Raw genomic sequence first — 44,790 nt, forward strand, 5'->3', positions numbered from 1 at the left:
GTTCGCAATGCCTATCCCGCCAACCGAAGGGTGCTGGATCTAGCTACGGGTGTCATCGTCCACTCGACCAGAACGGTAGAGATGATCCAGGATTGGTATGGCGAAGCGCTCGCGTGCAAGACTGTACACGTCCCTATCCTGAGGACCATCCCCGCCCCGATTGGGATGTCCATCGCCAAGGAACGGCTGGGTTACGATGCCGAGACAAGATTGCTCTGCACATTCGGATTCCTAGATGCCACTAAATACAGTCTTGAGATTGCCAAGGCCTTTCTAGCCTCGTCGCTTGCAAAGGACCCCCAGATTAAATTGGTCATGGTGGGTGCGAATCCCGAGACGGTATACGGCGAGTCGATCAGCGCGATCATCGCCGGATCCGACGGAAGAATCATCGTTACGGGCTTTGTCGACCAAGAGGAATATTCGCTGTATCTGCAGGCCGCCGAGGCCGCTGTGCAACTGCGCAGAGGCACGCGGGGCGAAACTTCGGCGGCAGCGCTGGATTGTCTCGCGAACAGGACGGCGCTACTCATAAATCGGAATCCGGCCTTCTCCGGAATTCCCGATGAATCTGCGCTCGTATTGGATGAAGATTTTGAAGCGAAGGCGCTGGTTATCGCTCTCGATCGCCTGATGAATGCGTCAGGTGATCGGGAAACGCGAATTGCTGTAGGTATTGACTATTTGAGGGACAACTGCAGTCCCACCAAGATCGCACGGCAGTACAGCGAGGCCATTGAGTCGTTCGAGCATGCCAGTCCCAGATTGCGCGCAGCGCTTGCCTGCAAGGAAATGCTTGGTGTGGATGCGGGAGTTCCCGCGCACGAGGCGGATCTTTGCGCTGCCGCGGATGCCGTGCGTGCAAACACCGCGATGGAGAATCAGGTGGGCGTGCTCTATGTCGATGCGGACCTGGGCGATCAGGTCGATCTCCATGCCTTGCTTCAGCACGACGAGACGCCCTGCGGAACCCGGCTGGTGCCGCGCATTGAGTTGATCTGCAATGATGGTGTGGGATTCTTCTGCAACCGTGAGAAGATGTCTTCCCTCCTCGGTTTGAAAATCCCGATGGCTGATACCAGGCTTTCGAGCCAGGACAATGCCACCTATCTCCTTGACCTCGGAGCGGTTCTTCGCAGGGCGGGTAGCATGGATGCCCTGACGACGATCCTGGGACAAGGGGTGGGAGGCCGGAAAGGTAGACTTTGGTTCTATTGTTCGGCAGTGACCGTGCAGACAGTCGCGCTGCCGTTGCTCGTGCTTGCCTCTCGTTTCGCCGAGGGCTTCGTCGTTGATTCCGGTAACGAATTGGATGAAATGCTCAGGCTGGCTTTGTCCGTAGCTGAAAGGGAACGGATGCGACTGGTACATCTAAACGGTTTGGATGCCACCCTGACCGACGCCGTCCTGGNAATGAGCGGGCAATGCCAGGCTGAGTCGCTGCCCGTCAGCGTACGGACGATTCAGCGGCAGGCTGCCGACAAGGTCTGGATGGCTGGGCCGGAAGGGTTGTCCTCACAGGTCGGAGAATGGTGCGAAGGGCACCTTCGTAGCAACGGAACAGCTGGTTTCCTGGTCTTCGGCCCTTATGCCGCAGTCGGTTCCGGGCGCTACGTTCTCAGGATTCACGGCCATGTTCAGGATAATGGCTCGACTAGGCAGGCTTGGTATGATGTCACGTCGGAGCGGGGCCAGAGGAAACTCGTGGAATCGACTCCCCTGCAGCCGGTGGCGGTTGGCTTGTTGGTAGAACATGAATTGGCATTGGACTCCCCCATTGACGATATGGAAGTTAGGCTGTGGGTGGGAGCCGACGAGAGTCTGGAGTTCCGTGCCCTCCAATTGACAAAACTATGAACTAAGGCATTTCTCCAAGGACGCTCTCATGGAAAAGAATCACAGCAACAAAGTCACTGCCACTCTGGGATTGATGATCCTATGTGCCGCTGTCTCGGCCTGCAAACAGGAGCAATCCCAGGGACAGGCAACGACGACGGAGCCACCGGCTGCCGCCCCAAAGGCGCCGTCCATGGTACCCGGTACAGTAATTGTCGAAGTCAAGGCCTCCGAGGAACGGATGCGCGTTTCAGCCGTGGCCGAAAAGCTAGGCGACAGAGTTGTGGCCAAAGGCGCCTCGGGCGTCCTCGTTTTCGGTCCCTATGTTCCGCTTTCTCGCGGCCACTATTCCCTGCTTATCGAGGGAACCAGCAAGACGCCATTCGTTGTTGACGTGGCGCATACAGGCGGTACGCAGAAAGTCGGCGTAAAACGCTATGAAGCTCAGTCTGGTAATGCCATCGGTGCAGGCAGCCTGGCGACACTTGATTTCGATATCGCGGAGGCCGTGCAGAATGCCGAGTTCCGCGTGATTGTGCCGGAAGGCGCGGATACGACCGTGACCTCCTACAAAGTCGTCGTCCGCTGAGGATTGAACCAAGGAGCAGTGAGCAGTCAATGAAAAAGGCAATCATCACCGGTATTTCCGGCCAAGACGGCGCTTACCTGGCCCAGTTGCTCTTGGAAAAGGGCTATCTGGTCTATGGCACATACCGGCGTACCAGTTCGGTCAACTTCTGGCGGATTCAGGAATTGGGCATTGACCAACATCCTAATCTCAAACTGGTCGAATACGATCTGACTGATCCAGGTGCGAGCATCCGGCTGCTTGCCTCGACGGAAGCAACCGAGGTCTACAATCTCGCTGCACAGAGTTTCGTCGGCGTTTCGTTCGATCAACCGCGAACCACGGCGGAGATATCCGGCATAGGCGCGTTGAACCTCCTGGAGGCGATTCGGACCGTCAACGGCAATATCCGTTTCTACCAGGCCTCGACTTCCGAGATGTTCGGAAAGGTCCAGGAAGTCCCGCAGCGGGAGGAAACCCCGTTCTATCCGCGTAGTCCGTATGGGGTGGCCAAGCTGTATGCGCACTGGATTACGGTCAACTACCGCGAGAGCTATGACGTCTTTGGATGCAGCGGAATTCTCTTCAACCATGAGAGTCCACTTCGCGGACGTGAATTTGTCACCCGGAAGATCACGGACTCGGTAGCCAAGATCAAGTTGGGACAGTTGGATTGCCTCGAGTTGGGCAATCTGGACGCGAAACGGGACTGGGGATTCGCCAAGGAATATGTAGAGGGAATGTGGCGAATGCTCCAGGCCGAGCAATCCGATACCTACGTGCTTGCTACGAATCGCACCGAGACGGTGCGTGATTTTGTTTCAATGGCATTCAAGGCCGCCGATATTGCGGTCGAGTTCCGTGGTCAGGATCTCGAGGAAGTAGCAGTGGATGTGCGGACGGGAAGGACTGTCATGCGCATCAACCCGGCGTTCCACAGGCCAGCGGAAGTCGATTTGCTGATCGGCAACCCGGCAAAGGCCAAGGCTGTACTTGGGTGGGAGCCCAAGACAACGCTTGAGGAATTGTGCGCGATGATGGTGAAGGCGGATTTGGAACGTAATCAGCGTGGTGCGTCGTTCTGATGGTTTACGGGGCCAAGCGAGCTCTGATCACTGGCGTCCGGGGATTCACCGGACGCTATGTGGCCGACGAACTCCAGAGGAATGGCTACGAAGTATTCGGACTGGGACATGGTTCCGAAGTCGAGGGCGAGAGCGGATTCGCCAGAATCGACATCAATGACCGGCCGGCGGTGCAGGCCCTATGCAACGCAGTCAAGCCACATGTAGTGATTCATCTGGCGGCGCTTGCGTTCGTGGGGCACGGCGATGCGGACGACTTCTATAACGTCAATTTGATCGGGACGCGTCGATTGCTGGAGGCTATTGCATCCACGGACGTTCGGCCCGAGCGCATCCTGCTCGCGAGCAGCGCGAACATATACGGCAATTCGCCGCTCGAACTGCTCGAAGAGTGCAGCCCGGTCGCGCCAGCGAATGACTACGCGGTCAGCAAGTTAGCCATGGAGTACATGGCTGGACTGTGGAAGGACCGCCTGCCCCTGATTATCGCTAGACCGTTCAATTACACGGGAATTGGCCAAGGTGAGAACTTCCTCTTGCCGAAAATCGTCAGCCATTTCCGCCGCCGTGCCGATCGCATAGAGCTGGGAAACCTGGATGTTTCTCGGGATTTCAGTGACGTGCGTACGATTGCCCACGTATACAGGCGGTTATTGGAAAAACCTGAAGCAGTCGGCCAGACTTTCAATGTCAGCTCTGGTGTCGCGTATTCGCTTCGAGAGGTGGTCGCAATTTGCGAAGAGCTGACCGGGCATCGTATGAAGCTGGAGGTCAATCCCGCATTCGTGCGTACCAACGAAGTGCGTACCCTCCGTGGAGACAATTCGCGTCTTCGTGAATTGCTGGACCATTGGAACGCGATTCCATTGCGGGAAACGCTGGAGTGGATGCTATCGGGGAGTTGAGGACTTCTGTACTCCCGCAGATGAGCGCTCTCTCTAGCGGAGAACCATCGGCGGTCCACAACCTCCTTTGAAAAAATTCCCTATTTGCTTTATCCCCCTCCGTCACGTCGAGGAGTGGCTGTTATCGTGACACCAGGAGACATTGCTTGAGTACTCGAATACCCGCCTCGACTTTCCAAACTCCCGGTACGTCTGCTGGTTCGGCTCAATGGGGGGCATGGCGTCTACTCGAGCTGCTCGCAGTGTTGGTGCTAGCGATATCCGTAATCGGCTTAGTGGCCATGCGGATGGGGATTTTCCACGCGTGGCAGATCTGGATTTGCGGATTCATGGCGACGCTTGCGTATGCGAAATGGACGCCGAGTACTCGGTTACCGGACGAAGATAGCCCGCCGATATGGCATCTGTTGTTGATTGTCGCTGTGGCGTTGCTCTTCAGGCTGCCTGCATATACCTACCAGTTAGGTGGGCAGGACGAGGGTATCTACACGAACATGGCTGCGCATTTGGTACGGACGGGAGGTCTGGAACCGATCGACACGATCTTTCGGGGGATCGCGAGTCCAGAAGTGCGCGATCTTTATGTTCAGAACAACTATCAGCCCAAGATATATCTTCCGGGCATATATGCACTGGGTGAAGGGAAGCTGGAGTTCCAGTTCTACCATCTTTTCCCCGTCTGGCTTGCCATGTTTGGCGCAATCTTTGGTCTGGAGCATCTCGCCTATGCCCTGACCTTTCTATCGATCGTATCGCTCCTGTTCTTCCAGAGATTGGCGCACGCAATAACCGGAAGCGCAAGAGCTGGCCTTATCGCTGGGTTATTGCTGGCCGTAAATCCGCTACATGCGTTCTTTTCAAAATTTCCTGTAACCGAAGTTCCCACGCTCGCCTTCTCACTCATTTGCTTCAACTTCCTGCTGGCGTACTGGAATCGTTCCGGGATTACTGGGAGCAGGAGATACCTCGCAATCTCGTTGGCAGCATTAATGATGCTCTTCATGACTCGCGTCACGGGGTTCATGTACTTGCCGTTGATTTTCGCCGTATCCATGTCCGCACTCCTGATGAACAAAGGGGACGAGAGAAAGAAGGGCATCTTCTCGTGGAGTATTCTGGCGGTATTGCTTTACGCTGCGAGCATCGCATATGGACTCAAGTGGTCGACGTCATATGCGAAGGACATCTACATGCTGTCCTTTGCGCCGTTGCTGGGAGACAAATGGCTTCAGCTAGTTTTACTGGCCCTGGCCTGCGCAGCAGCAGGATGGTTGGCCATCGGTGTCATGGCACAGCGTGAAAACTGGAGAGCGACGTTGCGCAGTGGGGCCAACGCAATCGCGCTTGCGCTGCCTGTCCTGCTGCTGGTGTTCTCCATTTTGGCTGCTTGGAAAGCCTACAAGCTCGGTTTCACGCCCGCCTATGCAGATCATCCCTGGTATGGGAAGGTCTTTAGGCTTGCACAGCAAGGGATGCAATCCGTACGCTCGATCAGCCTCGTCGCTGCGACGATGTATGTTTCGCCTTTCCTGATGCTGGCATTCTATTCATTGTCGGTGCGTAGGCAGGCGAGTACGGCCAACACACTGCTCTTGTTCTTTGTTACTTGTTTTTACGGTCATCTTGCCGTATTGCAGTGGGTGCTTCCGTATCAACCCTACTACGCGCGCTACCTGATCAGCGAGTTTGTGCCTTATCTCCTTTTGTTCGTCGTCTGTGCGTGGGCACTCGCCGGACGCGGGGCGGTCAGACGATACACCACCGCAGCACTTTTGGTCAGCGGCGTTTGGGCAACCGTGCTGAGCGCGCAGCAGATTGGAAAGATGGAGCATGAAGGTGTGGCGCCGTCGATAGAACGGCTGGTTTCTCACTTCGACTCCGGCGACATCATTCTGGTCGACCGGTCAATGACGGAACCGATTACTCATGAGTTCAAGACCGCACTGGTCTACACATATGGGATGAACGTCGTGACCGTGGGACCGCAGGACATCGAAGAAGCTGGCTATGCGCGCCGCTTGGCGATGTCCTATCACGACGTATTCTACGTAACACGCAGCACGACGCCTCCTCCGGGTTTCGTGGAGGTTGATGCTGTGGACTTCGTTGAGAAGAACTTCTGCCACGGGGTATCTGCTCCTACGGAGATCTGTACGCGTAGCGACAGCCAACTTATGGTCTATCGCCGTCCGCAGTGGCACCCGCCGTCGCCCGGCGAGGTAGCCCTGGAGTTTTCCGCTGTTGACCGAGAGATAAAGACGCTGGTCGGGATGAAGGAAGGTCGAGCCCTCATCGCCGGTGGACAGCCGGGGTTCGTGATGTATGGGCCGTACCGACCGCTCGCAGCAGGGAAATACTCTATCGTGGTTCTCGGGTCAGCCCGTACACCGTTCAACCTGGATATGAGTGCGAATCAGGGGAAACAGGTTATATATAGGGCTGCGTATCCAATGGCGCAGGAACCCGTGAGTGGCACCTTGGCCCGTTTTGAGTTCGAGTTGCCGGAATCCGTTGGAGATCTGGAGGTCAGGATAAGTGTTCCCGAAGCATCCGATATAAGGATTGAGGGTTACCGGATCCTATATCGCTGAGATCATGGCGTGCATTCGTTGTCTTCATGCGAGTGCACGCACCAAGGAAGACTCTGAACCGTCGATGCAAGACGGACTATGCGCTTGTAGGCGTTAGATTATTTGAGTACGACGGTTCTACAGCCGGGTACCCGAAAGGACCGCTGTAGCCTTGACTCGAATCGTTGGAAGTCGAGGTGACAAGAAACTCTCATCAAGTGCCAGGCTTGGCCACGGATGAAGCATGAACATCAGGCTTCTGCTTCACGTGGTTGAGGGGCTGCTCACGGAAGGAGTACTCAAGTCGCTGCACTCGCACATCGATGCGCTCCATCAGTTTTCGGTTGGTGGCGATGAGGTCCGCAAGGAATCCCATCATCAGCGTGATGGCGCCCAGAATGAGGCATAAAGCGGCGAAGACTACGGACTGGATATGGCCAGCCCCATCACCAATGATCACAAAGTAAAGATAGCGAATGCCTGCTAGCAGGCCCAGAGCACTCAGGATGATGCTTGGCCAGAAGAACAGGAAGAACGGCCGGTAGATGGCAAATACGCGCAGGATAGTAACGAGCGAGCGTTGCACATAGCTGCGGATGCTCTTCACCAGGCGCGAAGGGCGCAGATCGGGGTTGGTACGGATCGGCACCGACAGCACGCGTAGATTGCTGCGCCCGGCCTGGATAATGGTTTCCAGTGTATACGTATACGCATTGAACACGTTCAACCGCATCGCCGTCTCGCGCGAGATGGCACGAAAACCACTGGGGGCATCAGCCACCCGGGTCTGGCTGGCAACACGCACGGCCCAGCTACCGAGGCGCTGCAACTTCTTCTTGATCCAGGAGAAGTGCTCGGTTTCATCGATCGGGCGCGCGCCGATTACCATATCAGCCTGACCAGCGAGGATCGGTGACGTCAGTAGAGGAATGTCCGTGGCCTCGTACTGGTTATCGGCATCGGTGTTGACGATCACGTCAGCGCCCAGTCGCAAGCATGTATCCAGTCCGGTCATGAAGGCAGTAGCCAGGCCACGATTGACGGGGTGCCGAACGACATGATCCACGCCGAGTTCACGGGCGAGGTCGGCCGTGTTGTCGGTAGAACCATCGTCGACAATCAGCCATTCGACCTCATCGAAGCCGTCAACTTGCCTGGGCAGCGCGCCAATGGCCACGGCGAGAGTGGCCGATTCATTGAGGCATGGGATCTGGATAATCAGCTTCATTGCGTTTGCTTTCCCTTGTGCCGGGGATGGCGGGTGATACCGTCGCATGAACGGGACTGGATGCATTTAATCTCAGTTCCACAGTTGCATCCAGCCCCCGAGACAAGCGTGGACTTTTGCCTGCGGCGTTGAGGATCGCACGCGGAGCGGTTGGTCAGGATTGGATAGTAGGCGCGACGGAGGTCGGCTTGATACCAACCTCCATACTGCTTGGATATCCGCATTGGTTGAACGGATGGCGTGGTGGCGTGATGGGTCAGGTACGTCCGTAGGTGTCTTCGAAGCGGACGATGTCATCCTCACCCAGATAACCGCCGGATTGAACTTCAATCAACTCCAGCGGCAGCTTGCCAGGATTGCGCAGGCGGTGGGTAACCCCGAGCGGAATATAGGTGCTCTGGTTCTCGGTCAGCAGGATCACCTCTTCGCCGCGAGTGACCTCTGCGGTCCCACTGACGACAATCCAATGCTCGGCGCGGTGGTGATGCATTTGCAGGCTGAGCGATGCGCCGGGTTTGACGGTGATGCGCTTGACCTGAAAACGGTCGCCATTGTCGATCGAGTCATAGGCGCCCCAGGGGCGGTAGACCTTGCGGTGGGCGGCTGCTTCACTACGACCTTCGCGCTTGATCCTGTTCACCACTTCCTTCACGTCCTGCACGCGATCCCGATGGCCGACCAGTACAGCGTCGTCGGTTTCCACCACTACCACATCCCGCAGGCCGATCAGGGCAATCAGGCGGGTTCCGTAGGCATAGGTATCATGACAATCCACTTCAATCACATCGCCGTGATGTGCGTTGCCGTTTTCGTCCTTGTCGGATACGGCCCACAACGCGGACCAGGATCCCACATCGCTCCAGCCGGCATCCAGTGGTACCACTGCTGCGTCCTGGGTCTTCTCCATCACAGCATAATCGATGGAGTCGCTAGGACTTTGCCCGAACGATTCAGCATCCAGCCGCACGAAATCCTGATCACGCGCCGCGCGTTCCAGGGCGGCCTCACTTGCTGTGACGATGGCAGGCTGGAGCTGTCGCAATTCCTCGAGATAACGGGATGCCTTGAACAGAAACATGCCGCTGTTCCAGAAATACTCTCCCGAAGCCAAGTACTGCGTGGCAGTCTCCAGATTGGGTTTCTCGACGAAACGCTCGACGCTGCGTACCTCGCCACTGCCTGTGGCCTTGATGTAGCCGTATCCGGTCTCGGGCGCATCCGGCACGATGCCGAAAGTGACTAGTTTTCCCTGGTTGGCAGCCTGCGCGGCTACCTTCACAGCAGAATGGAAGGAGTGTTCGTCACGCACGACATGGTCTGAAGGCAATACCAACAACAGCGCGTCTTCGTGTTGCGACAGAGCATGCAAGGCCGCCACGGCGATGGCAGGTGCGGTATTCCGCCCAACGGGCTCGAGGATGATTGCATCGGGTATGGCCTTGCACTCACGCAACTGCTCGGCAGCCATGAAGCGATGTTCCTGATTAGCCACCACGATCGGCGCCTTGTCAGCAAGCGAAGCCACGCGTTTCCAGGTGGCTTGCAGCATGGTGTCGTCTCCGACCAGCGGCAGGAACTGCTTGGGATAGGCCTCACGCGACAATGGCCAGAGCCGTGTGCCGGAGCCACCGGAAAGAATGACGGGAATGATGGGAAGCATGCAGTCTGTCCTGGATCAGGAATGGGCGGCCTGTCCGCCCAATAGCGCGGACAGTTCCTGGGTACGCGCAGCCAGCAGCGCGGCGTCGGCACGGGTTTCGATATTGAGTCGCAACAGCGGCTCGGTGTTGGAACTGCGGAGGTTGAAGCGCCAGTCGCCAAAGTCCGCGCTGAGGCCGTCGGTGTAGTCCAACGCTGGGTTGAGTGGGCCGTAATGCTCCATTACCCGAGCTTGTGCTTCAGCGGCGTCGGCGACGCGGAAATTGATCTCTCCGCTGCACGGGAAAGCCTTGAGCCGTTCCCGAACCAATTCCGCCAGCGGCATACCCGTCTGAGATACCAATTGGGCAATCAACAGCCACGGGATCATGCCGGAATCGCAATAGGCAAAATCCCTGAAGTAGTGGTGAGCACTCATTTCGCCACCGTAGACTGCGTCTTCGGCGCGCATGCGTTCCTTGATGAACGCATGGCCTGTCTTGGACATTACCGGTACGCCGCCGGCCTCGCGTACCATTTCAACGGTGTTCCAGGTCAGGCGCGGATCGTGAATGATCTTGCCGCCGGGATGGCGCTTGAGGAGTGCCGAGGCCAGAAGACCCACCAGGTAATAGCCTTCGATGAAAGTGCCTTCACCATCGAAGAAGAAGCAGCGATCGAAATCGCCGTCCCAAGCCAGGCCGAAATCGGCGCCGTGCGTACGTACGGCCTCCGCTGTTGCGGCCCGGTTACCCGGCAACAGCGGATTGGGGATGCCATGGGGAAAATGGCCGTCGGGGTCATGCTGGATGCGGGTGAACTCGAACGGCAGGTGGGGTGCGAGCTGATCGATTACCAAGCCAGCGCCACCGTTGCCCGGATTGGAGACGATTTTCAACGGCCGGAGCGCATCGACATCCACGTAGGAGAGCAGGTGTGCCACGTACGCCGATTTGTCGGCATCATGGCTGAGGCTCGCCTTTCCCATCGGCAGTGCGGTGCCGGATGCGGCGAAGTCACGTACCGCGAACAGTCCACTGTCCCCGCTGATCGGACGCGATTGCTCGCGAACCAGCTTCATGCCGTTGTAATCCATTGGATTATGGCTGGCAGTGACCATGACGCCGCCGGCAGCCTGGCGATGGAAGGTCTGGAAATAGATCTCTTCGGTGCCGCACAGGCCGATATCGATGACCTCGCGCCCGGCGGCGGCAAAACCCGCTGCCAGTGCATCCTTCAGCGCAGGACTGCTCAGCCGGATGTCGCGGCCCACGACTACGGGACCGGGTCCAAGCAATGCGGAGGTACCCGCGCCGATACGCTTGGCTAGGTTGGCGTCGAGTTCATCCGGGACGCGGCCGCGGATGTCATAAGCCTTGAAACAGGGCAACTGCATCAATTCTGTCCGTGAAAAGACGGCCCCGCAGTATAGCGGGGCCATCGTTCCGCTTCGATGAACTGCAGACCGAAGCGGAGGGCCGCTGATCCGATTCAGGCCCCGAGCGCGTCCTGCAACTCCGGCAGCAACTTGAACAGATCCCCCACCAGCCCGATGTCCGCGATCTCGAAAATCGGGGCTTCCGCGTCCTTGTTGATGGCCACGATGGTGCCGGCGTCCTTGATACCGGTCAGGTGCTGGATGGCGCCGGAGATGCCGACGGCCACGTACAACTCGGGGGCGATGATCTTGCCGGTCTGGCCGACCTGGAGTTCGTTCGGGACATAGCCGGCGTCGACCGCGGCGCGCGAGGCGCCGACGCCCGCGCCCAGCTTGTCGGCCAGGTCGTAGATGATCTTGAAGTTCTCCGCCGAGCCGACGCCGCGGCCACCGGAGACCACGCGCTTTGCGCTCTGGAGGTCGGGGCGGTCGGATTTGCCGGCAGCCAGGCCGAGGTAGCGGGTGTGCGAGGGCAGGGGGGCGTCGGCGGAGACCGTCTCGACGCTGGCGCTGCCGCCCTTGGCCGCTTCCGGCCAGGAGGCGGTGCGGACGGTGGCGACGACGGTCTGATCGGCCGGCGCCTCGACGGTGATGATGGCGTTGCCGGCGTAGATCGGGCGCTTGAACACGTGGCTGCCCTCGACGCTCATCACGTCCGACACCTGGGCCACGCCCAGCAGCGCGGCGACGCAGGGCATCAGATCCTTGCCGAAAGTGGTGGAAGGACCGAAGACATGGGTGTAGCCGGCGGCCAACTGCGCGATCTGCGGAGCCAGCACCTGGGCGATGGCGTTCGCGTTGGCGGGATTGGCGACCGTCAGGACGCGGGCGACCCCGGCGACCTGGGCCGCTTCGGCGGCGATGCCGGCCGGATCGGCGGCCAGCACCACGACATCGATGCTGTCGGGCTTCAGGGCCTGGGCGGCGCTGACGGTCTTGGCGGTGGCGCTGTTGAGCTTGCCGTCCAGGTGTTCGGCGATGACGAGGACTTTGGACATTGCGGAATCTCCAGAATTCTGGCGGTGGCGCGCCTGCGTTTCCGCGTCGCGCCATCGCCGCGACCCTCTTCCCGGAAGAAGAGGGAACGATGGGTTACAGCAGGCCCTTGGCCTTGAGCGCGGCGACCAGTTCGGCCGCATCCTTGACCATCACGCCCTTGCTGCGCTTGGCCGGGGCGGCGTAATGGGTGGTCTTCAGGGTATCGGCCGCCTGCACGCCGAGATCGGCCAGTTGCAGGGTTTCCAGCGGCTTGCTCTTGGCCTTCATGATGTCCGGCAGCTTGATGAAGCGCGGTTCGTTGAGGCGCAGGTCGGTGGTGACCACCGCTGGCAGATCGACTTCCAGGGTCTCCAGGCCGGCGTCCACTTCCCGGGTCACGGTGGCCTTGTCGCCGGCGATTTCCAGCTTGGACGCGAAGGTCGCCTGCGGACGGCCCCACAGGGTGGCCAGCATCTGGCCGGTCTGGTTGGCATCGTCGTCGATGGCCTGCTTGCCCAGGATGACCAGCTGCGGCTGTTCCTTCTCGATCAGCTTGAGCAGGGTGCGGGCGGCGGTCAGCGGCTGGATCGGCTGGTCGGTGACCACGTGGATGGCGCGGTTGGCGCCCATGGCCAGGCCGTTGCGCAGGTGCGCCTGGGCGTCGGCCGGCGCGATGGTGGCGACCACGACCTCGGTGGCGATGCCCTTGTCGCGCAGCCGCAGGGCTTCTTCCAGCGCGATTTCATCGAAGGGGTTGGCCGACAGCTTGACGCCGTCGGTGACCACGCCGGACCCGTCCGGCTTGACCTGGATGCGGACGTTGTAGTCCACCACGCGCTTGTAGGCGACGAGAATCTTCATCCTCTGGGAATTCCTTCAGTGCTACGGAGAGGCCCGGCCGCGGCGGCTGGCCGAGGGCAGAACGCTGATTCTAGCGGTCAGCCGATATCCGTGCGAGTCCGTACGGTGCCGTTCGCGAGCCTTTCCGCCAGGGCCTCGGCCAGCCGGCCGGCAGCCTCCGGGGCCTGGGCGAAGAACAGGGAAGGCTCGGTCAGTTCGAGTTCCAGCAGGCGCGGCACGCCGTCCGTCCCGCGCAGCAGGTCCACACGCGCATACAGGAGGGGAGCCTCCAGCTTGAGCAGCCGGGTGGCCGCGGCCAGCACCTGATCGGCCAATCGCCGTTCGTCGTCGGCCGGTTCCCGTGCCTGGATATCGCCGAAAGCATGCGGATCCAGCGGCGCTGTGTCGCCGGCCTTCAGCAATGCAGCCTTGCGTATGGCGTGGCTGAAGACGCCGTCGATGTGGATGAGGGCGGTTTCCCCTTCGGCATCCACGGCCGACAGATAGGGCTGGAGCATCGCGCTGCGGTTGGCGTCCAGCAGGCGCGCCAGGTGATTGCCCGCGGCGAACTCCTGATCGCGACGGTAACGCTGGGTATCACGGGCACCCGCGCTTACGGTCGGCTTCACCACGAATTCCGCGGACGGGTGTTTTGCCAGGAATGCCTGCAGGGCCTCCATCGGCTCGGCGTCGGGCTCGACGAATTCGGTCGGCACGACGGGAATGCCCAGCGCGGCCAAATCGGCCAGATAGTGCTTGTCGGTGTTCCAGCGGATCACCGGCAACGGATTGAACATCGCCAGGGAATGCGCCGCGTGCTTGCACCACGCCATGAACTCGGCCAGGCGCTCGGTGTAGTCCCAGGGCGAGCGCAGCAAGGCGGCATCCAGGCGGCTCCAGCCCACCGACGCGTCATCCCAGGCAAGCGCGCGGACCGACAGCCCGGCACGCTCGCAGGCGGCCAGCAGCGGTGGAAGATCTTCGTCGTGGCCGGTGGCGGAGATGGCGGTGATGAGGGCGATGGCGGTCATGGCGTGCAGTGTAGGGGGCATGGTCGAGCGGGTGTTGCCATTGCCCGAAAGTACCTGTTGCGCAGGGGGGGCACGGGTAGAATGGCGGACATTTCCCGAGATGGACCCTGCCAATGGCTGAAACCGCGAACGCGGCCCCCAAGACGGGCAAGCAGAAACTCTTTCCCAGCGCCGCCGCCGCGCTGGATGGCATCGTGGCGGATGGCCAGATCCTGGCGGTCGGCGGATTCGGCCTGTGCGGCATCCCGGAGGCGCTGATCGCCGCGCTGCGGGACAGTGGCGTGAAGGGACTGACGGCCATCTCCAACAATGCCGGCGTCGATGGTTTCGGCCTGGGGCAACTGCTGGCGACCCGCCAGATCAGCAAGATGATTTCGTCCTACGTGGGCGAGAACAAGGAGTTCGAGCGCCAGTACCTGGCCGGTGAACTGGAGCTGGAATTCAACCCGCAGGGCACGCTGGCCGAGCGTCTGCGTGCCGGCGGCGCCGGCATTCCGGCCTTCTTCACCCGCACCGGCTACGGCACGGTGGTCGCCGAGGGCAAGGAGACTCGCCAGTTCGGCGAGCATTGGTACGTGATGGAAACCGCGCTGGTGGCCGACGTATCGCTTGTCAAGGCGTGGAAGGCCGACAAGGCCGGCAATCTGGTGTTCCGCAAGACGGCGCGCAACTTCAACCCCGCCTGTGCCATGGCCGGGAAAATCTGCGTGGCCGAAGTCGAGCAGATCGTCGAGATCGGCGAGATTGACCCGGACCACGTCCACCTGCCGGGCATCTATGTGGATCGCATCGTCCACAACCCGGATCCCGAGAAGCGCATCGAACAGCGCACCGTGCGCCAAGGAGACAAGTGATGGCCTGGACCCGTGACGAAATGGCCCAGCGCGCCGCGCGCGAACTGACCGATGGCGCTTACGTGAACCTGGGCATCGGCCTGCCGACCCTGGTGGCCAACCACATTCCCGCCGGCATCGATGTCTGGCTGCAGTCCGAGAACGGCCTGCTGGGCATCGGCCCGTTCCCTACCGAGGATGAAGTCGACGCCGACCTGATCAACGCCGGCAAGCAGACCGTCACCGCCCGGGCAGGTGCCAGCTACTTCGGCAGCCACGATTCGTTCGGCATGATCCGGGGCGGCCACATCGACCTGGCGGTGCTGGGCGCCATGCAGGTCACCGACCGGGGCGACCTGGCCAACTGGATGGTGCCCGGCAAGATGGTCAAGGGCATGGGTGGCGCCATGGACCTGGTCGCCGGGGTCAAGCGCATCGTCGTGCTGATGGAGCACGTGGCGAAGGACGGCAGCCACAAGATCCTGCCCCAGTGCGACCTTCCGCTGACCGGCGTCGGGGTGGTGAACCGGATCATCACCGACCTGGCCGTGTTCGACGTCACCTCGGAGGGGCTGGCCCTGGTTGAAACTGCGGACGGCGTCACCCTTGACGAACTCAGGGACAAGACCGGCGTACCCATCCGGACCCCCTGAAAAGGAAGGGAGAGGCATGGCTTAAGGCAACCTGTACGGTGCCGCCCCGCCTGTCATGTGAAATCTGGCTTCACGGCCGGGGAGCCGTGAGCTAGGTTATATTTCCCAATTCAGGGGCAACACCAGCCAGATTGAGGGTTCGCATGAAGTTTCGCCTCGGCGCATGCGCCGCCGTAGTTTTGTTGGCCGCCTGCAGCGGCCAGAAGTCCGACAGCCAGATGGCTGCGCTGCATGGCTCCGCAGGAGGCGATTCGCTGAAGTCACAGGCGCGGACGGGGATGGCGCCATCTGGCCGCGACGTCCATCGTTCGATTGCCAACGCCCCTGACCGCGGGACGCTGATGGCTTACCAGAACCAAGGCAAGCCGGTGAAGCGCGAGGGTGCGTTCACCTATTACCCGGTCAGCATGAGTGAGGAGCATGCCCTCAAGGGTGTGGTGACTGGGCACATGACCGTGCCCCTGCCGGATGGCAGCGAGGTCAAGCTCAAGTACGAACGCCACGATGAGGGGATTGATGGCAACTGGACGTGGGTCGGCCGCGTGGAAGGCGGCGATCCCATGCAGGAAGCCATCATCACCTTCGGCGAGGAGGCTGTCTTCGCCTCCATTCCGCAGGGTAACGGCAAACCGCCGCTCAGCATCCGCACGCGTGGTACCGGCCTGTATGCGGTTCAGATGGACCCGACCAAGGTGCGTTCACCGAATGTCGGCCACGACGACATGGCGATCCCGGGGGCCAGTGGCCTGGTGGACACGGCTGTAAGCCAGGCGTTGGCGGCCAAGGCCCAAGTTGCGCAGAACGCGGTCGCCATGGCGGCGCCTCCGAGTGGCGTCAACACGATCGACGTGGCGGTGGGTTACACCGCCGGTTTCCGCAACCAAGCGGCCTTGAAGCAGCAGTCCGTGACCACAGCCCTGACCTTCCTTTTCCAGGTCGCGAACCAAGGCCTCAGCAACAGCAAGGTCAATGGCTATATGCGACTGGTGAACGCCCAGGAGGTTTCCTATACGGACACCAACGCAAACCAGACAGCCCTGTATGAACTAACCGGCAGCAATGGCGCCAGCAACGTCACCATTCCGGCAACGTTGACTCCGCTGCGTACCGCGCGTGACCAGTACGGCGCCGATGTCGCGTTGCTCGTGCGTGGGTTCCAGCAGCCCGAGCACCAGGGATGTGGCATTGCTTGGCTGATCGGCGCGCGGGGCGAGACGGTGACGCCGGCGCAGCATGCCGGTTGGGGATATGGCGTCATTAGCTTCGGTGACGATCTTGGCACGGATGGCAACAGCTACTACTGTGCCCCCGAGAGTCTGGTGCATGAAGTCGGTCACCTGCTGGGTTCCGCGCACGATCAGGCCAATTCCAACAACATACCAGGCCGGTACCCTTACTCCTACGGGTACAAGAGCACCTCAGGCAATTTCTACACCATCATGGCCTACGGCGATGTCGGGCAGACCCCATACCGTTTGTTCTCCAATCCGAACATCACGACCTGTGGAGAAACTACTCCGGGACCCTGTGGTGTAGCGAATGCAGCGGACAACGCACGCAGCCTGAATCAGACGATTCCCGTGGTGGCCAGGTTCCGTGAAACCAAGGTGCCTTTTACCGCGAAATTGAACAACGACTACAACGCTGACAACAAGTCTGATGTGTTCTGGCGCAATACCAAGACTGGCGCCAACCTGATCTGGTTGTCCGCCAACTATGCAACGCGGAGTGCGGGGAGTCCGGTCGGAACAGGTTGGCGTGTCGTGGGTTCGGGGGATTTCAATGGCGACGGCAGGTCCGACATCCTCTGGCGCAATACCTCTACCGGCGCAAATGTCGTTTGGTGGGCCGGTATTTCTACCGGCAACAAGACCTTGAACCCCGTAGCCAGTTCCTGGGAAGTCGCAGGCGTCGGCGATTTCAACGGCGATGGCAAAGCCGACATCTTCTGGCGTGAACCGTCCAGTGGAAAAAACGTCATATGGTGGGCCGGTAATTACACCAACTTCAGCAGCAGGGAGCCGGTTGCCGCTCCATGGAAAGTGGCTGCAGTGGGAGACTTCAATGGTGACGGGAACGCTGACGTGTTCTGGCGGAATCCGGTCACTGGTGCGAACGTAATCTGGTTGTCCGGCCAACATGTTGGCAGCATCGCGGAAAATGCGGTGGCAACAACCTGGGAGATCGCTGGATCTGGTGATTTCAACGGCGATGGCGTGATGGATGTACTTTGGCGCAATCAGGGTACCGGAGCCAATGTCGTGTGGCGTTCTGGGCGATATGCAAACAACATGACTATCGGATCGGCGACTCCCCTGTGGAGGGTTGTGGCAACCGGCGACTACGATGGGAATGGTACCTTCGACATTCTGTGGAGGAATACCACTACGGGTCAGAACGTTGTCTGGGATTCCGCCGACAGTACTAAGGGCCGGACGCTGGTTCCCGTGTCCGGAACGGATTGGATAGTGGCCCCTTGATGCGGGCAACGAGTAAATTGTGACCCTTGTTTCATCGAGAACACATTCGGCTCTGTTCCGATGATACTGAGGGTGTCTGGAAAGAGGCCTTCGAATGACAAAAAGCGGCGCTCAATGAGCGCCGCTTTCTTTTTTTCCCTGGACGTCTCATCCAGCCGTACTGCGGCTAATCCAGCGATGGGATACCGCGAGTTTCGTCATGCTCACGCGTCCTTCTTATTGCCGCAAACCTGTTGAATCCGCCGCTTCCTCCGATTCCATGCATCAATGAGGAAATCCTTGGATGGGAGTTCGAGGTAGCGATATGTCAGGCCGGAAACGGCCAGGACAACGGAAATGAACAGAACAAACATGAGAGGGGAGTCGAAACTCCGCGCTCCTGATGCTCCCGTACCCAGAATGAGAAAAACCAGCTGTAGAGGATAGTGGGTAAGGTAAACGGAATAGGAAATGTCACCCAGATAAGTCAACGGCTTGTGGGACAGAATTTGACGAAGCAGCCGGCTGGATGGGATGAAAAGAACCACGGCAGTCGATACCGCGATGGACAGCAGATATGCCTTGATTCCCGGTTTCGCACCGGTAGTGGCAAGGATGTATGCCAGGCCGCCGAGTGCGGCCACGGATGCAACCGTACTGAAGATGGCATGCCGGGCCAGGTCAAGTCGGAAGTGGTGAAGCAGAAGATAGATGCCGACTCCCGAACCGAAGCCCAAGGTGCATCTGACGAGATTGACATCGATGATGCCCAGCATTCGATGCGCCACGATATATGGTGGATTGCTGAATGAGAACAGCAGCAGGAGTAGAAAGAAGGACAGTGCTGCCAGTGCCAGCGCCGTGCGTTTGCGAAGCGCGATGGCCGCCAAGAACATCACGTTGACGGCAAGCTCGGTTGATATCGACCACGCGGGCGTATTGAACGACCATCCGTCCTGGAATCCCACATTGTTGATCAGGAACAAGTTAAGCATGAAATGCTTGAGGTCGGCATTGGCGAGCGCGAACGCCGCCTTTCCCGCCATTGGAAGAAACCAGATCAGCAGTGCTGTGGCGAGTAGGGTGACTAGATGCAATGGATAGAGTCTTGCTATGCGGGTCCAGAGATTGCCCATGAACCGGTATTGTCGCTCCGCGCGCCAGTATGAGCGGGCTATGACATAGCCGGAGAGCACGAAAAAGAAATCAACCAGCAGGAATCCGGAGTTGTAGAACGGAAAAAGCAGCGATTCCAGTGGGCGGGCACCGAAATGGGCTCCATAGTGCCAGATGACCACGCCGAGCGCGGCGATTCCCCTGAGCGCATCGAGTTCGTGTATGCGGGAGATCTTCGGTTGAACCATATTTTTCACTGGGGCTGCATCCGTTGTACTCGTTATAGCCATGGGGCGCGATGCCAATGGTTCCGGATTCGTTAGCTGGAAGCAGGCCGCCAGCGGTTTCGCAGCAGCAATCCGAGTAGAAAGGCCACTCCGTCACCAAGAACGGTAGTGATACGGAACAGAATGGTGGCGGTCGAAGCAGTCTCTAGCCCGTACAAGGACCCGAGGCCCAAGACGAGTAGTGCTTCTCTGATGCCAAGGCCAGCAGGGGCCCCGGGGACGATGAATCCAATCAGCCAGGCAATCGAATAGACGCCGAGCAGACTGAGTGCAGGGAACTGTTCCTGCCCGCTTGCGCAAACCGCCAACCAAAGAGCAGTCGCCCCTATCACGAAACTGGCGATATGTGTTGCGATGATACGGGCTGACAGAAAAATGCTTTGCCTTGAGAAGAGGAATGCGCATTTCGCAGCCAGCGGCAGCAGTCGATTCCGTATTGCGGGAAAAAGCAGGGAAAGCAGCACTGTCACCAGTGCAATGGCAGCCGCGATCTCCATGTTGTGGCGTATGGATGGGCCATGGATGGACAGCGCGGTAGTAAGCAGGTTGAGCGCGGCCAGCGTGCTGAGCGCTGCCGCAAGTACGAGCAGTATCGCTTCCAGTGCAATTGAAGCGACGACCCTGCTTGTATCGATCCCCTGGCGGCGCGCCAGCACGATGCGCCCAAGATGCTGGGCAATGTTGCCCGGTATGTACTTTCCTATTTGAGACAGAAGGACAATCTGGATAGAACTGCGGTAGGGGATCCAGCTCCCGGCAAGACGCATTGCCAGTTGCCAGCTTCGGGAACTGAGTAGATAGGTTAACAAGTAGAAGGTGATGGCGAGCGCAAGGTATACGAGCATTGGGCCGCTCGGATCCAGGGTCAAAAATGCATTCCAGTGAGAAGATGCGGTCTTGAGGAACAGGTACAGGCAAAGCATGCCAAGAAGGAAGCCCAGGACGGATGCCACGCGTTTCATGGCGAACGCTTCTCCAGCCTGAACATGATCGTTGGAATCAATGGCTTGAAAAATCCCACCAATGCAGGTATGGACATGCGCCCGAGAGTCCTGCCTAGGAACGAGTCCGGAAACTCGATCCTGAATGTCTCGCGGACGGCTTCCGTGGTCAGATCGCTGAATTTGAAGCGGGTCAATTCGAATAGGTTTCGTGCTTGCCGGTTACTCAGCGGAACGCAATCGTAATGACTGCCGCGACCCGTCAATCGCAGGTACTTGTCGGCGATGCGAAGTGGCAGCCAACTGAGCAGGGGAAGGCGGTAGTGCGGTTCGACAAGTCGCCACTTGTTTGGAACGGCAAGGTACGCGCACCCGGCATTCCTCAGTACACGGGATATCTCCGTAAGATGGTGAAGCTGGGCCGCTGTATCGCCCACGTGTTCGATGACATGATTGGTTATCACGATGTCGAACGATTCGGACTCGAAAGGAAGTTCGGTCCCCTTGACCTGGACGAACTCGTACCCCTCGGTAACTATGCGGCTGTCTGTTACGTCAACCGCATGCACTGCGAGGCCGGGTTGTCCCAATCTAGCTAGAGTGCTGGAGATGACGCCGGAACCACACCCTATCTCGAGAATTCGCCGGGCTTGGAAGAATCGATCCTCTCCAACCAGAGCGATGATCTTCCGCGCTTTGAGAATTCTACTCTGCTCATCTAGCACCGCATGGGGGAGGCGAGACCGGTCTTCCTTGTCATCTGTGTTCGAAGGCATGGCGTTGTCTATTGTTGGTTCTGATACAGGAGTGCAAGGAAGTCGGTAGCCTGTTTCTCTCGAGAGTAGTATTTTCGCGTAGCCTCTGCGACCGCAGATCTGTCCAGCCTGTCTCCTGAGGGACCCGGGTCAAGGTGTCTTTCTATGGCCTTGACCCAGGCCTCCACATTCATCGGCTCAACCAGTCTTCCAGTCACACCGTCCACTACCGCGTCAGTGATCCCGTCGATTCGCGAGGCCAGCAAGAGTCCTCCATGGGAGGATGTCTCGATGGCGACCAAGCCGAATCCCTCGACGTCAATGCTATCAGGCGTCGGGATATTGGGCATCACGACAACGTCGGCTTGCTGGATCATTGCCAGCAACTTGTCTGCGTTCATTCGTCCCAGGCAGTGCGTTCCCGCACAATTTCCAAGCGCTCGCTTGAGTTCCGTATCTGAAGAATCGCCCACGACGTAAAATTTCACGGTTCTTGGCAACTGCGGCATGACTTCGCTGGCGAACCAGAGAGCACCCTTTCGGCGAACGACGCGGCCAAAATAAAGTATGCGCGATGTGCCCTCACCCTGCCGCCAGACTTCGGGCAGCTGTTCGGTTTCCGCAACCCGCTCGTCCTTGGTCGGGAGGCAGGGATTAATGACCACTACGTTCTTGAGTCCCTCTTCCCGGGCCAGAGCAGCGGTGTAGCGGGATATGGCGACGATTGAGCCGAAACAGGACTGGCTCGTGCGAAAAAAGGAAAAGAACAGTCGGTAGAGGAGGGGAAGCGCGCCTTTCCGGCGTTGATAAACGAGATCCAGACCATAGACGATCACCACGCGCCTGGCGCCGGGATTCACCAGGCGGTGACAGAGCGCTGCAGGAAACAGGATCAGATCTCCGAAGACCACATGGTTGAAAGACCGACCACGGAACAGGCAGATGTACATGGCCTTCAGAAGGAAGAGCCCGTAGCGAAACAAAGAGGGGGGACGTCCGTTTTTTCGCCCCTTCAGAACGACAGTATCAAGGTCCACTGTATCTGCCAGGCATGCAGCGAGCTCGATCGCATAAGTCTCCATGCCACCCACCGCGGGCGGCCACTTCCTGGAGATGAACAGAATCTTTTCTTTCATTGTCCTACCGTAGCAGCAGATGGTGATAGGAATGTCGAAATCCAGGCATAAGTGTCCGAATATGCTCCGGGTAAGCCTTCATTGATCCATCGACATTCAAGTATGGTTTGGCACTCCACTCAATGAAGCCTCAATGTCATCGAGAACCCACGTGCCGCGACATTCCGACTATTGGGACGGGGGGGAGCGTGTTCTTTGCGCGTATTGATAGTCGGGGGATGTTTGCTCTGGCTGATCGCAAATGGACGCGGCGCTTTTTGTCGCGAAGCCGGTTTCGTCGATGGCCATTCCAATCAGGCGTTCAATTGCATGCGCCAATGTTCCATCTATCTGTCCCGATTCGGGTTCGAAGTCGGACTCACGGATGGGCAAGTCAAGCAGTGGACCAAGCGCACGGAGGCGAACCCAGAACATGGTGCCCGAAACAAAAACCTTGTCGTGGTAGCTTGTCTCACGACTGCCCATCAGTCTTGAAAGCCGGGAAACTTGGTCGGCATTTGCTCCGATGAATGAACCTGTTGGCAGCATGTGTCGGCCGGGCCCGACCAATCCAAGCTCGGGTTGTTCAGCGAACGCCGTCGCTATCCGATGGGCACGATCTTTACTCACCAGTTCGCCCATCAGATCCTTCCGCCAGGAGTCTCCATCCGGGCGATGCTCGGATCGCTTTGTGTGGAGCTTGAGAACAACATCCACGCCTTCGTCGAGCAACTGGTTGGCGATACGCAGGAATGGAAGAATGTCGCGTCCACGGTTCTGGAGAGCGACGACGTTGGCTGGAATACCGGAAACCTGGACCTTCCGATTGACCTCATCCAGTTTTTCGGGAGCCGTGGTGACTGTAAGATGCCAATCCATGCCGCTTTGGTGCAGCAGGGCAATAATCTCGTCCAGGACTTCCACATGCCAGGCGTGCACGATCGCATGCTGTCGTTGTCTTGTTGCTGGACGACTCAATCCACCGGAGCAAAGGGCGCGTCTCGTTGCTTCCAGATACGCATAGCCCAGCGAGGCATCCGGCTCCAGGGTCGCTCCTTCTGCCCACTCATTCCACGCATTGATGAATATGGTCCGTCGCGATTCAGTCACGGATGGCGCGGCGATGCTGTTTTCCAACCACTCGCCGTACGCCCTTGGCGAAGAATGAAGGAACGTGCGCCCTCGTCCGGAACGGCGAGCTTCATTGTCCCAGCCGGGATTGACGCAGGAATAGAGGAGATAGTCCCTGGACGGAAGTTGCCGGAATTCCGCAACCAGCGCCCTCCAATCAAGGACCCTGCCGGCATAATGCGGATTGAGCAACAGCTGGTGAGCCGTGATGTCATGGGTCTTGCCCATGTTGGGCGGGAACTGGACAGCGGCGTCGAAGCCGATGCTGAATGGTTCAGGACGCTCGAACCCTTGCACATAGACAAGGTGCAAATCACCAACTCCGTTCGCCTTGCACCAAGTTCGCCAACGCTCTGCCGTCGCCCTCATGTCAGGGAAAAGCCCAGGTCGATAGACCAGCAGCATGGGCTTGCCATCCACCCGCAGGTAACGGGGGTCGCGCATGTACTCCGCCACATGCGCGATGAAGGCGATGTCGTCCTCGGGACTGTGCTGCTGGTCGATCAGGATCTCATTGCCGCGTCCGTCCCAGGTACGACTCCACTTTTCATTGGCCCAGCAGAGGCAGAACTGGAGATCGATGGTCTTGTCGTCGAGCCAGTTGCGCAATGGCGTTTCCAGCAGGGTCTTGCCGCCGAACCAGTAAAAATAGAAGCAGAAGGCACTGATGCCGTACTCGCGAGCAAGGCGGGCCTGCTCACGCATGACTTCCGGATTGCGCAGGTCGTAGAACCCAAGATCACCAGGCAACCTGGGCTGGTGGTGGCCTTCGAACTGCGGCAGCGCGCGCGCCACGTTGCGCCATTCGGTGAAGCCCTTGCCCCACCATTCATCGTTTTCCGGAATGGTATGGAACTGCGGGAGATAGAACGCAACCAGGGTCGCCGGCAGTGGATCTGGAAGCGTGCCCTGTCGGTAGGGGACGTAGCCGATTGCCCTTTCGTCGGAGCGGACGAGGGGACGATGGATGCCTGTTCCAGTGGCCGTCTGTCCCCGGGGGGGGGGAGGAACCAGGTCGGCATGCCGATCCAGAAACCGCTGCCTCAGCCGGTCGCGGGTGGCGACCGGCATCGGGACCAGCCTGAACGCCGTTCTGAGCGCATAGAACAATCCGGTGCGCAGGGGACGGGGAATGTGGATGGTCACGCGCTTTACAGATTCTGGTAGTTCGGCCCCGAACCACCCTCCGGGGTCACCCAGGTGATGATCTCGTAGGGGTCCTTGATGTCACAGGTCTTGCAGTGCACGCAGTTGGCGGCGTTGATCTGCAGGCGCTTGCCGCTGCTTCCATCCGCCATGGTGTCATCGACGATCTCGTAGACGCCGGCGGGGCAGAAGCGGGTGCAGGGATTGTCGTATTCCTCGGCGCAGCGGGTGACGCAGATCGAGGTGTCGGCGACCTTCAGGTGGACCGGCTGGTCCTCGTCGTGCTCGGTGGCGGCGTAGTAGACGCCTTGCAGGCGGTCACGCGGGGCGAGCGTGCGCTCGACGTAGTCGCGGCGCGGTTCCTCGTGCTGGCCGATCTTGTCCAGCGACGACCAGTCCGGCTTGACCTTGAGCGTCCACGGCGAAAGTCCGCCGGTCGCGGTTTCCCAGGCGGCGTTGAGCAGGCCGAACCACATGCCTTTCTTGAAGCCGGGCTTGATGTTGCGGACCTGCTTCAGTTCCTTCATCGCCTCGGAGGCGCGCAGGCGGGCGTCGAAGCCGGCTGGTTCCAGGCTGTTGCCGGCCAGGTGTTCGGCGGCCAGCATGCCGCTGCGGATGGCCTGGTGGGTGCCCTTGATCTTGGGCACGTTGAGCAGGCCGGCGGTGTCGCCGATCAGCAGCGCGCCGGGCATTTCCACCTTGGGCAGCGATTGCCAGCCGCCGGTGACGATGGCGCGTGCGCCGGCGGACAGGATGCTGCCGCCTTCCAGCAGCGGTTTGATCATCGGGTGGTTCTTCCACTGCTGGAAGGCCTCCCACGGCTTGTACTCGGGATCGGCGTAGTCCAGTCCGCTGACGTAGCCCAGCGCGATCTGGTTGTTGTCCAGGTGGTAGAGAAAACTGCCGCCATAGATCTTGCCGTCCGCCGGCCAGCCCATGGTGTGCACGATCTTGCCGGGGCTGACACGTCCTTCCGGCACCTGCCACAGTTCCTTGATGCCGATTGAATAACCCTGCGGGTCGCTGTCCTTGTCCAGGCCGAAGCGCTTGACCAGGCGCTTGGTCAGGTGACCGCGGGCGCCTTCGGCCAGCACCGTGACCTTGGCGCGGATGTCGATGCCCTGGGTGTAGCCGGGCTTGTGCGAACCATCCTTGGCCACGCCCATGTCGCCGATGCGTACGCCAACCACCTTGCCGCTTTCGTCGTGCAAGGTCTCGGCGGCGGCGAAGCCGGGATAGATTTCCACGCCCAGCGCCTCGGCCTGTGGCGCCAGCCAGGCGCACATCGCGCCGAGGCTGACGATGAAGTTGCCATGGTTGCGCATGCCGGGCGGGACGATGGGCGCCTTGCGGCCGCCGGTCTTGTTGAGGAACCAGAACTCATCGTCCTTCGCGGGCACGCAGACCGGTGGCGGATTGTCGCGCCAGCCGGGCAGCAGGGCGTCGAGCGGCGCCGGTTCGATCACCGCACCGGACAGGATCTGCGCGCCGACCGTGCTGGCCTTCTCGATCACGCAGACCGAGATTTCCGGGTTGAGCTGTTTCAGGCGGATGGCGAAGGCCAGGCCCGCGGGACCGGCACCGACGGTGACGACGTCGTACTCCATGACATCGCGTTCGGCTTCGGACATGGCTGGGCTTCCTCGTGGCGTTAGGCTGCCGCTATTTTCGGGGTTTGCGCGGGGTGGGGCAAATCCGCGAGCATGGCGTGCGATGACCATACCCCTGCCGCTGCTGCCGGATGGAATGATTGACCTGCCGGGGGCGCATTTGCGCCTGTGGCCACAGTGGCTGGAACCGGAGGAGGCCGACGTCCTGTTCGCCAGCGTGATGGCGGGGGTGCCGTGGGAAGTGCATCGCATCCGCCTGTTCGGGCGGGAAGTGGATTCGCCGCGGCTGAGCTGCTGGATGGGGGAACCGGAAGCGCGCTATCGCTACTCCGGCGCGCTGTTCGAGCCGCGCGACTGGCATCCGGACGTGAAGCGGCTGGCGTCACGCCTGCGGGATACGCTGGGTACGCCGTTCAACAGCGTGCTGCTCAATCGCTACCGCAGCGGGCGCGATGCGATGAGATGGCACAGCGATGACGAACCGGAACTGGGCGAGGCGCCGGCAATCGCCTCGATCAGCCTGGGCGCCACCCGCCGCTTCGCACTGAAGCACCGTGAACGGGCGGAAAGCCGACTGGCCCTGGATCTGCCGCATGGCAGCCTGTTGCTGATGGCGAGCGACACCCAGCGCCATTACCGCCATGCGCTCCCGCGCACGGCGCGGCCGGTGGGCGAGCGGATCAACCTGACCTTCCGCCTCATCCATCCGGCACCGGGCCGCGGGTAGCGGCCGGCATGCGCGGACAGGACGGCAAAGCGCTCAGGGGCGACTGGCGTCGGCCTGTCCGCTGACCAGCACCCAGCCGGCAATCTCGCCAGTCAGGGTGGACAGCGCCTGCTCGAACGCGGCCGCCACCTGTGCGATGTCGGTCGAACCGGCTGGCCGGACCTGCTGGAAGGTGCGCGAGGCGACCACGCGCTGGCTGCGGTTCTGCACCAGCTTGGCGTTGACCTCGATGGTCGCGGCCGGCACCGATTGGCCGGCGTAGTCGGCCTCGAAGCGGCGCACGTCCATCACCAGCCGGTAGTCGCCCAGGATGCCGGCGTCGGCACTGGAAACGGCGGGAATCCGGCCGGAATCCTCCAGCGTGCGCTGCACCGCGTCCTGCAGCAGTTCGGTCGCCGGTTGCGACCACGACGCGCCCTTGTAGACCTGCAGTTCACCCGGCGCCGGCCGTACCGAGATGCGCGGGCTGTCGACCACGCGCGCGGCGGTGGGTTTGGCGATGACCAGCGACCAGGCGACGGTCGGCCAGTTCGGGTTGGCCGTGACCCGGACTTCCGGTGCGTAGATGGTGGTGGGTTCACGCGGGCCGCTGCCCAGGATCGAGGAGCAGCCGGCCAGCAGGACCAGCGACAGGGAGACGGGAATGCGCAGCGCCTTCATTTGGGTTCGAACTCCTTGGGTGCGTCGCGGCCGAGCAGGTAGCGGGTGGGGTTGCCTTCCAGCCGATCACTGACCCGGCGCAGGTCGCGGACCAGGCCGCGCAACTCGGTCAGGGTCGGACCCAGCTGGCCCAGGCCATCGTTGGCGAAGCTGTTGATGGCGGCGCGGTTCTCGCCCAGGATGGCGTCGGCGTTGCCGGCGGCCGAATCCAGCTTGGCGAGGGTGGCGTCGAGCTTGTTCAGCAGGGGCGGCAGCTGCCGCACCAGATTCTGATCGATGCGCTCGATGGCGCCGTTGGTGGTGGTCAGGGTCGCATCCAGCTTCTTCGCCGCGTCGCGCGCGCTGACGATCAGCGCCTGCAGTCCCTTGTCGCGGTTGGCCAGCGAACCGCTGATGTTCTCCAGGTTCTGCAAGGTCGCCGCGATGCTGGCGACGTTCTTGTCGCTCAGCACTTCATCCAGGCGTTCGACGATCCGGTTGGCGGTGTCGGTGATGTTCTGCAGCGCGGACGGCGCGGTCTGGATGACCGGGGCCTCGCGCTTGTCCACCGAGGTCAGCGCCGGCGCCTGCGGGGTGCCGCCGCTGAGCTGGATGATGGTGGGGCCGGTCAGGCTGGTGATGGCCAGCTTGGCGCGGGTGTCGGTCTTGATCGGGGTGGAGGACTCCACCCGGATGCTCGCCACCACCTGGCGCGGGTCATTGGGGGCCAGCGACAGCTTGGTGATGGAGCCCACGGCGATGCCGTTGTACTGCACCGGGCTGCCGACCGACAGGCCGGTGACCGCTTCGCGGAACACGATCTGGTATTGCTGCCAGGTGCGTTCGGAGGAGTATTTCGCCGCCCACAGGCCGAACAGCAGCAGCGCCGCCGCCGTCACCAGGGTAAAGGCGCCGATGAGGACGTAGTTGGCACGGGTTTCCATGTTTCAGGCTTCCTCTTGTTCGGGCTCGCCGCGGGCGGCCCTGGCCCGGGGGCCGTGGAAATACTCCTGGACCCAGGGGTGATCGAAACGCTCCACCTCCGCCAGCGGCGCGGTGATCACGACCTTGCGGTCGGCCAGTACCGCGACCCGGTCGCAGATAGCGTACAGGGTGTCCAGGTCATGGGTGATGAGGAACACCGTCAGGCCCAGCGCTTCCTGTAGCGTCTTGATGAGGCGGTCGAACGCGGCGGCGCCGATCGGGTCCAGGCCCGCGGTGGGCTCGTCCAGGAACAGCAGCGGCGGGTCCAGCGCCAGCGCGCGTGCCAGACCGGCGCGCTTGCGCATGCCGCCGGACAGCTGCGCGGGCAGCTTGTTGAGCGCGTCGGCCGGCAGGCCGGCGAGTTTTATCTTCAGCAGTGCCAGTTCATAGCGCCAGCTGTCGGGCAACTCGCCGTGGTGCTCCTTCAGGGGCACCTGCACGTTCTCGCCGACGGTCAGCGAGGAGAACAGGGCGCCATCCTGGAACAGCACGCCGGTGTTGCGCTCGATGTGCAGGCGCGCCTGCGGGTCTTCTGACAGCGCATCGGTGTCGAGCACGCGGATGCTGCCGGCCTGCGGCGCGCGCAGGCCGAGGATGGCCCGCATCAGCACCGATTTTCCGGTGCCCGAGCCACCGACCACGCCGAGGATTTCACCGCGCCGCACGTCCAGGTCCAGGCCATCGTGCACGACCTGCTCGCCGAACCGGTTGACCAGTCCGCGGACCTGGATGATCGCGTCGTCGCTCGTATCGGCCATCGCGTCACCAGCCCATGTGCATGAACCACAACGCGGCCAGCGCGTCGAGGATGATGACCAGCGAGATCGTCTGCACCACGCTGGAGGTGGTGCGCTCGCCGACCGATTGCGCGGTGCCGGTGACCTGCAGGCCCTGCAGGCAGCCAATCAGGCCGATCACCAGCGCGAACACGGGCGCCTTGGACAGGCCGACCAGGAAATGCCGCACCTCCATGGTGTCGTGCATGCGCGCCAGGTACATCTGCGGGGGAATGTCCAGGTCGAACGCACCCACCGTCACGCCGCCGGCCAGGCCGGCCATCATCGAAATGAAGGTCAGCAGCGGCAGCATCACCAACAGGGCGACCAGCCGCGGAATCACCAGCAGATCCACCGGATCCAGGCCCAGGGTCCGGATCGCGTCGATCTCCTCGCGGCTCTTCATCGCGCCGATCTGGGCGGTGAAGGCCGATGCGGTGCGGCCGGCCAGGACGATTGCCGTCATCAGGACCGCGAACTCGCGCAGGAAGGCGATGCTGACCAGTTCGACCACGAAGATCTCGGCGCCGAAGTCCCGCAGCACCGTCGAGCCGAGGAACGCGATGACCGCGCCCACCATGTACGACAGCAGGATGACCAGCGGTACCGCGTCCAGGCCGACCTGCTCCATGTGCGAGACGGTGGCGATGGCGCGGAAGCGGCGCGGTTCCTTGACCATCCGTGCCAGCTTGACCAGGTTCTCGCCGGTGAAGCTGAGCAGGGCGACGATTTCGTGCCCGTTCTCGCTGACCCGTTCGCCCAGGCGCGACAACGCGGCCAGGAAGCCATAGTCGCGCTTGCGCGGCGGCCGATCGTCGGCGACATCCTCGATGGTCGAGACCAGCGCCTGATGATCCTCGCGGAACAGCAGCGCCTCCGGCGCCAGCTTGCGCCGGCTGGCGAAGCGCAGCAGTTGCAGCACGCCGGCCGAATCGATGCGGGCGATGCCCGTGGCGTCCAGCTCGGTCACCCCTTCGGGGACTTCGCGCAGGCGCTCGGCCACCTTCAGGGCGGTCGCGAGCGTCCAATCGCCTTCCAGCCGCACCCGCGAGGGTTCGGAGGGGTCGGATTGGAACTGCGGGCGTGCGTCGGTTCGGGTCATGGCGTCGCTCGGCCCAGCAGCATACAGGCTATGCCGCTGAACGTAAGCAGGACGCCGACCGCGCCGCGCCTGCCCAGCGGTTCGCGCAGCCAGACCGCCGCGAGGATCACCAGGAATACCGATGCGGACTCGTTGAGGATGGCCGCCACCGAGGCCGAGGTGTATTTGTAGCCGCCCAGCCACAGCACCATCGACAGCCCCTGGCCGATCACCGCGGCGAGGATCAGCCGGTGCCACGGTACCTTGCCGGGATCGAACGCGCGATGGCGGCGCAGCCCGGGCAGGGCGGCGATCAGCAGCAGGCCGGCGACCGCGCCGGCCAAGCGCAGCACGGTGACCCAGAGCAACGGCTGTTCCTCGAGGATGCGCTTGACCATCACGATCGCGATCGCCATCAGCGCAATCGCGCTCATGCCAATCAGCACGCCACGCAACGTGTGGGCGGGATGTGTCCGCCATTCCCGCGGCGGGCGGGTGACCAGCAGCACGCCCAGGCCGACCAGGCCGAAGCCCAGCCATTGGCGCGCGCCCAGGCGCTCGTCCAGCCACAGGAAACCCATCAGCAGCACCAGCGGACTGTAGAGGTTGCCGATGATGCCCATGCGGCCGGCGCCCAGTTCGTTGAGCGCGCGGAAGTACAGGGTGTCGGCGACGGCGATGCCGAGCACGCCGCTGGCCAGAACCAGCGCGACATCGCGCATCGGCATCTGCGGCCATTGGCCGGCGTGCAGGAACAGGACCACCGGCGCCAGCAGCGCCAGTATCAGTCCGTTCTTCATCAGGTTGAGCGCCAGCGGCGGCAGGGTCGCGCCCAGCTGGCGCGCCAGGATCACGCCCACCGCCCAGGCGGCCGCGCTGCCGAGCGCCAGCGCCTCGCCGATACCAATACTCAACGTCCACCTTTATGCTGCGCCGACCGCGATCAGTTTACGCAATACCCTCGCGGCCCACCCCCGGCGAAGCCGGCTCCAACCTTTGTGACATGTCAGAGAATTCGGCTTCCGCCACCTACGCCCAGCGCATCGCCTTCGTCTGCGAGATCGCCAGCCGCCTGCACAGCTACGGCACCACCGCCCAGCGCCTGGAAGCGGCGGTGGCCGCGCTCTCGCAGCGGCTTGGACTGGATTGCGAGCCGTGGTCGAATCCGACCGGGCTGATCCTGAGTTTCAATGATCCGGCGCGTCCGCTGGGCGCCAGCGACACTACCCGGGTGATCCGGCTGGCGCCGGGTGAAAACGACCTGCACAAATTGAGCGAGGCCGACCGGATCGCCGAGGACGTGGTCGCCGGGCGCATGAGCGTGGCCGAGGGGCATACCGCGCTGCGCTCGCTGGACCGCAGGCCGAGCGCCCGCTGGCGGGCGATGCAGGTGCTGGCTTCCGGGCTGGCCTCCGGCGCGGTCGCCGGGCTGTGGCGGCTGCCGTGGCTGGATATCGCCACCGCCGGCCTGATCGGCCTGCTGATTGGCCTGCTGGGCCATGTGATCGCGCGACGGCCGCAGATGAAGGAAGCCAGCGATGCGTTGTCGGCGCTGCTGGCCGGCTTCGTGGCGATCCTGATCGCCAACTTCATCGCGCCGCTGAATCTCAACACGGTCATCATCGCTTCGCTGATCGTGCTGCTGCCCGGCATGGCGCTGACCAACTCGGTGAACGAGCTGACCAGCCAGCACCTGGTGTCCGGCGTGGCCCGCTTCGCGGGTGCGATGGCGACGATTCTGAAACTTACCGTCGGCAGCCTGATCGCGGTCACGCTGGCGGAACTGGTGGGCCTGTATCCGGAAGTGCGCGCGTCGCGGCCGCAGCCGGAATGGGTGGAATGGTCGTCGATGGTGCTGGCCGCGTATGCGTTCGCGGTGCTGTTCAAGGCGCATCGGCGCGATTACCCGTGGGTGATGGCGGCGGCTTTCGCCGGTTACGGCATCTCGCGCTTCGCCGGCGAGGCATGGGGGGCGCCGGTGGGCATCTTCCTGTCGGCACTGGTGCTGACCGCCGCGGGCAATGCCTTCGCGCGCTGGGCCAACCGGCCCGGCGCGTTGATCCGGGTACCGGGCATCCTCATGCTGGTCCCGGGCAGCGCGAGCCTGCGCGGACTGATGACGCTGGTCCAGCAGCAGGACGTCGGTGTCGGCCAGTCCGCACTGCTGGGCGTGACCAATATCGTGATGGCGCTGATCGCGGGGCTGCTGTTCGGCAATCTGGTGGTATCGGCGCGAAAGAATCTCTGAATCCTGATGCTGGCCGGATTCCGTCAGGACCGGGCATCGGCGCGAAAATCCACCTCCCAAAACAAGAAACGCCACGGGCCGAAGTCCGTGGCGTTCTTTTTTACTTTGCGATGAAGCGGATTACTTCTTCTTGTTGATCAGGAAGTCTTCCAGCTTCTTGCCCTTGGCGGTGTGCGCGGCCAGCCAGCGCGGCTGCTTGCCGCGGCCGGTCCAGGTTTCCTTGGGATTGGCGGGATTGCGGTACTTGGGCGCCACCTTGCCGAGCTTGCGGCCGGCGCGCGGCGCGGATTTGGCGGCGGCCTTGCGGCCACGTGCCGCGGGAGCCTTGCCTGCCGTGCCGAACAGTTCCTCGATCGTATAGCCTTCGGCCTTGGCGAATTTGGTGATTCTGCTGCGAATGGCTGCGATGGGAGTGCGCTTGGCCAGTTTCGTCTGCTGCTGGCGGGCCTTCTCGATCAGGGTGCCCAGTTCTTTGGCCGACAGGCCACGCAAATCAATCGACATCTAGTTCTCCGGATGTATGGAAAGGGAATATCACCTGTCCATGGCGGGAGTTGCATCTTAGCCATGCGGCTTTGCAGAAACAAATCGGGGCGAATAATGTCAGTGAATCGACATATATCCGCCCCGAATGTCATCCGGATTATCGTTCAGCCCGCGAGGCGGCGAATCAATTCCGACTTGTCGAGGTTTTCCGCTTCGCTGGCCTTGCGGAAGCGATATTCGTAGGTTCCGGCGGCGAGACCGCGTTCGGACACGACCACGCGATGCGGAATGCCGATCAGTTCGATGTCGGCGAACATCGCGCCCGGACGCAGGCCGCGATCATCCAGGACGGCATCGACGCCGTCGCCGATCAGTTCCGCCAGCAATTCGTTCGCCGCCTGGGTGACCGCCGGATCGTTCTTGGGATTGATCACGCAGACCGCCACCGACCAGGGCGCCATCGGCGCTGGCCAGATGATGCCGTTGGCGTCGTGGTTCTGTTCGATCGCCGCGGCGACGATGCGGGTGACGCCGATGCCATAGCAGCCCATTGCCGGAATGGCGGCCTTGCCGTTTTCGTCCAGCACGGTGAACTGCATCGCCTCGCTGTACTTGCGGCCCAACTGGAACACGTGGCCGACTTCGATGCCGCGTGCCAGGCGGATCTGGCCGCCATCGGCGGCGGCTTCGCCCGCGACCACGTTGCGGATGTCGGCGACGGTTTCGGGTTCGGCCAGATCGCGACCCCAGTTGACGCCGGCAAGGTGGAAGCCGGCCTCGTTGGCGCCGACCACGAAATCGGCCATCGCCGCGACGTCGCGATCGGCGATCACGCGGATGGCCGTGCGCGGGTTGATCGGGCCGAGGAAACCGGGTTCGCTGCCCAGGTGGGCCAGGATTTCCGCCTCGCTGGCCAGCCGGTACCCGGCCATGCCGGCCACCTTCGCCAGTTTGATCTCGTTGACCGCGTGATCGCCGCGCACCAGCGCCAACACGAAGCCGCCTTCGGTCATCAGCGCGACCGACTTGACGGTTCGCTGCAACGCGACGCCCATCAGCGCGGCCACTTCCTCGCAGGTCTTCTGGGTGGGCGTATCGATCTTCCGCAGCGCTTCCGCGGCGGCCGGACGCGGCCCGGGCGCCGCGGCCTGCGCGGCTTCCACGTTGGCGGCATAGTCCGAACCGGTGGAGAAGGCGAGCGCGTCCTCGCCGGATTCGGCCAGCACATGGAACTCCTGCGAGGCGTCGCCACCAATCGCGCCGCTGTCTGCCTGCACCGCGCGGAAATCCAGGCCCAGGCGGGTGAAGATGCGGGTGTACGCCGCATGCATGTTGCGGTACTCGCGCACCAGATCCTCATCGGTCAGGTGGAAGGAGTACGCGTCCTTCATGATGAATTCGCGCGCGCGCATCACCCCGAAGCGCGGACGGATTTCATCGCGGAACTTGGTCTGAATCTGGTAGAAGTTCACCGGCAACTGCTTGTAGCTGTTCAGCTCCTGCCGGGCGAACTCGGTGACCGCCTCTTCCGCGGTGGGGCTGTAGCAGAACTCCTGCTCCTTGCGATCCTTGAGCTTGAGCAACTGATCGCCGAACTTGTCCCAGCGTCCGCTCTCGTCCCACAGCTCTCGCGGCTGGATGGTCGGCATGACCATTTCGATGGCGCCGGCGCGATTCATTTCCTCGCGCACGACGGTTTCCACCTTGCGCAGCACGCGCAGGCCCAGCGGCGACCAGGTGTACAGGCCGGCGGCCAGCTTGCGGATCATGCCGGCGCGCAGCATCAGCTGGTGGCTGACCAGTTCGGCGTCGGCCGGGGTTTCCTTGGCGGTGCGGAGATGGAATTGCGACAGGCGCATCGAGATTCGGTTTTTCGGGGGAATGAACGGCCTATTCTGCCAGCCTTGCGCAGTCCGCGCCCGCGCGGCGGGGCCCGCAGTGAAGCCGGACCGGCGCGGGATGCACCGATGCCCGCGTCCGGCGCTGGAGAGCGGGTGCGCCGATTACTTGGCCGGGGGCGCGCAGTAAGCCTTTTCGGCCGCCTGCGCCAGTGCCAGCTGGTTGGCCCGCTGGGTGTCGTCCATCGCCTGGCCCGGCTTGCCGTCCTCGCCAGCCTGCGCGACCGGACCGCTGCTGCCGAGGATTTCCAGATTCTTGCGGGCGGTGGTGCATTGCGGGTGTTCGACGGATTTGCCGGCGGCGGCATCGGCCTGCGGAACCGGCTCGCCCCGCGGCGCGATGCGGCGGTCCTGGTATTGCCGGTCCGTCGGTGGCTTGTCCGAATAATGGGTCACGCCCTTGGCGTCCTTCCATTGGTAAACGGGACCGGCGAGGGCCGGCAGGCTGGCCACGACCAGCGTCGCCAACGCCAGCAGCGGAAGGGCGGTGGACGGTCGGGGCGGTGCGCGCACGGTCGGCTCCAGGCGGAAACGGCAGGAACCGGATTGCAGCATTCCCCCGCCGGGCTGGCAAGCCGGTGGCGGCTGGGCTTGGGCTAAACTGGGACGCATGGACGAAATCAAGCCGCCGCCGCGTTCCCGCGGCATCTACCTGTTGCCGAACCTGTTCACCACCGCCGGCCTGTTCGCGGGTTTCTACGCGATCATCGCCGCCGCCGACGGCCAGTTCGTCAACGCCGCCATCGCGGTGTTCGTGGCGGGGCTGATGGATGGCATCGACGGCCGCGTCGCCCGCCTCACCGGCACCAGCAGCGCGTTCGGCGTGCAATACGACTCGCTGGCCGATCTGGTCAGCTTCGGCCTGGCGCCGGCGCTGGTGATGTATCACTGGTCGCTTTCGGCGCTGAAGCTGGACAGCGCCGCGATGGGCCGCGTGGGCTGGGCGGTGGCATTCCTCTACGCGGCCTGCGCGGCGCTGCGGCTGGCGCGGTTCAACACCCAGGTCGGCACGGTCGACAAGCGCTGGTTCGTCGGCCTGGCCAGTCCGGCGGCGGCCGGGCTGATGATGTCCTTCGTGTGGGCGTTCGCCGATGGCAGCCTGGGCTGGAACGGCGATGAACTGCGCTACGTGGCGCTGGCGGTGACCATCCTGGCGGCATTGTTGATGGTGAGCCGGATCCGGTTCTGGAGCTTCAAGGGCAGCGGTGAAGGCGGCGCGCGCGCGGATCGGGTGCCGTTCGTGGGCCTGTTCCTGGTCGCGGTGGTGATCGCGATCCTGTTCATCGATCTGCCGCGTGTCCTGTTCGCGGTGGGCGTTTGCTATGCACTGTCCGGCCCTGGCTACTGGCTGTGGCAGCGGATGCGCCGTGGCGAGGCGCGGGCATGAGCCTGTCCGCGCAGACGCCATGGTCGGCAGAGCAGCAGGGCTGGCTGGCGGCGCTGGGCTATACGGTCTGGGTGACCGGCGCGCCGTCGCCCGCCGAGCTGGAGCCGGCGGAGGCCGGCCTGGGCGCCGCCGCGCCGTCGCACGCGCCGGCCTCGCCGCCGCGTGCGGAACCGCCGAAACCTCCCGTGGCCCGTGAACCGACGGCGGCGCGGGTTGCGCCGGCCCTCGATCCCGAATCCTCGCCCGCCCCGGAGCGCGTACGCGCCGCGGCGCCGCGTTCCCGCCCGGCCTCGCGGTTGCCGGATCGCCTGCATTTCGCCCTGATCCGCGCGTCGGGCTGCAATCCGAACGCGGAAGGCGCCGCGGAGATCTTCGCGCAGTGGCCGGCCTCTTCGGAACTGCGCGGCAATCCCGCCGCCAAGCGTGCCCTGTGGCCGCGGTTGCGGGCATTGCGCAGGCCATCGGCGCCGTGAGCGCGGTCAGCGTCGAGCCTGGCATCGTCCCGTCGGCCTCGTTGCGGCCGATGCGCGATGGCGATCTCGACGCGGTGATGGCGATTGAACAACGCGCCTATCCGTTTCCCTGGACCCGCGGCATTTTCCGCGACTGCCTCAAGGCCGGTTATCCGGCCTGGGTGATGGTCGAGCATGGCCTGGTGATCGGCTATGGCCTTATCAGCATCGCCGCCGACGAAGCCCACATCCTCAATGTCTGCGTGACGCCCGAACGGCAGGGACGCGGCCTGGGCCGGTACTTGCTGCGCGCGCTGGTGAAGCAGGCGGGTGATCTGCGCGCGGGCCGGGTGTTCCTGGAGGTCCGCCCGTCCAACCTGGGCGCGATCCGGCTGTACCACAGCGAAGGCTTCAACGAAATCGGCCGGCGGCCGCGCTACTACCCGGCCCGCGACGGGCGCGAGGACGCGCTGGTGATGGCGATCGAACTGGTCGCCGGCGACATCGAGAAGATGCCGCCGCTGTAGGGTGGGCCTTGGCCCACTCCGTCGGATTACAGCTTGGCGCGCTGTTCGCGCAGGCCGTTGAGCTGGGTGGTCCATTCGGCCAGGCGCTGGCGCTCCTGCTCGACCACCGCCGCCGGCGCGTTCTGCACGAAGGTGGCGTTGCCCAGCTTGCCGTTGCACTTGCCGATTTCGGCTTCCACGCGCTTGATTTCCTTGTCCAGGCGGGTGCGCTCGGCATCCAGGTCGACCAGGCCCTCCAGCGGCACCAGCAGCTTCAGCTCACCGACCATCGCCGCGGCGGAGGCGGGAGCCGCGGCGTCCACCGCCAGCCATTCGATGGCTTCGAGCTTGAGCAGGAACGACAGCGAAGCGGCATGTCGCTCGATCCGCTGGCGATCCTGCGCGGTGCCGGCTTGCAGGAGCAGGCGGACGCTGCGCGAGGGCGCGACGTTCAGTTCGCTGCGCACGCGGCGCAACGCGGTGACCATGGTCTTGAGCCACTCGACGTCCGCCTCGGCGTGGCCGAAATCCTGGCCGGCGAAGTCCCCGCTGGCGGGATACGGGCGCAGCGAAATGGTCTCGCCGGCGATGCCCAGTCGCGGTGCCACCTGCTGCCACAGTTCCTCGGTGACGAAGGGAATCAGCGGGTGCAGCAGGCGCAGCAGCGCTTCCAGCACGTGCAGCAGGGTGTGGCGGGTGCTGTCGGCGGCCGCCGCGTCGCTGCCGTTGAGCGCCGGCTTGGCCAGTTCGACGAACCAGTCGCAGAACTCGTTCCAGGCGAATTCGTACAGGGATTGCGCCAGCAGATCGAAGCGGTAGTTGGCGAAGTGGGTTTCGGCTTCGGCGGTGGCCTTGGCCAGGCGGGCGAGGATCCACTTTTCGGCGTCGGTGACGGGATTGGGGATTGCTGCCGGGTGGCCCCCATCTGCCCTTCGGGCATCTTCCCCCGCTTGCGGGGGAAGGGTAAGGGGAACGGTCCCCGCTTGCGGGGGAAGAGTAAGGGGAACGGTCCCCGCTTGCGGGGGAAGGGTGAAGGTGGCGGTGTTCATCAGCACGAAGCGGCTGGCGTTCCACAGCTTGTTGCAGAAGTTCTTGTAGCCTTCGGCGCGGCCGAGATCGAACTTGATGTCACGGCCATGGGTGGCCAGCGCGGCAATGGTGAAGCGCAGCGCGTCGGCGCCGTGCTGGGCGATGCCGTCCGGGAATTCCTTGCGGGTGGCCTTCTCGATCTTCTCGGCCATCTTCGGTTGCATCAGCCCACGGGTGCGCTTGGCGACCAGATCCTCCAGCGAGATGCCGTCGATGATGTCGAGCGGATCCAACACGTTGCCCTTGGACTTGGACATCTTCTGGCCGTCCTTGTCGCGGATCAGGCCGGTCATGTAGACGTCCCTGAAGGGCACCTTGCCGGTGAAATGGTCGGTCGCCATGACCATGCGCGCGACCCAGAAGAAGATGATGTCGAAGCCGGTGACCAGCACCGAGGACGGCAGGTAGCGGTCATAGCCGCGTGCCGCCATCGCCTGCGGGTCCGGCCAGCCCAGGGTGCTGAACGGCCACAGCTGCGAGGAGAACCAGGTTTCCAGCACGTCGCTGTCCTGGGTCAGCGCCACGTCGGCGGACAGTCCGGCCCTGGCGCGCGCTTCGGCCTCGTCGCGGCCGACGTAGCAGCGACCCTCGGCGTCGAACCAGGCCGGAATCCGGTGGCCCCACCAGAGTTGGCGGCTGATGCACCAGTCCTGGATGTTCTCCATCCAGTGGCGGTAGGTGTTGATCCAGTTCGGCGGCACGAACTTCACCTCGCCGTTCTCGACCAGTTCCAGGCCGCGACGGGCCAGGCGGTCCATCTTCACGAACCACTGGTCGGTCAGGTACGGCTCGATCACCTGGCCGGTGCGATCGCCGCGCGGCACCTGCAGCTTGTGCGGCTTGGTTTCCACCAGCAGTCCGGCTTCCTCCAGGTCCGCCAGCACCGCCTTGCGCGCGTCGTAGCGATCCAGGCCGCGATATTTCTCCGGCGCGTTGTCATTGATGGCGGCGGTGGGAGTGAACAGGTTGATCAGCGGCAGTTCGTGGCGCACGCCCACCTGGTAGTCGTTGAAATCGTGCGCGGGGGTCACCTTGACCACGCCGGTGCCGAACTCGCGGTCCACGTAGTCGTCGGCGATCACCGGAATCTCGCGATCGGTCAGCGGCAACTTCACCGCCTTGCCGATCAGGTGCGCGTAGCGCTCGTCTTCCGGATGCACCATCACCGCGACGTCGCCGAGCATGGTTTCCGGGCGGGTGGTGGCCACGGTCACGCTGCCGCTGCCATCGGCCAGCGGATAGGCGATCGACCACAGGAAGCCGTCTTCCTCGACGTTCTCCACTTCCAGATCGGAAATCGCCGTCTTCAGCACCGGATCCCAGTTGACCAGCCGCTGGCCGCGATAGATCAGGCCTTCCTCGTGCCAGCGCACGAACGCTTCGATCACCGCGCGCGAGGGTTCCGGATCCATGGTGAAGGTGCTGCGCGACCAGTCGCCGGAGGTGCCCAGGCGGCGCATCTGCCGCTCGATGATGTCGCCGGATTCGGCCTTCCACTCCCAGACCTTGCCGATGAAGCCTTCGCGGCCCAGGCCGTCGCGGGTCAGGTTTTCCTGGCTCAGGTTGCGCGCCACGACCATTTCCGTGGCGATGCCGGCGTGATCGGTGCCGACCTGCCACAACGTGTCGAAACCGCGCATGCGGTGGTAGCGGATCAGCGCATCCATGATGGTCTGCTGGAACGCATGGCCCATGTGCAGGGTGCCGGTGACGTTCGGCGGCGGCAGCAGGATCGTGTACGGCTCGCCTTCGCCGCGCGGCTTGAAATGGCCGGCGCTTTCCCACTCGGCGTACAGGCGGGATTCGAAGGTTTTCGGGTCGTAGCTGGAGGCGAGATCGGTCATTGGGGCGAGAATCGGGAATAGGGAATGGGGAATGGGAAGGAGCGGGGAATCGGCTGTTTGCTTTGACGATTCTCCATTCTCGATTCCCGATTCCCGTGCTACATGTCGTACTTGTTCACGTCGAAGCCGCGCGCCTTGTACTGCTTCCAGCGTTCGCGCAGCGGGTCGCGCGCGGCCGGATCGGCGGGCACCACTTCCAGCACCCGCTCGCAGGTGCCGGCATAGGCATCGTCGCGCAGGTTGATCACCAGCGTGCGCGAGGGCGCGTCGAAGTCGGGCGTGGCGATCAGGACCGGGGTCAGATCGTCTTCCTCGTCGGTGCCGGCAATCTGGTGCGGGATGTAGGCATCGTCGTCGAACGACCACAACAGCTCGTCCAACGCTTCGGCCTGCTCGGCGTCACGCGCCAGGATCAGCGTCCAGTGGTTGCCGTCATAGGCCTTGCGCGCCAGCTCGCACACCAGCCGCAAAGGCTCCTCCAGGAACCGGGGCTTGGCGATGAGGTAGAAATCGGCGCGCATGTGGGGGCTGGGATTCGTGATTGGGGATTGGGGATTTGCGGAAGCGTCTTCAGTGGATTCGGGATTCATGCCTGGCACGAATCCCGAATCCCGAATCTCAAATCCCGGCCCTGTCGAGCAACCACTGCGCCAGCAGGCCGACCGGGCGGCCGGTGGCCATGCCGCGCTTGCCTTCGTCGTTGGCGACGCCGGCGATGTCCAGGTGGGCCCAGCGCTGGCCTTCGGTGAAGCGGGCCAGGAAGCAGCCGGCGGTGATCGCGCCGGCCCAGCGGCCGCCGATGTTGTAGACGTCGGCGAAGGTGGAATCGAGCTGGGTCTGGTACTCGTCCCACAGCGGCAGGCGCCAGGCGCGGTCGAAGACGTGTTCGCCGGCGGCCAGCAGTTCGTTGGACAGATCGTCGTGCTTGCTCATAAGACCGGTGGCGTAGCGGCCGAGGGCGACGATGCACGCGCCGGTCAGGGTGGCGGCGTCGACCAGCGCCTGCGGTTCGAAACGCTGCGCGTAGGTCAGCGCGTCGCACAGGATCAGGCGGCCCTCGGCGTCGGTGTTGCCGACTTCGATGGTCTTGCCCGACATGCTGGTGATGACGTCGGACGGGCGGTAGGCGTTGCCGTCGATGGCGTTCTCGACCGCCGGCACGATCACCACCAGGTTCAGCGGCAGCTGCATCTTCACCGCCGCCACGAAGGCGCCGAGGACGCTGCCGGCGCCCAGCATGTCGTACTTCATCTCCTCGATGCCGCCCTGGGTCTTCAGGTTGACGCCGCCGGTGTCGAAGGTGATGCCCTTGCCGACCAGCACGAAGGGCTTGGCGTCGCCGCCGTTGTTCCACTTCAGCACGATCAGGCGCGGCCGGTTGGCTGAGCCGCGGGCCACCGCCAGCAGCGAACCCATGCCGAGGGTTTCCATCTGCGCCTCGTCCAGCACCTCGCATTCGGCGCCGTTGTCGGCGGCGAACTTCTGCGACTGCTCGGCCAGGTAGGCGGGATTGCAGATGTTCGGCGGCAGGTTGCCCAGCTCGCGGGTGAACTGCACGCCGGCCGCGATCGCCGCGCCCTGCGCCAGCGCCTGCGCGTCTTCGCCGGAAATGGCGAAACGGGCCAGGCCGGGTTCGTCGTTCTTCTTCTTGCCCAGGGTGGCGGTGTAGCGGTAGCAGGCGTGGTCGGCGGCGATCACCGCCTGGCGGATCTTCCAGGCCGCGTCGCGGTCCTTGACCTCGACTTCGGCCAGGGTGAACAGCGCGCTGGCCGAGGGGCCGGCCTTCAGCGTGCGGGCGGCGTCGCCGACCGCCTTCAGGTACTGCGGCACCCCGAACTTCGCCGCCTCGCCCAGTCCCACCACCAGCACGCGCGGCGCGGCCACGCCCGGCAGGTCGTGCAGGAGCGCGGTCTTGCCGGTCTTGCCGCTGATGTCGCCGCGCGCGACCAGGGCCGCCAGACGGCCGCCGCTGGCGGCGTCGATGGCCTGGGCGGCCGGGGTCAGGGTCTTGTCGCCATAGGCGCCAACCACCACGCAATCGACGCCGGCGCTGGCCGGGGCGTCATGGTTCAGGGTGAATTCCAGGGTCATTGAGCAGATTCCATGGCCAGTTCCGTACAATCGCGGGTCCTGTCGAAGGGCGGGCTTCCCGTGCGGAAGCGCAAGACCGCCGTCTGCCGACGCCAGCGAACGAACCCCGGATTGTAAAACAAGCACGATGCCGAAGCTGGACCGCTACCTGTTCCGAGAATTCACCCAGAGCTTCCTGGCCACCCTGATCATCCTGCTGATGGTCAGCGTGGGCGGGGTGATGGCCGACATCCTGGGCAAGGTGGCCGACGGCAAGGTGCCGGCCCGGCTGCTGCTGTCCCAGCTGGGGCTGCAGTTCCTGGGCTATCTGCCCTACATCCTGCCGCTGGCGTTGATGCTGGGGCTGCTGCTGGCCTTTTCCCGCCTTTATCGCGACTCGGAGATGGCCGTGTTCACCGGTACCGGGGTGGGCCCGCGCCGCCTGCTGAGGCCGCTGTTGCTGCTGGTCGTGCCGGTGGTGGCCGCGGTGGCGTTGTGCTCGCTGTGGCTCGGCCCCTGGGCCAAGCGGACCGCCGAGAACATGCTGGACCAGGCCAATCGCAGCCTGGTCGTGTCCGGGCTGGAGGCGGGCAAGTTCACCGTGCTCTCGAACGGCACCGTGGTCTACGTCAGCGGCATCTCCGCCGACGGCACCACCCTGAACCGCGTGTTCATGCACCGGCAGAAGGAGGATCGCCTGGACGTGGTCACCGCCCAGCACGGGCAGATGTTCTTCGAGGGCCAGCGCAAGCGCTATCTGCGCCTGACCGACGGATTCCGGGTCGAGGGCCCGGCCGGGGAGGGCCTGGACTACCGGCTGATGCGCTATGCCAGCAACGAATCGGCGCTGCCGGATCGCACCGACACCCTGGACCAGAACGATCCCGAGGTGCTGTCCACGCCGGCCCTGCTGGGTGACGACCGGCCGGGCGCCAATGCCCAGCTGCACGCCCGCCTGACCCCGCCGCTGCTGGCGCTGGCGTTCGCGCTGCTGACCCTGCCGCTGTCGCGCAGTTCGCCGAGGCAGGCGCGCTACGGGCGGGTCATGCTGGGGTTCCTGGCTTACCTGGTCGGCGTCAGCCTGATGTTCAACGGCACCCAGTTGCTCACCGACGGCAAGCTGCCGGGCTTCGTCGGCCTGTGGTGGCTGACCCTGCCGCTGCTGGCCGCGGCCATCTGGTTCTATCTGCGTGACGGCAAGCTGGGCCGTCCGAGGGCGCGCGCATGAGGCTGCGTCCGAATCTGCACGATCTGTATGTTGGCCGGGTGGTGCTGGCCACGGTGTTGCTGACCTGGGCGGTGCTGGTCGGCCTGGACCTGGTGATGGCGCTGTCCAACGAGGTCAGTGACATCGGCAAGGGCAACTACACCTTCGGCCACGCGGTGGCCTGGCTGGCCTACACGGTGCCGCGCCGCGCCTACACGATGTTCCCGACCGCGGCGGTGATCGGTTCGCTGATGGGCCTGGGCCAGTTGGCGGCCAGCTCCGAGCTGACCGCGCTGCGCGCGCTGGGCCTGTCGCGGCGACGCCTGAGCATCTCGGTGGCGGCCGCGCTCGGCATCCTGACCGCGCTGATGGTGTTCAGCGGCGAGACCCTGGGCCCGTGGGGCCAGCGCCAGGCTGACGTGCTGAAGAACAGCGCCCGCAGCGGCGACGTGGCGGTGGATCGCTTCTCCGGCCTGTGGGCGCGCGAAGGCAATACCTTCATGTACGCGCAGAGCGGCGAGGAGCGCAAGGAAGACGGCCGCAACTGGCTGCAGCTGCGCGATGTCCGCCTGTACGAACTGGCTCCCGACGGCCGCCTGGCCTCGATCGCCCACGCGGCGACCGCCGAGCATCTGGAGGGCCACTGGCTGTTGAAGAACGTGCGCCGGACTACCTTCCACGCGCGTTCGGTGACCCAGCAGCAGGTGCTGGGCGAGCGCTGGGAATCCAAGCTCGACGCGGCGGTGTTGTCGTCCGGCCTGACCAAGGCGCGCAACCTGCCGACCCGCGAACTCGGCCAGAACATCGACTACCGCAAGCGCAACGGGCTGGATGCGCGCGAGTACGAGGATCTGTACTGGAGCCGCTGGTTCTATCCGCTCAACGTGCTGGCGCTGTGCCTGGCCGCGATCCCGTTCGCGTTCGGAAGCCTGCGCAGCGGCGGCATGGGCAAGCGCCTGTTCCTGGGCATCATCTTCGCGGTCAGCTTCTGGGCGCTGCAATTGCAGTTCGTGCGCCTGGCCAGCGCGTTCCACATGGACTTCCGCATCGCCTACGCGATGCCACCGATCCTGCTGCTGGCGGTGTCGGCCTGGATGTTCCGACGGCGCAGCGCATAGTGCCGCGCCGCGCCCCGATCCACTTCCGGTGACGGGGTATCGAATGCGCCGCAGCGCGCCGGGAAAACAATGCGTCAGCGCTTCTGCTTCGGCAATCGGATCATCCGCGTGCCGC

At 63.0% G+C, this 44,790-nt stretch carries 38 protein-coding genes (1 of these 38 cut by a window edge); 15 read left to right on the plus strand and 23 right to left on the minus strand.

Annotated elements, in window-relative coordinates:
• From ACTJI2_RS12350 to ACTJI2_RS12370, 5 genes are all read left to right on the plus strand, one after another.
• Window positions 1–1,857: the 3' portion of a glycosyltransferase gene (locus tag ACTJI2_RS12350; protein ID WP_440842289.1), read on the plus strand. Its footprint begins 1,197 nt before the window's first position; 1,857 of the gene's 3,054 nt are visible here — the last part of the coding sequence; its start codon lies off the left edge, out of view; it ends in the stop codon at window positions 1,855–1,857.
• 28 nt (window positions 1,858–1,885) lie between these two features.
• Complete coding sequence (locus ACTJI2_RS12355) at window positions 1,886–2,425, plus strand: hypothetical protein (protein ID WP_440842263.1); 540 nt, start codon at window positions 1,886–1,888, stop codon at window positions 2,423–2,425.
• A gap of 29 nt (window positions 2,426–2,454) precedes the next feature.
• Window positions 2,455–3,489, plus strand: a complete 1,035-nt coding sequence (gmd, locus tag ACTJI2_RS12360; RefSeq protein ID WP_440842265.1) for a GDP-mannose 4,6-dehydratase — start codon at window positions 2,455–2,457, stop codon at window positions 3,487–3,489.
• Entirely contained in the window at window positions 3,489–4,394 is a 906-nt protein-coding gene (locus tag ACTJI2_RS12365) for a GDP-mannose 4,6-dehydratase (RefSeq protein ID WP_440842266.1), read from the plus strand. Before gmd ends, ACTJI2_RS12365 begins: the two co-directional genes overlap by 1 nt.
• Before the next feature lie 329 nt (window positions 4,395–4,723).
• Window positions 4,724–6,985: a hypothetical protein gene (locus ACTJI2_RS12370; protein ID WP_440842267.1), complete on the plus strand. Its 2,262-nt coding sequence runs from the start codon at window positions 4,724–4,726 to the stop codon at window positions 6,983–6,985.
• A 193-nt stretch (window positions 6,986–7,178) separates the two neighbouring features.
• Here the strand turns inward: ACTJI2_RS12370 and ACTJI2_RS12375 are convergent, their stop codons facing one another.
• The 6 genes from ACTJI2_RS12375 to ACTJI2_RS12400 all read right to left on the minus strand — a co-directional run bounded on the left by ACTJI2_RS12375 (window position 7,179) and on the right by ACTJI2_RS12400 (window position 14,117).
• The gene (locus tag ACTJI2_RS12375) at window positions 7,179–8,192 is read right to left on the minus strand and encodes a glycosyltransferase family 2 protein (protein ID WP_440842268.1); all 1,014 of its coding nucleotides are present in this window, start codon (window positions 8,190–8,192) and stop codon (window positions 7,179–7,181) included.
• 256 nt (window positions 8,193–8,448) lie between these two features.
• The gene (locus tag ACTJI2_RS12380) at window positions 8,449–9,852 is read right to left on the minus strand and encodes a mannose-1-phosphate guanylyltransferase/mannose-6-phosphate isomerase (protein ID WP_440842269.1); all 1,404 of its coding nucleotides are present in this window, start codon (window positions 9,850–9,852) and stop codon (window positions 8,449–8,451) included.
• Between the two features lie 15 nt (window positions 9,853–9,867).
• The gene (locus ACTJI2_RS12385; protein WP_440842271.1) at window positions 9,868–11,226 is read right to left on the minus strand and encodes a phosphomannomutase; all 1,359 of its coding nucleotides are present in this window, start codon (window positions 11,224–11,226) and stop codon (window positions 9,868–9,870) included.
• 95 nt (window positions 11,227–11,321) lie between these two features.
• Complete coding sequence (locus ACTJI2_RS12390) at window positions 11,322–12,266, minus strand: electron transfer flavoprotein subunit alpha/FixB family protein (RefSeq protein ID WP_440842272.1); 945 nt, start codon at window positions 12,264–12,266, stop codon at window positions 11,322–11,324.
• Window positions 12,267–12,360: 94 nt separating this feature from the next.
• Window positions 12,361–13,107: an electron transfer flavoprotein subunit beta/FixA family protein gene (locus ACTJI2_RS12395; RefSeq protein WP_183639126.1), complete on the minus strand. Its 747-nt coding sequence runs from the start codon at window positions 13,105–13,107 to the stop codon at window positions 12,361–12,363.
• A 77-nt stretch (window positions 13,108–13,184) separates the two neighbouring features.
• Entirely contained in the window at window positions 13,185–14,117 is a 933-nt protein-coding gene (locus tag ACTJI2_RS12400; protein ID WP_440842273.1) for an ATP-grasp domain-containing protein, read from the minus strand.
• Between the two features lie 113 nt (window positions 14,118–14,230).
• Between ACTJI2_RS12400 and ACTJI2_RS12405 the strand changes: the two genes are divergently transcribed.
• The 3 genes from ACTJI2_RS12405 to ACTJI2_RS12415 all read left to right on the plus strand — a co-directional run bounded on the left by ACTJI2_RS12405 (window position 14,231) and on the right by ACTJI2_RS12415 (window position 18,083).
• Window positions 14,231–14,971: a CoA transferase subunit A gene (locus ACTJI2_RS12405; RefSeq protein WP_440842274.1), complete on the plus strand. Its 741-nt coding sequence runs from the start codon at window positions 14,231–14,233 to the stop codon at window positions 14,969–14,971.
• Window positions 14,971–15,603: a CoA transferase subunit B gene (locus tag ACTJI2_RS12410; protein ID WP_440842275.1), complete on the plus strand. Its 633-nt coding sequence runs from the start codon at window positions 14,971–14,973 to the stop codon at window positions 15,601–15,603. Before ACTJI2_RS12405 ends, ACTJI2_RS12410 begins: the two co-directional genes overlap by 1 nt.
• A gap of 143 nt (window positions 15,604–15,746) precedes the next feature.
• Entirely contained in the window at window positions 15,747–18,083 is a 2,337-nt protein-coding gene (locus tag ACTJI2_RS12415; protein WP_440842276.1) for an FG-GAP-like repeat-containing protein, read from the plus strand.
• A 203-nt stretch (window positions 18,084–18,286) separates the two neighbouring features.
• Here ACTJI2_RS12415 and ACTJI2_RS12420 read toward each other — a convergent pair whose 3' ends face one another.
• The 6 genes from ACTJI2_RS12420 to ACTJI2_RS12445 all read right to left on the minus strand — a co-directional run bounded on the left by ACTJI2_RS12420 (window position 18,287) and on the right by ACTJI2_RS12445 (window position 26,184).
• The gene (locus tag ACTJI2_RS12420) at window positions 18,287–19,426 is read right to left on the minus strand and encodes an acyltransferase family protein (RefSeq protein WP_440842291.1); all 1,140 of its coding nucleotides are present in this window, start codon (window positions 19,424–19,426) and stop codon (window positions 18,287–18,289) included.
• Window positions 19,427–19,497: 71 nt separating this feature from the next.
• On the minus strand, window positions 19,498–20,427 hold the full coding sequence (locus ACTJI2_RS12425) for a lysylphosphatidylglycerol synthase domain-containing protein (RefSeq protein WP_440842277.1): 930 nt from the start codon (window positions 20,425–20,427) through the stop codon (window positions 19,498–19,500).
• Entirely contained in the window at window positions 20,424–21,182 is a 759-nt protein-coding gene (locus ACTJI2_RS12430) for a methyltransferase domain-containing protein (protein WP_440842278.1), read from the minus strand. The genes ACTJI2_RS12425 and ACTJI2_RS12430 overlap by 4 nt, the downstream gene beginning before the upstream one ends.
• A gap of 8 nt (window positions 21,183–21,190) precedes the next feature.
• Entirely contained in the window at window positions 21,191–22,297 is a 1,107-nt protein-coding gene (locus tag ACTJI2_RS12435) for a glycosyltransferase family 4 protein (RefSeq protein ID WP_440842279.1), read from the minus strand.
• Between the two features lie 168 nt (window positions 22,298–22,465).
• Window positions 22,466–24,478 carry a glycoside hydrolase family 99-like domain-containing protein gene (locus ACTJI2_RS12440; RefSeq protein WP_440842292.1) on the minus strand — a complete coding sequence of 671 codons (2,013 nt, stop codon included), beginning with the start codon at window positions 24,476–24,478 and terminating at the stop codon, window positions 22,466–22,468.
• A gap of 80 nt (window positions 24,479–24,558) precedes the next feature.
• Window positions 24,559–26,184 carry an electron transfer flavoprotein-ubiquinone oxidoreductase gene (locus ACTJI2_RS12445; protein ID WP_440842280.1) on the minus strand — a complete coding sequence of 542 codons (1,626 nt, stop codon included), beginning with the start codon at window positions 26,182–26,184 and terminating at the stop codon, window positions 24,559–24,561.
• Between the two features lie 82 nt (window positions 26,185–26,266).
• Between ACTJI2_RS12445 and ACTJI2_RS12450 the strand changes: the two genes are divergently transcribed.
• Window positions 26,267–26,890, plus strand: a complete 624-nt coding sequence (locus ACTJI2_RS12450) for an alpha-ketoglutarate-dependent dioxygenase AlkB family protein (RefSeq protein WP_440842281.1) — start codon at window positions 26,267–26,269, stop codon at window positions 26,888–26,890.
• A 33-nt stretch (window positions 26,891–26,923) separates the two neighbouring features.
• Here the strand turns inward: ACTJI2_RS12450 and ACTJI2_RS12455 are convergent, their stop codons facing one another.
• Genes ACTJI2_RS12455 through ACTJI2_RS12475 form a run of 5 tightly spaced genes read right to left on the minus strand, consistent with a single transcriptional unit; the run spans window position 26,924 to window position 31,284 of the window.
• Complete coding sequence (locus tag ACTJI2_RS12455) at window positions 26,924–27,550, minus strand: ABC-type transport auxiliary lipoprotein family protein (protein WP_440842283.1); 627 nt, start codon at window positions 27,548–27,550, stop codon at window positions 26,924–26,926.
• Window positions 27,547–28,473 carry an MlaD family protein gene (locus ACTJI2_RS12460; protein ID WP_440842284.1) on the minus strand — a complete coding sequence of 309 codons (927 nt, stop codon included), beginning with the start codon at window positions 28,471–28,473 and terminating at the stop codon, window positions 27,547–27,549. Before ACTJI2_RS12460 ends, ACTJI2_RS12455 begins: the two co-directional genes overlap by 4 nt.
• A 3-nt stretch (window positions 28,474–28,476) precedes the next feature.
• Window positions 28,477–29,271 carry an ABC transporter ATP-binding protein gene (locus tag ACTJI2_RS12465; protein WP_183639114.1) on the minus strand — a complete coding sequence of 265 codons (795 nt, stop codon included), beginning with the start codon at window positions 29,269–29,271 and terminating at the stop codon, window positions 28,477–28,479.
• Between the two features lie 4 nt (window positions 29,272–29,275).
• Entirely contained in the window at window positions 29,276–30,391 is a 1,116-nt protein-coding gene (locus ACTJI2_RS12470; RefSeq protein ID WP_183639112.1) for an ABC transporter permease, read from the minus strand.
• Window positions 30,388–31,284 carry a DMT family transporter gene (locus tag ACTJI2_RS12475; RefSeq protein ID WP_203323167.1) on the minus strand — a complete coding sequence of 299 codons (897 nt, stop codon included), beginning with the start codon at window positions 31,282–31,284 and terminating at the stop codon, window positions 30,388–30,390. Before ACTJI2_RS12475 ends, ACTJI2_RS12470 begins: the two co-directional genes overlap by 4 nt.
• Before the next feature lie 89 nt (window positions 31,285–31,373).
• On the opposite strand from ACTJI2_RS12475, the gene ACTJI2_RS12480 reads away from it, so the two are divergent.
• Window positions 31,374–32,618, plus strand: a complete 1,245-nt coding sequence (locus ACTJI2_RS12480; protein WP_183639108.1) for a threonine/serine ThrE exporter family protein — start codon at window positions 31,374–31,376, stop codon at window positions 32,616–32,618.
• Window positions 32,619–32,738: 120 nt separating this feature from the next.
• Here the strand turns inward: ACTJI2_RS12480 and ACTJI2_RS12485 are convergent, their stop codons facing one another.
• From ACTJI2_RS12485 to ACTJI2_RS12495, 3 genes are all read right to left on the minus strand, one after another.
• On the minus strand, window positions 32,739–33,122 hold the full coding sequence (locus ACTJI2_RS12485) for an H-NS histone family protein (protein WP_183639106.1): 384 nt from the start codon (window positions 33,120–33,122) through the stop codon (window positions 32,739–32,741).
• Between the two features lie 146 nt (window positions 33,123–33,268).
• Window positions 33,269–34,963 (minus strand): proline--tRNA ligase, encoded by a 1,695-nt coding sequence (locus tag ACTJI2_RS12490; protein ID WP_318287732.1) that lies wholly within the window; start codon window positions 34,961–34,963, stop codon window positions 33,269–33,271.
• 144 nt (window positions 34,964–35,107) lie between these two features.
• Entirely contained in the window at window positions 35,108–35,515 is a 408-nt protein-coding gene (locus tag ACTJI2_RS12495) for a DUF4124 domain-containing protein (protein ID WP_318287731.1), read from the minus strand.
• Window positions 35,516–35,612: 97 nt separating this feature from the next.
• Between ACTJI2_RS12495 and pssA the strand changes: the two genes are divergently transcribed.
• From pssA to rimI, 3 genes are read left to right on the plus strand one after another with little or no spacing between them, the layout of a single operon-like run.
• Window positions 35,613–36,389 (plus strand): CDP-diacylglycerol--serine O-phosphatidyltransferase, encoded by a 777-nt coding sequence (pssA, locus tag ACTJI2_RS12500; RefSeq protein ID WP_183639101.1) that lies wholly within the window; start codon window positions 35,613–35,615, stop codon window positions 36,387–36,389.
• On the plus strand, window positions 36,386–36,862 hold the full coding sequence (locus ACTJI2_RS12505) for a hypothetical protein (protein WP_440842285.1): 477 nt from the start codon (window positions 36,386–36,388) through the stop codon (window positions 36,860–36,862). The genes pssA and ACTJI2_RS12505 overlap by 4 nt, the downstream gene beginning before the upstream one ends.
• Before the next feature lie 50 nt (window positions 36,863–36,912).
• Window positions 36,913–37,368, plus strand: coding sequence for a ribosomal protein S18-alanine N-acetyltransferase (gene rimI / locus ACTJI2_RS12510; RefSeq protein ID WP_183641208.1), 456 nt, complete (start codon window positions 36,913–36,915; stop codon window positions 37,366–37,368).
• A 26-nt stretch (window positions 37,369–37,394) separates the two neighbouring features.
• Here the strand turns inward: rimI and ACTJI2_RS12515 are convergent, their stop codons facing one another.
• From ACTJI2_RS12515 to ACTJI2_RS12525, 3 genes are all read right to left on the minus strand, one after another.
• Window positions 37,395–40,280 carry a valine--tRNA ligase gene (locus ACTJI2_RS12515; RefSeq protein ID WP_440842286.1) on the minus strand — a complete coding sequence of 962 codons (2,886 nt, stop codon included), beginning with the start codon at window positions 40,278–40,280 and terminating at the stop codon, window positions 37,395–37,397.
• Between the two features lie 98 nt (window positions 40,281–40,378).
• On the minus strand, window positions 40,379–40,801 hold the full coding sequence (locus ACTJI2_RS12520) for a DNA polymerase III subunit chi (RefSeq protein WP_183639097.1): 423 nt from the start codon (window positions 40,799–40,801) through the stop codon (window positions 40,379–40,381).
• Window positions 40,802–40,898: 97 nt separating this feature from the next.
• Complete coding sequence (locus ACTJI2_RS12525; RefSeq protein ID WP_203323476.1) at window positions 40,899–42,371, minus strand: leucyl aminopeptidase; 1,473 nt, start codon at window positions 42,369–42,371, stop codon at window positions 40,899–40,901.
• Window positions 42,372–42,498: 127 nt separating this feature from the next.
• Here ACTJI2_RS12525 and lptF point away from each other — a divergent pair, with 127 nt between their 5' ends.
• Window positions 42,499–43,578 carry an LPS export ABC transporter permease LptF gene (gene lptF, locus ACTJI2_RS12530; protein ID WP_183639095.1) on the plus strand — a complete coding sequence of 360 codons (1,080 nt, stop codon included), beginning with the start codon at window positions 42,499–42,501 and terminating at the stop codon, window positions 43,576–43,578.
• Window positions 43,575–44,675, plus strand: coding sequence for an LPS export ABC transporter permease LptG (gene lptG / locus ACTJI2_RS12535; RefSeq protein ID WP_183639094.1), 1,101 nt, complete (start codon window positions 43,575–43,577; stop codon window positions 44,673–44,675). Before lptF ends, lptG begins: the two co-directional genes overlap by 4 nt.
• Window positions 44,676–44,790: the final 115 nt, after the last annotated feature.

Origin of the sequence: Pseudoxanthomonas sp. 22568, assembly GCF_052044485.1 — a bacterium.
Taxonomy (GTDB): Bacteria; Pseudomonadota; Gammaproteobacteria; order Xanthomonadales; family Xanthomonadaceae; genus Pseudoxanthomonas_A; species Pseudoxanthomonas_A beigongshangi.

Coding starts and splice junctions, on each gene's coding strand:
- ACTJI2_RS12355 (WP_440842263.1), top strand. CDS start 1,886: ATGGAAAAGAATCACAGCAACAAAGTCACTGCCACTCTGGGATTGATG.
- gmd (WP_440842265.1), top strand. CDS start 2,455: ATGAAAAAGGCAATCATCACCGGTATTTCCGGCCAAGACGGCGCTTAC.
- ACTJI2_RS12365 (WP_440842266.1), top strand. CDS start 3,489: ATGGTTTACGGGGCCAAGCGAGCTCTGATCACTGGCGTCCGGGGATTC.
- ACTJI2_RS12370 (WP_440842267.1), top strand. CDS start 4,724: ATGGCGACGCTTGCGTATGCGAAATGGACGCCGAGTACTCGGTTACCG.
- ACTJI2_RS12375 (WP_440842268.1), bottom strand. CDS start 8,192: ATGAAGCTGATTATCCAGATCCCATGCCTCAATGAATCGGCCACTCTC.
- ACTJI2_RS12380 (WP_440842269.1), bottom strand. CDS start 9,852: ATGCTTCCCATCATTCCCGTCATTCTTTCCGGTGGCTCCGGCACACGG.
- ACTJI2_RS12385 (WP_440842271.1), bottom strand. CDS start 11,226: ATGCAGTTGCCCTGTTTCAAGGCTTATGACATCCGCGGCCGCGTCCCG.
- ACTJI2_RS12390 (WP_440842272.1), bottom strand. CDS start 12,266: ATGTCCAAAGTCCTCGTCATCGCCGAACACCTGGACGGCAAGCTCAAC.
- ACTJI2_RS12395 (WP_183639126.1), bottom strand. CDS start 13,107: ATGAAGATTCTCGTCGCCTACAAGCGCGTGGTGGACTACAACGTCCGC.
- ACTJI2_RS12400 (WP_440842273.1), bottom strand. CDS start 14,117: ATGACCGCCATCGCCCTCATCACCGCCATCTCCGCCACCGGCCACGAC.
- ACTJI2_RS12405 (WP_440842274.1), top strand. CDS start 14,231: ATGGCTGAAACCGCGAACGCGGCCCCCAAGACGGGCAAGCAGAAACTC.
- ACTJI2_RS12410 (WP_440842275.1), top strand. CDS start 14,971: ATGGCCTGGACCCGTGACGAAATGGCCCAGCGCGCCGCGCGCGAACTG.
- ACTJI2_RS12415 (WP_440842276.1), top strand. CDS start 15,747: ATGAAGTTTCGCCTCGGCGCATGCGCCGCCGTAGTTTTGTTGGCCGCC.
- ACTJI2_RS12420 (WP_440842291.1), bottom strand. CDS start 19,426: ATGGTTCAACCGAAGATCTCCCGCATACACGAACTCGATGCGCTCAGG.
- ACTJI2_RS12425 (WP_440842277.1), bottom strand. CDS start 20,427: ATGAAACGCGTGGCATCCGTCCTGGGCTTCCTTCTTGGCATGCTTTGC.
- ACTJI2_RS12430 (WP_440842278.1), bottom strand. CDS start 21,182: ATGCCTTCGAACACAGATGACAAGGAAGACCGGTCTCGCCTCCCCCAT.
- ACTJI2_RS12435 (WP_440842279.1), bottom strand. CDS start 22,297: ATGAAAGAAAAGATTCTGTTCATCTCCAGGAAGTGGCCGCCCGCGGTG.
- ACTJI2_RS12440 (WP_440842292.1), bottom strand. CDS start 24,478: ATGCCGGTCGCCACCCGCGACCGGCTGAGGCAGCGGTTTCTGGATCGG.
- ACTJI2_RS12445 (WP_440842280.1), bottom strand. CDS start 26,184: ATGTCCGAAGCCGAACGCGATGTCATGGAGTACGACGTCGTCACCGTC.
- ACTJI2_RS12450 (WP_440842281.1), top strand. CDS start 26,267: ATGACCATACCCCTGCCGCTGCTGCCGGATGGAATGATTGACCTGCCG.
- ACTJI2_RS12455 (WP_440842283.1), bottom strand. CDS start 27,550: ATGAAGGCGCTGCGCATTCCCGTCTCCCTGTCGCTGGTCCTGCTGGCC.
- ACTJI2_RS12460 (WP_440842284.1), bottom strand. CDS start 28,473: ATGGAAACCCGTGCCAACTACGTCCTCATCGGCGCCTTTACCCTGGTG.
- ACTJI2_RS12465 (WP_183639114.1), bottom strand. CDS start 29,271: ATGGCCGATACGAGCGACGACGCGATCATCCAGGTCCGCGGACTGGTC.
- ACTJI2_RS12470 (WP_183639112.1), bottom strand. CDS start 30,391: ATGACCCGAACCGACGCACGCCCGCAGTTCCAATCCGACCCCTCCGAA.
- ACTJI2_RS12480 (WP_183639108.1), top strand. CDS start 31,374: ATGTCAGAGAATTCGGCTTCCGCCACCTACGCCCAGCGCATCGCCTTC.
- ACTJI2_RS12485 (WP_183639106.1), bottom strand. CDS start 33,122: ATGTCGATTGATTTGCGTGGCCTGTCGGCCAAAGAACTGGGCACCCTG.
- ACTJI2_RS12490 (WP_318287732.1), bottom strand. CDS start 34,963: ATGCGCCTGTCGCAATTCCATCTCCGCACCGCCAAGGAAACCCCGGCC.
- pssA (WP_183639101.1), top strand. CDS start 35,613: ATGGACGAAATCAAGCCGCCGCCGCGTTCCCGCGGCATCTACCTGTTG.
- ACTJI2_RS12505 (WP_440842285.1), top strand. CDS start 36,386: ATGAGCCTGTCCGCGCAGACGCCATGGTCGGCAGAGCAGCAGGGCTGG.
- rimI (WP_183641208.1), top strand. CDS start 36,913: ATGCGCGATGGCGATCTCGACGCGGTGATGGCGATTGAACAACGCGCC.
- ACTJI2_RS12515 (WP_440842286.1), bottom strand. CDS start 40,280: ATGACCGATCTCGCCTCCAGCTACGACCCGAAAACCTTCGAATCCCGC.
- ACTJI2_RS12520 (WP_183639097.1), bottom strand. CDS start 40,801: ATGCGCGCCGATTTCTACCTCATCGCCAAGCCCCGGTTCCTGGAGGAG.
- ACTJI2_RS12525 (WP_203323476.1), bottom strand. CDS start 42,371: ATGACCCTGGAATTCACCCTGAACCATGACGCCCCGGCCAGCGCCGGC.
- lptF (WP_183639095.1), top strand. CDS start 42,499: ATGCCGAAGCTGGACCGCTACCTGTTCCGAGAATTCACCCAGAGCTTC.
- lptG (WP_183639094.1), top strand. CDS start 43,575: ATGAGGCTGCGTCCGAATCTGCACGATCTGTATGTTGGCCGGGTGGTG.